At 63.1% G+C, this 56,830-nt stretch carries 54 protein-coding genes (1 of these 54 cut by a window edge); 21 read left to right on the forward strand and 33 right to left on the reverse strand.

Going from position 1 to position 56,830, the window contains the following annotated elements; all coding sequences use genetic code 11:
- From ispD to rlmD, 7 genes are all read right to left on the reverse strand, one after another.
- On the reverse strand, positions 1–704 hold a 704-nt coding region (gene ispD, locus AB5Y94_RS10700; protein ID WP_368205483.1), incomplete at its 3' end, for a 2-C-methyl-D-erythritol 4-phosphate cytidylyltransferase.
- Positions 697–1,014 carry a cell division protein FtsB gene (ftsB, locus tag AB5Y94_RS10705; protein ID WP_005309428.1) on the reverse strand — a complete coding sequence of 106 codons (318 nt, stop codon included), beginning with the start codon at positions 1,012–1,014 and terminating at the stop codon, positions 697–699. The genes ispD and ftsB, both read right to left, overlap by 8 nt.
- 178 nt (positions 1,015–1,192) lie before the next feature.
- Positions 1,193–2,494: a phosphopyruvate hydratase gene (gene eno / locus AB5Y94_RS10710; protein WP_005309426.1), complete on the reverse strand. Its 1,302-nt coding sequence runs from the start codon at positions 2,492–2,494 to the stop codon at positions 1,193–1,195.
- A gap of 89 nt (positions 2,495–2,583) precedes the next feature.
- Positions 2,584–4,221, reverse strand: a complete 1,638-nt coding sequence (pyrG, locus tag AB5Y94_RS10715; RefSeq protein WP_005309423.1) for a glutamine hydrolyzing CTP synthase — start codon at positions 4,219–4,221, stop codon at positions 2,584–2,586.
- 141 nt (positions 4,222–4,362) lie between these two features.
- Positions 4,363–5,160, reverse strand: coding sequence for a nucleoside triphosphate pyrophosphohydrolase (mazG, locus tag AB5Y94_RS10720; RefSeq protein WP_124250547.1), 798 nt, complete (start codon positions 5,158–5,160; stop codon positions 4,363–4,365).
- An 82-nt stretch (positions 5,161–5,242) separates the two neighbouring features.
- Complete coding sequence (relA, locus tag AB5Y94_RS10725; RefSeq protein WP_005309420.1) at positions 5,243–7,456, reverse strand: GTP diphosphokinase; 2,214 nt, start codon at positions 7,454–7,456, stop codon at positions 5,243–5,245.
- Between the two features lie 264 nt (positions 7,457–7,720).
- The gene (gene rlmD, locus AB5Y94_RS10730; protein ID WP_368205484.1) at positions 7,721–9,043 is read right to left on the reverse strand and encodes a 23S rRNA (uracil(1939)-C(5))-methyltransferase RlmD; all 1,323 of its coding nucleotides are present in this window, start codon (positions 9,041–9,043) and stop codon (positions 7,721–7,723) included.
- Between the two features lie 153 nt (positions 9,044–9,196).
- Here rlmD and barA point away from each other — a divergent pair, with 153 nt between their 5' ends.
- The 3 genes from barA (at position 9,197) to AB5Y94_RS10745 (ending at position 13,362) form a co-directional block, all read left to right on the forward strand.
- Entirely contained in the window at positions 9,197–11,908 is a 2,712-nt protein-coding gene (barA, locus tag AB5Y94_RS10735) for a two-component sensor histidine kinase BarA (protein WP_024941396.1), read from the forward strand.
- A gap of 71 nt (positions 11,909–11,979) precedes the next feature.
- Positions 11,980–12,459, forward strand: a complete 480-nt coding sequence (locus AB5Y94_RS10740; protein WP_005309414.1) for a DUF1456 family protein — start codon at positions 11,980–11,982, stop codon at positions 12,457–12,459.
- Positions 12,460–12,462: 3 nt separating this feature from the next.
- Complete coding sequence (locus tag AB5Y94_RS10745) at positions 12,463–13,362, forward strand: N-acetylmuramoyl-L-alanine amidase (protein WP_368205485.1); 900 nt, start codon at positions 12,463–12,465, stop codon at positions 13,360–13,362.
- A gap of 69 nt (positions 13,363–13,431) precedes the next feature.
- On the opposite strand, the gene AB5Y94_RS10750 is transcribed toward AB5Y94_RS10745, so the two are convergent.
- Positions 13,432–14,229: a DeoR family transcriptional regulator gene (locus tag AB5Y94_RS10750; RefSeq protein ID WP_368205486.1), complete on the reverse strand. Its 798-nt coding sequence runs from the start codon at positions 14,227–14,229 to the stop codon at positions 13,432–13,434.
- 271 nt (positions 14,230–14,500) lie between these two features.
- Between AB5Y94_RS10750 and kbaZ the strand changes: the two genes are divergently transcribed.
- The 8 genes from kbaZ to AB5Y94_RS10790 are packed head-to-tail and all read left to right on the forward strand — an operon-like array spanning position 14,501 to position 21,655.
- Positions 14,501–15,814: a tagatose-bisphosphate aldolase subunit KbaZ gene (gene kbaZ, locus AB5Y94_RS10755; RefSeq protein WP_368205487.1), complete on the forward strand. Its 1,314-nt coding sequence runs from the start codon at positions 14,501–14,503 to the stop codon at positions 15,812–15,814.
- 12 nt (positions 15,815–15,826) lie between these two features.
- Entirely contained in the window at positions 15,827–16,996 is a 1,170-nt protein-coding gene (locus AB5Y94_RS10760) for an SIS domain-containing protein (RefSeq protein WP_368205488.1), read from the forward strand.
- Complete coding sequence (gene agaV, locus AB5Y94_RS10765) at positions 16,996–17,469, forward strand: PTS N-acetylgalactosamine transporter subunit IIB (protein ID WP_005309404.1); 474 nt, start codon at positions 16,996–16,998, stop codon at positions 17,467–17,469. Before AB5Y94_RS10760 ends, agaV begins: the two co-directional genes overlap by 1 nt.
- Before the next feature lie 15 nt (positions 17,470–17,484).
- On the forward strand, positions 17,485–18,261 hold the full coding sequence (gene agaW, locus AB5Y94_RS10770; protein ID WP_011704758.1) for a PTS N-acetylgalactosamine transporter subunit IIC: 777 nt from the start codon (positions 17,485–17,487) through the stop codon (positions 18,259–18,261).
- On the forward strand, positions 18,251–19,129 hold the full coding sequence (gene agaE / locus AB5Y94_RS10775; protein WP_368205489.1) for a PTS N-acetylgalactosamine transporter subunit IID: 879 nt from the start codon (positions 18,251–18,253) through the stop codon (positions 19,127–19,129). Before agaW ends, agaE begins: the two co-directional genes overlap by 11 nt.
- Positions 19,130–19,175: 46 nt before the next feature.
- Positions 19,176–19,610, forward strand: a complete 435-nt coding sequence (agaF, locus tag AB5Y94_RS10780; protein ID WP_368205490.1) for a PTS galactosamine/N-acetylgalactosamine transporter subunit IIA — start codon at positions 19,176–19,178, stop codon at positions 19,608–19,610.
- Positions 19,611–20,810, forward strand: a complete 1,200-nt coding sequence (nagA, locus tag AB5Y94_RS10785; protein ID WP_368205491.1) for an N-acetylglucosamine-6-phosphate deacetylase — start codon at positions 19,611–19,613, stop codon at positions 20,808–20,810.
- The gene (locus AB5Y94_RS10790; RefSeq protein ID WP_368205492.1) at positions 20,801–21,655 is read left to right on the forward strand and encodes a tagatose bisphosphate family class II aldolase; all 855 of its coding nucleotides are present in this window, start codon (positions 20,801–20,803) and stop codon (positions 21,653–21,655) included. The genes nagA and AB5Y94_RS10790 overlap by 10 nt, the downstream gene beginning before the upstream one ends.
- A 125-nt stretch (positions 21,656–21,780) precedes the next feature.
- On the opposite strand, the gene pdxJ is transcribed toward AB5Y94_RS10790, so the two are convergent.
- The 10 genes from pdxJ to rpoE form a co-directional block, all read right to left on the reverse strand.
- On the reverse strand, positions 21,781–22,518 hold the full coding sequence (gene pdxJ, locus AB5Y94_RS10795) for a pyridoxine 5'-phosphate synthase (RefSeq protein ID WP_017779321.1): 738 nt from the start codon (positions 22,516–22,518) through the stop codon (positions 21,781–21,783).
- Positions 22,519–22,700: 182 nt separating this feature from the next.
- Positions 22,701–23,408: a DNA repair protein RecO gene (recO, locus tag AB5Y94_RS10800; protein WP_010635031.1), complete on the reverse strand. Its 708-nt coding sequence runs from the start codon at positions 23,406–23,408 to the stop codon at positions 22,701–22,703.
- Complete coding sequence (era, locus tag AB5Y94_RS10805; protein ID WP_005309385.1) at positions 23,409–24,308, reverse strand: GTPase Era; 900 nt, start codon at positions 24,306–24,308, stop codon at positions 23,409–23,411.
- Entirely contained in the window at positions 24,305–24,976 is a 672-nt protein-coding gene (rnc, locus tag AB5Y94_RS10810) for a ribonuclease III (RefSeq protein WP_005309383.1), read from the reverse strand. The genes era and rnc overlap by 4 nt, the downstream gene beginning before the upstream one ends.
- A complete protein-coding gene (gene lepB / locus AB5Y94_RS10815; protein ID WP_005309381.1) occupies positions 24,977–25,900 on the reverse strand; it encodes a signal peptidase I in 924 nt (307 codons plus the stop codon).
- A gap of 3 nt (positions 25,901–25,903) precedes the next feature.
- Complete coding sequence (gene lepA, locus AB5Y94_RS10820; protein ID WP_005309379.1) at positions 25,904–27,697, reverse strand: translation elongation factor 4; 1,794 nt, start codon at positions 27,695–27,697, stop codon at positions 25,904–25,906.
- A 118-nt stretch (positions 27,698–27,815) separates the two neighbouring features.
- Positions 27,816–28,277, reverse strand: coding sequence for a SoxR reducing system RseC family protein (locus tag AB5Y94_RS10825; protein WP_005309378.1), 462 nt, complete (start codon positions 28,275–28,277; stop codon positions 27,816–27,818).
- Between the two features lie 93 nt (positions 28,278–28,370).
- Entirely contained in the window at positions 28,371–29,351 is a 981-nt protein-coding gene (locus tag AB5Y94_RS10830; RefSeq protein WP_368205493.1) for a MucB/RseB C-terminal domain-containing protein, read from the reverse strand.
- Between the two features lie 18 nt (positions 29,352–29,369).
- A complete protein-coding gene (locus tag AB5Y94_RS10835) occupies positions 29,370–29,969 on the reverse strand; it encodes an RseA family anti-sigma factor (protein WP_043170433.1) in 600 nt (199 codons plus the stop codon).
- Positions 29,970–29,991: 22 nt separating this feature from the next.
- Positions 29,992–30,573, reverse strand: coding sequence for an RNA polymerase sigma factor RpoE (gene rpoE, locus AB5Y94_RS10840; protein ID WP_005309371.1), 582 nt, complete (start codon positions 30,571–30,573; stop codon positions 29,992–29,994).
- Between the two features lie 182 nt (positions 30,574–30,755).
- Between rpoE and nadB the strand changes: the two genes are divergently transcribed.
- Positions 30,756–32,363, forward strand: a complete 1,608-nt coding sequence (gene nadB / locus AB5Y94_RS10845) for an L-aspartate oxidase (RefSeq protein WP_017786464.1) — start codon at positions 30,756–30,758, stop codon at positions 32,361–32,363.
- Positions 32,364–32,668: 305 nt separating this feature from the next.
- Here nadB and AB5Y94_RS10850 read toward each other — a convergent pair whose 3' ends face one another.
- Together AB5Y94_RS10850 and AB5Y94_RS10855 are read right to left on the reverse strand one after the other, a co-directional pair.
- Positions 32,669–33,046, reverse strand: a complete 378-nt coding sequence (locus tag AB5Y94_RS10850; protein WP_368205494.1) for a protein YgfX — start codon at positions 33,044–33,046, stop codon at positions 32,669–32,671.
- A 19-nt stretch (positions 33,047–33,065) separates the two neighbouring features.
- On the reverse strand, positions 33,066–33,335 hold the full coding sequence (locus AB5Y94_RS10855) for a succinate dehydrogenase assembly factor 2 (RefSeq protein ID WP_005309363.1): 270 nt from the start codon (positions 33,333–33,335) through the stop codon (positions 33,066–33,068).
- Between the two features lie 113 nt (positions 33,336–33,448).
- Here AB5Y94_RS10855 and ygfZ point away from each other — a divergent pair, with 113 nt between their 5' ends.
- The gene (ygfZ, locus tag AB5Y94_RS10860) at positions 33,449–34,354 is read left to right on the forward strand and encodes a tRNA-modifying protein YgfZ (RefSeq protein ID WP_368205495.1); all 906 of its coding nucleotides are present in this window, start codon (positions 33,449–33,451) and stop codon (positions 34,352–34,354) included.
- An 18-nt stretch (positions 34,355–34,372) separates the two neighbouring features.
- Here the strand turns inward: ygfZ and AB5Y94_RS10865 are convergent, their stop codons facing one another.
- Positions 34,373–35,251, reverse strand: a complete 879-nt coding sequence (locus AB5Y94_RS10865) for a LysR family transcriptional regulator (RefSeq protein WP_368205496.1) — start codon at positions 35,249–35,251, stop codon at positions 34,373–34,375.
- 124 nt (positions 35,252–35,375) lie between these two features.
- Here AB5Y94_RS10865 and AB5Y94_RS10870 point away from each other — a divergent pair, with 124 nt between their 5' ends.
- Positions 35,376–35,813 (forward strand): PACE efflux transporter, encoded by a 438-nt coding sequence (locus tag AB5Y94_RS10870; RefSeq protein WP_005309357.1) that lies wholly within the window; start codon positions 35,376–35,378, stop codon positions 35,811–35,813.
- A gap of 95 nt (positions 35,814–35,908) precedes the next feature.
- Here the strand turns inward: AB5Y94_RS10870 and AB5Y94_RS10875 are convergent, their stop codons facing one another.
- Positions 35,909–36,247 (reverse strand): hypothetical protein, encoded by a 339-nt coding sequence (locus tag AB5Y94_RS10875; protein ID WP_019839856.1) that lies wholly within the window; start codon positions 36,245–36,247, stop codon positions 35,909–35,911.
- Positions 36,248–36,440: 193 nt separating this feature from the next.
- On the opposite strand from AB5Y94_RS10875, the gene cutA reads away from it, so the two are divergent.
- The 4 genes from cutA to AB5Y94_RS10895 all read left to right on the forward strand — a co-directional run bounded on the left by cutA (position 36,441) and on the right by AB5Y94_RS10895 (position 39,560).
- Positions 36,441–36,758 carry a divalent-cation tolerance protein CutA gene (gene cutA, locus AB5Y94_RS10880; protein WP_019839857.1) on the forward strand — a complete coding sequence of 106 codons (318 nt, stop codon included), beginning with the start codon at positions 36,441–36,443 and terminating at the stop codon, positions 36,756–36,758.
- Positions 36,755–38,545 carry a protein-disulfide reductase DsbD gene (locus AB5Y94_RS10885; protein WP_019839858.1) on the forward strand — a complete coding sequence of 597 codons (1,791 nt, stop codon included), beginning with the start codon at positions 36,755–36,757 and terminating at the stop codon, positions 38,543–38,545. Before cutA ends, AB5Y94_RS10885 begins: the two co-directional genes overlap by 4 nt.
- Entirely contained in the window at positions 38,535–39,068 is a 534-nt protein-coding gene (locus tag AB5Y94_RS10890; RefSeq protein ID WP_368205497.1) for a GNAT family N-acetyltransferase, read from the forward strand. The genes AB5Y94_RS10885 and AB5Y94_RS10890 overlap by 11 nt, the downstream gene beginning before the upstream one ends.
- A 78-nt stretch (positions 39,069–39,146) precedes the next feature.
- Positions 39,147–39,560, forward strand: a complete 414-nt coding sequence (locus tag AB5Y94_RS10895) for a hypothetical protein (RefSeq protein WP_005309347.1) — start codon at positions 39,147–39,149, stop codon at positions 39,558–39,560.
- Positions 39,561–39,590: 30 nt separating this feature from the next.
- On the opposite strand, the gene AB5Y94_RS10900 is transcribed toward AB5Y94_RS10895, so the two are convergent.
- The 11 genes from AB5Y94_RS10900 to AB5Y94_RS10950 form a co-directional block, all read right to left on the reverse strand.
- Positions 39,591–40,130 (reverse strand): hypothetical protein, encoded by a 540-nt coding sequence (locus AB5Y94_RS10900; protein ID WP_233422795.1) that lies wholly within the window; start codon positions 40,128–40,130, stop codon positions 39,591–39,593.
- A 230-nt stretch (positions 40,131–40,360) separates the two neighbouring features.
- The gene (locus tag AB5Y94_RS10905) at positions 40,361–41,662 is read right to left on the reverse strand and encodes an FAD-binding oxidoreductase (protein WP_258120072.1); all 1,302 of its coding nucleotides are present in this window, start codon (positions 41,660–41,662) and stop codon (positions 40,361–40,363) included.
- Between the two features lie 221 nt (positions 41,663–41,883).
- Positions 41,884–42,963, reverse strand: a complete 1,080-nt coding sequence (fbaA, locus tag AB5Y94_RS10910) for a class II fructose-bisphosphate aldolase (RefSeq protein WP_005309342.1) — start codon at positions 42,961–42,963, stop codon at positions 41,884–41,886.
- Positions 42,964–43,078: 115 nt separating this feature from the next.
- Positions 43,079–44,242, reverse strand: a complete 1,164-nt coding sequence (locus tag AB5Y94_RS10915; RefSeq protein ID WP_005309339.1) for a phosphoglycerate kinase — start codon at positions 44,240–44,242, stop codon at positions 43,079–43,081.
- A gap of 62 nt (positions 44,243–44,304) precedes the next feature.
- Positions 44,305–45,315, reverse strand: a complete 1,011-nt coding sequence (gene epd / locus AB5Y94_RS10920) for an erythrose-4-phosphate dehydrogenase (RefSeq protein WP_010635047.1) — start codon at positions 45,313–45,315, stop codon at positions 44,305–44,307.
- Between the two features lie 49 nt (positions 45,316–45,364).
- Entirely contained in the window at positions 45,365–46,294 is a 930-nt protein-coding gene (locus tag AB5Y94_RS10925; protein WP_017764770.1) for an ROK family protein, read from the reverse strand.
- A 181-nt stretch (positions 46,295–46,475) separates the two neighbouring features.
- Positions 46,476–47,543 (reverse strand): uroporphyrinogen decarboxylase, encoded by a 1,068-nt coding sequence (gene hemE, locus AB5Y94_RS10930; RefSeq protein ID WP_010635049.1) that lies wholly within the window; start codon positions 47,541–47,543, stop codon positions 46,476–46,478.
- Positions 47,544–47,698: 155 nt separating this feature from the next.
- Positions 47,699–48,478: an NAD(+) diphosphatase gene (gene nudC, locus AB5Y94_RS10935; RefSeq protein ID WP_368205498.1), complete on the reverse strand. Its 780-nt coding sequence runs from the start codon at positions 48,476–48,478 to the stop codon at positions 47,699–47,701.
- A 200-nt stretch (positions 48,479–48,678) separates the two neighbouring features.
- Positions 48,679–51,843: a bifunctional proline dehydrogenase/L-glutamate gamma-semialdehyde dehydrogenase PutA gene (gene putA, locus AB5Y94_RS10940; protein ID WP_368205499.1), complete on the reverse strand. Its 3,165-nt coding sequence runs from the start codon at positions 51,841–51,843 to the stop codon at positions 48,679–48,681.
- Positions 51,844–52,112: 269 nt separating this feature from the next.
- A complete protein-coding gene (locus AB5Y94_RS10945; RefSeq protein WP_216973871.1) occupies positions 52,113–52,718 on the reverse strand; it encodes a TIGR04211 family SH3 domain-containing protein in 606 nt (201 codons plus the stop codon).
- 152 nt (positions 52,719–52,870) lie between these two features.
- A complete protein-coding gene (locus tag AB5Y94_RS10950) occupies positions 52,871–53,692 on the reverse strand; it encodes a potassium channel family protein (protein WP_017782385.1) in 822 nt (273 codons plus the stop codon).
- Positions 53,693–53,723: 31 nt separating this feature from the next.
- On the opposite strand from AB5Y94_RS10950, the gene AB5Y94_RS10955 reads away from it, so the two are divergent.
- The 3 genes from AB5Y94_RS10955 to glnE form a co-directional block, all read left to right on the forward strand.
- Positions 53,724–54,974 carry a methyl-accepting chemotaxis protein gene (locus AB5Y94_RS10955; RefSeq protein WP_368205500.1) on the forward strand — a complete coding sequence of 417 codons (1,251 nt, stop codon included), beginning with the start codon at positions 53,724–53,726 and terminating at the stop codon, positions 54,972–54,974.
- A 171-nt stretch (positions 54,975–55,145) separates the two neighbouring features.
- The gene (locus AB5Y94_RS10960; protein WP_368205501.1) at positions 55,146–55,586 is read left to right on the forward strand and encodes a GNAT family N-acetyltransferase; all 441 of its coding nucleotides are present in this window, start codon (positions 55,146–55,148) and stop codon (positions 55,584–55,586) included.
- Between the two features lie 130 nt (positions 55,587–55,716).
- A protein-coding gene (gene glnE / locus AB5Y94_RS10965; RefSeq protein WP_368205502.1) for a bifunctional [glutamate--ammonia ligase]-adenylyl-L-tyrosine phosphorylase/[glutamate--ammonia-ligase] adenylyltransferase crosses the window boundary here: on the forward strand, positions 55,717–56,830 show its start. The gene runs 1,760 nt beyond the window's last position; only the first 1,114 of its 2,874 coding nucleotides appear in the window; it begins with the start codon at positions 55,717–55,719; its stop codon lies beyond the right edge, outside the window.

The raw sequence follows: 56,830 nt of genomic DNA on the forward strand, positions 1-56,830 counted from the left end.
GTGGCTTCGTCCGCCTCGCGTTTCAGGATCTCGAGCGCCGCCACCGGCTGCTTGAGCATGGATTTCACATCCAGCCCGGCGCAAAAGGCCCGCCCTTCCACCATCCGCACCGGGAAGCCGGCCCGCTCCATGGCGGAGGCCTCATCCGTGATGGTGGCACCCAGTGCCAGCCCCTCCTCCAGCGCCCGCTTGAGGGGGCCGGTGGGGAACATCTGCGGGGTCAGGGCGTGCCAGAGCTCCTCGCGCTCGACGGTGGCGAGGATGTTGCCGGTGGCGTCGGAGCGCTTCATGGTGTCGCGCACCCGGCTGCCGAGGATGGCTCCGCCACAGGCCATGGCGGTGGCGATGAGGCGATCGAGATCGCCGTGGGTCAGGCAGGGGCGGGCGGCGTCATGCACCAGCACCCACTCCCCTTGCGCCACGTGCAGCGCATTGAGCACGGAGAAGGCGCGCTCGGCGCCCCCTTCCACTCGCAGGATCCTCGGATCGGCGGCCACGGCCAGGGTGTCGAACCAGCGGTCATGGGGAGCCAGCGCCACTATGACCTGAGCAATGGCCGGGTGAGAGAGCAGCCGGGTCAGGGTGTGCTCCAGAATGGCCATGCCCGCCAGCTGCAGATACTGTTTCGGGCACTCGGCCCCCATCCGGCTGCCGATGCCAGCGGCCGGCACGATGGCGGTCAGTCCGCTGTGATGATCAGTCATCGTAGGCTGCGTCTCCGGAACTGGAGCCCTTGTCTTTGTCCTTGGGAATGATACGGTAGAAGGTCTCGCCCTGCTTGATGTAGCCAAGATCGTTGCGCGACAGCTCCTCAATGGCCTCCAGGCCCGAGGTCAGGTCATCAATCTCGCGATAAATCAGGTTGTTGCGATCCTTGAGTACCAGATTGTCCTGCTGCTGCCGGGTGATGGCATCGGACAGCTCACGATAGTCAGACAGGCCATTCTTCCCCAGCCAGAGGTCGTATTGAAGCCCTCCCAACAGGAAGAGCAGGATAAGAGTGAGTAGCCGCATGCACTGAGTCTCCTTCAAGCGGCCTAGTTTCCCATATTCGCAGGCAAGACAAAAGAAAGCCTGTGTCCCGGATGGGTTCGGTCGGAACAAAAAATGCAGAATCCGGGGATGGGGGTGACACAGACGAAAAAGCCCCGCCGGATGGCGGGGCTTTGTGAAGCAGGAGAACAGGCGATGATTAAGCCTGGTTCTTCACTTCTTTCAGACCGCGGAACGGAGCCTTGGCACCCAGGGCTTCTTCGATACGGATCAGCTGGTTGTACTTGGCAACACGGTCAGAACGGCTCATGGAACCGGTCTTGATCTGGCCAGCAGCGGTACCAACGGCCAGGTCAGCGATGGTCGCGTCTTCGGTCTCACCGGAGCGGTGGGAGATGACGGCAGTGTAGCCAGCGTCTTTGGCCATCTTGATGGCAGCCAGAGTTTCGGTCAGGGAACCGATCTGGTTGAACTTGATCAGGATGGAGTTGGCGATGCCGTTGTCGATACCGCGCTTCAGGATCTTGGTGTTGGTTACGAACAGGTCGTCACCCACGATCTGGATTTTCTTGCCCAGTTTCTGGGTCTGGTAGGCGAAGCCTTCCCAGTCAGATTCGTCCAGGCCGTCTTCGATGGAGACGATCGGGAACTTGGCAGTCAGCTCTTCCAGGAAGTCGGAGAAACCGTTGGAGGTGAAGACACGACCTTCGCCTTTCAGGTTGTACTCTTTCTTCTCTGCGTCGTAGAACTCGGAAGCAGCACAGTCCATGGCCAGGGTCACGTCGGTGCCCAGCTTGTAACCGGCAGCAGCAACGGCTTCGGCGATCACTTCCAGCGCTTCGGCGTTGGATTTCAGGTTCGGAGCGAAACCACCTTCGTCACCAACTGCAGTGTTGTAGCCCTTGGACTTCAGCACTTTGGCCAGGTTGTGGAACACTTCGGCGCCCATGCGAACGGCTTCTTTCAGGGTCTTGGCGCCAACCGGCTGGATCATGAACTCCTGGATGTCGACGTTGTTGTCGGCGTGCTCACCACCGTTGATGATGTTCATCATGGGCAGCGGCATGGAGTAGACACCCGGGGTGCCGTTCAGCTCGGCGATGTGGGCGTACAGCGGCATGCCTTTGGCAGCAGCGGCAGCTTTGGCGTTGGCCAGGGAAACAGCCAGGATGGCGTTGGCGCCGAACTTGGATTTGTTCTCGGTACCGTCGAGGTCGATCATGATCTGGTCGACAGTGGCCTGGTCCTTGGCATCTTTACCCAGCAGCGCTTGAGCGATCGGGCCGTTGACGGCTTCGAGGGCTTTCAGCACGCCTTTACCCAGGAAACGGCTCTTGTCGCCGTCACGCAGTTCCAGCGCTTCGCGGGAACCGGTGGACGCGCCAGACGGAGCGGCTGCCATACCAACAAAACCACCTTCCAGGTGAACTTCGGCCTCAACGGTCGGGTTACCACGGGAGTCGATGATTTCACGACCGATCACTTTAACGATCTTGGACATGTGTATTTCCTCAGGTTTCGTAAAAAAACAACAAAAATATGCCAAAAAAAGCGGCTGTGGCACAGGGCCCCAACCGCATTTATTTTCAATTACTTCAGATTACGCTTCTGATACTCGCCCGCCGCCTTCACAAAACCGGCGAACAGGGCGTGGCCATCACGAGGAGTCGAGGTGAACTCCGGGTGGAACTGCGCGGCCACGAACCAGGGGTGATCCGGGATCTCGATGATTTCCACCAACTTCTTGTCGGCGGAGAGACCGGTCACTTTCAGGCCCGCTGCTTCGATCTGCGGCAGCAGCTTGTTGTTCACTTCATAACGGTGACGGTGGCGTTCGTAAATGGTCGGGCTGCCGTACATCTGACGCACCTTGGAATCTTCCACCAGGTGGCAGAGCTGGGAACCCAGACGCATGGTGCCGCCCAGATCGGACTTCTCGGTCCGGGTCTCGACGTTGCCTTCGTCATCCACCCACTCGGTGATGAGACCCACTACCGGGTAGGCGCAATCTTTCTTGAATTCGGAGGAGTGAGCCCCGGCCATGCCGGCCACGTTGCGGGCGAATTCGATCATGGCAACCTGCATGCCGAGACAGATGCCGAGATACGGGATCTTGTTCTCGCGGGCATACTGGGCCGCCAGGATCTTGCCTTCCACGCCGCGCTCACCGAAGCCACCCGGTACCAGGATCGCGTCCAGACCTTCTAGCAGCTCGGCGCCACGGGTCTCGATGTCCTGGGAATCGATGTACTTGATGTTGACGGAGAGACGGGTCTTCAGACCGCCGTGCTTGAGCGCCTCGTTGACCGACTTGTAGGCATCCGGCAGGGAGACGTACTTGCCGACCATGCCGATGGTCACTTCTGCAGTCGGGTTGGCCTCTTCATAGATGACCTGTTCCCACTCGGCCAGATCGGCCTCCTTGCACTCGATGCCGAAGCGCTCGGTGATGTAGGAGTCCAGGTTCTGGGATTTCAGCAGCGCCGGGATCTTGTAGATGGAGTCGACGTCCTTCATGGAGATGACGGCACGCTCCGGCACGTTACAGAACAGGGCGATCTTGGCACGTTCGTTGGCCGGAATGGCGCGGTCGGAACGGCAGATCAGCACATCCGGCTGGATACCAATGGAGAGCAGCTCCTTCACGGAGTGCTGGGTCGGCTTGGTCTTCACTTCGCCGGCAGCGGCCAGATAAGGCACCAGGGTCAAGTGCATGAACATGGCGTTGTTGCGACCCACTTCGGCAGCCAGCTGACGAATGGCTTCGAGGAACGGCAGGGACTCGATATCGCCCACGGTACCGCCCACCTCGACGATGGCAACCTGATGGCCTTCGGCACCGGCAATCACCCGCTCTTTAATGGCGTTGGTGATGTGCGGGATCACCTGAATGGTGGCGCCCAGATAGTCGCCGCGGCGCTCTTTGCGCAGCACGTCGGCGTAGATGCGACCGGTGGTGAAGTTGTTGCGGCGGGTCATCTTGGTGCGGATGAAACGCTCGTAGTGGCCCAAGTCCAGATCGGTCTCGGCCCCGTCCTCGGTTACGAACACTTCACCGTGCTGGGTCGGGCTCATGGTGCCCGGATCCACGTTGATATAGGGGTCCAGTTTCATGATGGTCACATCCAGACCACGGGCTTCCAGAATGGCTGCCAGAGAAGCTGCGGCAATGCCTTTGCCGAGGGATGAAACAACGCCACCAGTTACAAAAATATATTTTGTCGTCATGCTGAACCTGAAAGAAGTTTAGGGAATTTTAAGGGGTGCTTCGGGGATGAAGCAGGACGGGGAAACAGTATACCAAAACCCCCTCTCCCAAACAATGAACAAAAATCTATCAGGCTCCCGGCGCCCCCATCTTGCGCCAAATCAACTTTGTTCGGTTTCCTTGGCCTTGACCCAGGCGGCATCCAGCTTCTCGAGGCTGCAGTCGGTCATTTTCAGCCCTTCCGCGGCGATAAACTGCTCAACCTGACGAAAGCGGCGTTCGAACTTGGCGTTGGCGCCCCGCAGCACCTGCTCCGGATCCTTGCCCAGATGACGCACCAGGTTGACGGTGGCAAACAGCAGATCGCCGAGCTCGTCGCTCACCCGCGCTTCATCCACGTCGGCCATCAGCGCCTCTTCCATCACCTCGTCGATCTCCTCGTGGATCTTGTCCACCACCGGGCCCAGGGTCTTCCAGTCAAAACCGACGGTGGCGCAGCGCTTCTGGATCTTGGCGGCGCGGGTCAGGGCCGGCAGCGAGAGGGGGATGTCGTCAAGCACGCTCTCTTTGTCGAGCGCCGCCCGCTCCTTGGCCTTTTCCGCCTCCCAGTTCACCTTCACCGCCTGCTCGTCGCCAAGGTCGGCATCGGAGAAGACATGAGGGTGGCGACGAATGAGCTTCTCGCTCACCGTGTCGACGATGTCGGCAAAGTCGAACAGCCCCTGCTCCTTGCCAAGCTGGGCATAGAACACCACCTGGAACAGCAGATCCCCCAGCTCCCCTTTCAGCCCCTGCCAATCTTCGGTCTCGATGGCGTCGGCCACCTCGTAGGCCTCCTCCAGGGTGTGCGGCACTATGGTCTGGAAGCTCTGCTTGAGATCCCAGGGGCAGCCCCCGTTCGGGTCGCGCAGTTTGGCCATGATGGCGAGCAGTTGGGGCAGGTCGTAACGTTGGGACATGGGATATTCGCTTTTCTTGATGCTACCGGGAGAAAACAGTGACCGACCTGGCGGTCGGTCACGAGTGCTGTGTTGCGCACGATCAGAGGCGCTTGGCGCTGATCACGTCGTTGAGCTGGCTGAGCTTGGCCAACGCCCGGTTGAAGGCGTTGATGTTGTAAATCTCCAGCTCCATGTCGATCTCGGCGGTCTGCTCGCGCACGTTGGATCGTGAGCGCACCCCCATCACGTTGATCTTCTCGTTAGCGAGCACGGTGGTGATGTCACGCAGCAGGCCGGATCTGTCGTTGGAGAGGATGCGGATGGTGAGACCGTAACCGCCGGAGTAGTTCTCTCCCCATACCGCGTCGATCAACCGCTCCGGGTTGCGGCGCGACAGCTCTTTGAGTTGCTCGCAATCCTCCCGGTGGATGGAGACGCCGCGGCCCATGGTGATGAAGCCCTGGATGGCATCCCCGGGGATCGGCTGGCAGCAGCGGGCGATGTGGGTCATCAGGTTGCCCACCCCTTCCACTACGATGTGATCCTTGGGCTTGTGGCGGAACGGTGCATTGGCCTTCTGCTCCAGCTTCTCCAGCAGGCGGCGATCTTCCTCCTCCGCCGTAGGCTTGTTGTAACAGGTGTCCAGGTAGTTGATCACCTGGTTGATGCGGATGTCGCCGCTGCCGATGCCGGCCAGCAGATCGTCGGTACTCTCCAGATTGAAGCGGCGCAGCATGTTGCCCTTGTCGATCTTGGCCATGCTGAGGTTGTGGCGATCCAGCTCCTTGTCGAACAGCTCGCGCCCGGCGACGATGTTCTTGTCCCGATCCAGCTTTCTGAACCAGGTGGCCACCTTGGCCCGCGCCCGGCTGGAGCGCAGGAAACCGGAGTTGGGGTTCATCCAGTCGCGGCTCGGGTTCGGCTCTTTCTGGGTGATCACCTCCACCTGATCGCCGGTCTGCAGCGCATAGGTGAACGGCACGATGCGGCCGTCGATCTTGGCGCCGATGCAGCGGTGGCCGATCATGCTGTGGACGTGATAGGCAAAGTCGAGGGGCGTGGCCCCCGCCGGCAGGTCGATGACATCCCCTTTCGGAGTGAACACATAGACCCTGTCCTCGAACACCTGACTGCGCAGATCCTCGAGCAGGGAACCGCTCTCGGAGAGATCCTCCTGCCAGGCGAGCAGCTTGCGCAGCCACTCGATCTTGTCTTCGAAGTTGTTGGCCTTGCCGCCGGCCTGAGCCCCTTCCTTGTAGCGCCAGTGGGCCGCCACACCGAGCTCGGCATCCTGGTGCATCTGATCGGTACGGATCTGGATCTCCACCGTCTTGCCCTCGGGCCCCACCACCACGGTATGGATGGACTGGTAGCCGTTGGGTTTGGGGTTGGCGACATAGTCGTCAAACTCGCGGGGAATGTGGTGGAAGTGGGTGTGAACGATGCCGAGCGCCGCATAGCAATCCTGCAGCCGCTTGGTCACCACTCGCACCGCACGCACGTCGAACAGCTCGTTGAACTCGAGGTGCTTCTTCTGCATCTTGCGCCAGATGCTGTAGATGTGTTTCGGCCGGCCGTAGACCTCGGCCTCGACCCCCGCCTCTTTCAGGGCATCGCGCAGGGACTGCACGAACTCGCGGATGTAGCGCTCCCGATCGAGGCGCTTCTCGTCGAGCTGTTTGGCGATCTGCTTGTAGGTATCCGGGTGCAGGTAGCGGAAGGCGAGATCCTCAAGCTCCCACTTGAGCTGACCGATGCCGAGCCGGTTGGCCAGCGGGGCGTAGATGTTGGTGATCTCCTGGGCCATCAGCACCCGGGTCTCTTCATCGGCCTTCTTCGCCTCCCGCAGGCAGGCGATCCGCTCCGCCAGCTTGATCACCACGGCGCGCACATCCTCGACCATGGCGAGCAGCATGCGCCGCACGTTGTCGACCTGCTCCGGCGAGGTTTCGCTGCGGTGGAGGGTCTGCAGGGAGCGGATAGCCTCCATCTCCAGCACCCCTTCCACCAGCTTGGCGATCTTGGGACCGAAGTCCTCGTCCATCCGCTCCTGGCTGATGAGACCGGCTTCGACGAAGGGGTAGATGATGGCGGCCTTGAGGGTGCCGAGATCCATGCTGAGCATCAGCAGGATGCCTACCATCTCGACCCCGCGCACCAGCAGCCGGTTGGTGAGCGCTTCGTCACCGAGCGTCAGACAGTACTGGTAGACGGTTCGCAGTTGATCCTTGTCACTGTCACTCAGGGTGAGCGAGCTGACCCACTCCTCCAGGGTGAAGTTGTCTTTCAAATGAATATCGCGAACCGCAACCATGGTATCAATCCTTTAAATTATTGGGCCGAAGGCTGTCGCCCCCTCCCCTCATGAGATTGCCTCAAATGGGGATCTACGGAGAATTTTTCAAGGCATATTGTCAAGAAAAACAATAGAGTTCTCCGCCAGGCCCTGCCGATTTACAAGGGTCTAGATTACCCCAATCATGCCTGCCCAGACAGCGTTATGGACGCCACCATCGTCAGCTGACGGCTGCCCTTTCATGGCACCGCCACCACGCCCGTTTTGCCCATTACCGCCCGTCTATTTGCGCTCGAACAGCGCCATGGACTCCAGGTGGCCGGTGTGCGGGAACATGTCGAGCATGCCGAGGCGCACCAGCCGATAGCCCCCTTTCACCAGCACCTGGCTGTCGCGCGCCAGGGTGACCGGATTACAGGAAACGTAGACCACCCGTCTGGGTGAAAGTTTCACGACGTGCTCCATCACCTCGAACGCACCGGGACGGGCCGGATCCAGCAGCACCAGATCGAACCCTTCCCGTGCCCAGGACATGCCGGCGATGTCACCGCTCAGGTCCGCCTTGTAGAAACGGGCGTTCTCGATGCCATTGCGACGGGCGTTCTCTTCGGCGCGCGCCACCATGGCCAGCTCCCCTTCCACCCCCACCACTTCGCGGGCCTGACGGGCCAGCGGCAGGGTGAAGTTGCCGATGCCGCAGAAGAGATCGAGCACCTTGTCATCCTTGCCCGCCTCGAGCCAGTTCAGTGCCTGCTCCACCATGCGCTGGTTGACCGGGCCGTTGACCTGAATGAAGTCACCGGGAGCGAATGCAAGAGACAGGCCATCAAGCGAGTAGGAGGGCGCAAATTGCTGGTGCAGCGGCTCAATCTGCTCGTCGGCCGCCTGTAGATAGAGGTCGATCCCCTGCGCCTTGGCGAACTCGATCAGCTGCGCCCGATCCGCCTCGGTCGGCCGGCCGGTATGGCGCAGCAGCATCAGGATCCCCTGCTCGGCCTGGATCAGCTCCGCATGGCCCAGCTCACGCTGGCTCTTGAGGCGGTTGAGGCATTCGCGCAGCGGGGCGATCAGTGCGGAGAGCGGTTCAGCCAGCACGGGGCAGCCACTGATCTCCACCAGATCGTTCGACTGGCGACGACGAAAGCCCACCCGGGTGCAGCGGCCGTTCTTGTCGAACTTGATGGCCAACCGGCAGACCCGGCGATAGGCGTGGGACTCCCCGCCCAGCACGGGCTCGAGCGCCGGGGGCTGGATGTTGCCGAGCCGCTCGAACAGGCTGACCAGGCCGGCCTCCTTGGCGGCGCGCTGATCCGCCTCAGCCAGGTGCTGGGCGCTGCAGCCGCCACACTCGCGGTAGTGGCTGCAGAAGGGGGCGATGCGATTGGCCGCCGGGGTCACCACCTGTTGCAGGGCGGCGTGGGCATACTGCTTCTTGTCTTCGAGGATGCGGGCCTTGACCTGCTCACCGGGCAGCGCCCCTTCGATGAAGATCGCCTTGCCCTGATGGCGGCCGATACCGACGCAGTGGTGATCCAGGCTGTCTACCGTAAATTCAATACGTTGGGGCTGGGTGGATTTCTTTTGGGGCTTGAAAAACTGGGCCATAAAACTTGGTGCCTATAGGTGGCTATGTCATGATTGTGGAATCTGCAGCAGGCTATTGTCCCACAAGAATAATAGTATGACCAAATACGGCCTGTGGGCCCGCACCCGCTCGTTTACGCCATTGCCAACCCTGCTCTTCGGGGGATCATCCGCATGACCAAATACGGCCTTCGGGCGCGTGTGCTGGCCTTTACCATCTTGCCGACCCTGATCATCGGCGGCCTGATGGCCGGCTATTTCACCTTCCACCGCTATCAGCAGCTGGAAAACAACCTGATCGATCAGGGCATCAACATCATAGAGCCGCTGGCCATCGCCAGTGAATACGGGATGACCCAGCACAGCCGCGAGTCGCTCAAGCGGCTGATCGGCCTCACCCACCGCAAGAACTCGCCGCTCATCAAGTCCATCGCCGTCTTCACCCAGGACAACCAGCTGTTCGTGACGTCCAACTACCACAGGGACTTCACCCGGCTGCGGCTGCCAGACGGCAGCCAGATCCCCGAGCTCACCAGCGTCACCCTCTATGGCGACGACATCATCTTGCGCACCCCGATCCAGGCCGAGACCAGCATGGACGGCTTCCCGCTGCCGAGCGACGTGGAGCCGCCGATGATCGGCTACATCTCCATGCAAATGACTACCGACCGGGCCATGATCCTGCAGTACCGCGACACCTTCTTCGCGGTGATCATGGTGCTTATCGGCATCGCCTTCAGCACCCTGTTCGGCTTTCGGCTGGTCAAGAGCGTGACCCAGCCCATCACCGACATGGTGCAGGCGGTGCACAAGATCAGGGAGGGGCGACTCGACACCCGGGTCAGTGGTCAGCTCACCGGCGAGCTGGACATGCTGAAAAACGGCATCAACGCCATGGCCAAGGCACTCTCGGAATACCACGAGGAGATGCAGCAGAACATCGATCAGGCCACCTCCGACTTGCGCGAGACGCTGGAGCAGATCGAGATCCAGAACGTCGAGCTCGACATGGCCAAGAAGCGGGCGCAGGAGGCGGCACGGGTCAAGTCGGAGTTCCTCGCCAACATGTCCCACGAGCTGCGCACCCCGCTCAACGGGGTCATCGGCTTTACCCGCCAGCTGCTCAAGACCAGCCTGACCCCGAGCCAGACCGACTACATGCAGACCATCGAGAAGTCGGCCCGCAACCTGCTCGGCATCATCAACGACATCCTCGACTTCTCCAAGCTGGAGGCGGGCAAGCTACAGCTGGAACACATCCCCTTCAGCCTGCGCGACACCCTCAACGAGACCATGCATCTGCTCGGCCCCAGCGCCCACGACAAGCAGCTGGAGCTCTCCCTGCAGGTGGATGCCGAGGTGCCGGACTACCTCACCGGCGACCCCATGCGCCTGCAGCAGGTGCTGACCAACCTCACCGGCAACGCCATCAAGTTTACCGAGCGCGGCAACGTGGACGTGCGCATCGAGCAGACCGGCAGCCTCAGCGGCAACAAGGTGCGGCTCAACGTGCTGATCCGCGACACCGGCATCGGCATCTCGGAAGAGCAGCAGCGCCAGCTGTTCCAGGCCTTCAACCAGGCCGACTCCTCCATCTCCCGCCGTTATGGCGGCACCGGCCTGGGCCTCGTCATCACCCAGAAGCTGGTGCAGCAGATGGGGGGGCAGATCCGATTCGAATCGGAACTCGGCAAGGGATCTGTCTTCTCCTTCAGCCTGGATCTGGAGGTCTCCCCCCTGCCCCAGACCGACCGGTTGCCGCTGGATCGCATCCAGGGCAAGCGGGTCTGGCTGCTGGAACCGGATCCCTTCAGCCACTCCGCCATCTGCGCCCTGCTGGCGGAGTGGCAGTTGCAGGTGCACTCCCTGACCGGCGACGACCCCTGGCCCGAGATGAGCAGCCAGGACATGGTTATCATCGGCAGCGGTACCCAGCACAGCCCACAGCAAGTGGTAGCGCGCCTCGACGGGCTGGATGGCCAGCAGAACACCATAGTGCTGCTCAGCAGCCACGAGCCTTCGCTCTACGAGGCCATGCTGGCCCACGGTGCCCAGCACTGCCTCTCCAAACCCATCAACCATCGCAAGCTGCTGCACGCCCTGCTCTCCCCCGAGGCGGCGCGCAGCGCCCCGCTGCCAGAGCCCTCCCCGCGCAGCGTGCAGGAGATCAAGGTGCTGGCGGTGGACGACAACGCCGCCAACCTCAAGCTGATCGCCGCCATGCTCAAGGAGATGGTGAGCCAGGTGGTGGTGTGCAAGAACGGCAAGGAGGCGGTCAGACTGGCCCAGAGCCAGCCGTTCGACATCATCTTCATGGATATCCAGATGCCGATCATGGACGGCATCAGCGCCACCCAAGCTATTCGCAGCCAGTCCCTCAACACCGAGACCCCCATCGTCGCGGTCACCGCCCACGCCATTCCCGGCGAGCGGGAGCGGCTGATCCGCCAGGGCATGGACGACTACCTGGCCAAGCCCATCGACGAGGCCATGCTGGCCAAGCTCATCACCGACTTCGCCCATCGTCGCCACCAGAATCACGCCAGCCAGCAGATCGACTGGTCGCTGGCGGTGCGCCAGGCGGCGGGCAAGCTGGATCTCGCCAAGGAGATGCTGACCATGCTGATGACCAGTTTCGACGAGGTGGATCCGGTGCTGGAGGCGGCGCTCGCCGGCCAGGTGGAGGACAGCGAGGTGCTGGCCCAGCTCCATCGCCTCAACGGCGGCTGCGCCTACTCGGGGGTGCCTCGCCTGCAGCGGCTGCTCTCCCAGCTGGAGCAGCAGCTGCGGGACGGGGTGGCGGTGGCCGAACTCGAGCCCGAGTTGCTGGAGCTGCAGGATGCGATGGAGCAGGTGCGCCAGGAGGCTCCCCGCTACCTCGCCTGACCCGGTGGCCCGCTTTTTCTGACGCGGGCCCCGCCAGATGGTAAAGTTGCGCCGTTTCCACAGGAGTCGACATGACCAACAACGATATTTTACGCCGCCTGCGCTACGCCCTCAGCATCAGCAACGACCAGATGGTCGACATGTTCGCCAAGGGCAACCTGACCGTCACCCACGCCCAGCTGCACGGCTGGCTGATGAAAGAGGCAGAAGAGGGTGAGGTGCAGGAGGCTGGCTTCGCCGCCTGCCCGGATTCGGCCCTGAGCCAGTTCCTCGACGGCCTGATCCTGGTTCGCCGCGGCGCGCGGGAAGATGCACCGCCCCAGGTGATCCCGAACCGGATCAACAACAACATGATCCTGCGCAAGCTGCGCATCGGCCTCAACTTCAAGGAAGAGGAGATGCTCGCCACCCTCAAGCTGGCGAACTTCAACCTCTCCAAGTCCGAGCTGAGCGCCCTGTTCCGCTCACGGGACCACAAGCACTATCAGGATTGCGGGGATCAGATCCTGCGCAACTTCCTCATCGGCCTCACCGCCAAGTATCGCGGCTGAACCATGGGCCGGCGTCTGCGCTCACCATCATCCCGCCTGCTGGCGGTGGGTGGGCGCCGTTGGCCATGGGGCACCTGCCGGCACTGGTATGCCCTCTGCCTCACCCTGCTGATGAGCGCCTGCCAGCCCGCCCCCTATCGGCTCAACAACGACCATCAGAGCGCCAACCAGAACGAGCGCATCGCCTTTCTGATCCTGCACTACACGGATGAAGACGATGAGCGTTCCCTGCGCCTGTTGACCGAGCCGGCCCATCAGGTGAGCGCCCACTACCTGATCCCGCGCGATACCCATGAGCGGCCACTGCCGGTCTACCAGCTGGTGCCCGACAACCGGCGCGCCTGGCATGCCGGCCGCAGCCGCTGGCACCAGTATACGGGGCTCAATGCCAGCTCCCTTGGCATCGAGATCGTCAACCTCGGCTACTCGCCACAGGATGAGCTGCTGCCCGCCCACCAGCGGCGCTGGCAACCCTACACCCGGGCACAGATAGCCGCCCTCGGCGCCCTCACCCGCGAGCTGGTCGAGCGCTACCAGATCCCCCCCACCCAGGTGCTGGCTCACAGCGATGTCGCCCCCGAGCGCAAGCAGGATCCCGGCCCCCACTTCCCCTGGCGCGAGCTGGCTCTGAACTACGGGGTGGGCGCCTGGCCCGACGAGACCCGGCTGGCCGAGCTGCGCCAGCAGCCGGCGCCGGCCTGGGATGCCCTCGGCTGGCAGCAACGGCTGGCCCGCTACGGCTATGGCGTAACCCCGAGCGGCCACTGGGACGAGCAGAGCCACGCCGCCCTGCGCGCCTTCCAGCTCCACTTTCGGCCCGCCCTGGTCAGCGGTGAAGCGGATGCCGAGAGCCAGGCCATCCTCACCGCCCTGCTCGAGCGCTATTTCCCCGAGCAACGCTGAGCTTCGCCCCCGACCACAAAAGAGGGACGCCATGGCGTCCCTCTTTTGCATTCTCCGTCGAGAGCCGGCTCAGGCCTCCACCAGCAGTACCTCTATCCCGGCCTGACGCAGACCGGCCAGGGTCTCGGCCGCAATGGCGTCGTCGGTGATCAGAGTGTGGATGCGCCGGGTATCGATGATCTTGTGCAGGCTCAGCCGGCCAAACTTGCTGGAGTCGGTCACGACGATGATCCGCTCGGCCACGTGGCACATGCAGCGGTTGAGCCTGGCCTCGTCTTCGTGATGGGTGCTGACGCCGCGCTCCAGATCGATGCCATCCACCCCGAGAAACAGCAGGTCGAAGTGATAGTTCTGCAAGGAGAGATCTGCCTGGGCGCCGTAGAAGGAGAGCGACTTGCGGCGCAGGTGGCCCCCCGTCATCAGCAGCTCCACCCCTTCCGCCTCCAACAGGGCATTCGCCACGTTCATGCCGTTGGTCATCACCACTATCTCCTGGTGATCGCGCAGGTGACGTGCCACCTCCAGAGTGGTGGTGCCCGAGTCGAGAATGAGGCGACAACCAGGCTGCACCAGGCTCGCCGCCATAGCGCCGATGCGCTGTTTGACCGGGGTGTTGAGCACGCTCTTGTCGGCGATGGTGCGCTCGGCCACCGGCTGGCCGGATTCACACAACAGGGCACCGCCGTAGGCGCGCACCGCCACCCCCTGTTTCTCCAGAAATGCCAGATCGTTGCGGATGGTGACGGTGGAGACCTTATAGTGGCCGGCCAGCTCGTTGACCTGAACGCTGCCATTGCTGCGCAGCTGTTGAATGATGCGCTCCCGTCGCTCGCTGGTGCCGAGCACGCTCTTTTCGGTGGTTTGCATAGTCTCTCTGCCGGAGTCCTGTGGTGAAAGTAGATCTTTCACTTCGTTACGTTTCCCTATTAACACTCAGCCTCGATGGCAAATCAAGCTTTCATTGGATTGAGAAGTGCCGTCAGGCTCCCTAAAACAGCACAAACCTTTCGATTCATTTCTTTTTGTGATCTTGCTCAAGATGTGAACACGCTTTTATTTCGTTTCGAACGCCGTGCGCCTAGGGTAAAGAAAGAAATCGAAAGCAATGCATCTTGTTCAGGCCAAGAGGAAGAGGGAAATGAAATCAATGCTGGATCTGGTCGCACAACACAAGCAGGGGGAACAGGTCGGGATCTACGCCGTCTGCTCCGCCCATCCGCTGGTGCTGGAGGCGGCCCTGCGACTGGCGGCGCAAGGGGACCAGCTGCTGCTGGTCGAGGCCACCTCCAATCAGGTGGATCAATTTGGCGGCTACACCGGCATGACACCGGCCGATTTTCGCGACCTGCTGCACCGGCTCGCCGCCGAGTGCCGCTTTCCCGTGCAGCGGCTGGTACTGGGTGGGGATCACCTCGGCCCCAACCGCTGGCAGAGCGAGCCCGCCGAGCAGGCCATGGCCCACGCCGAGGATCTCATCGCCAGCTATGTTGCGGCCGGCTTCAAGAAGATCCACCTCGACTGCAGCATGCCCTGCCAGGGGGATCCGGTGCCGCTGACCGACGAGTTGGCGGCGGCGCGCGCAGCCCGGCTGGCAAACGTGGCCGAGCAGACCGCCACCCGGCAGTTTGGCCACAGCGACCTGGTCTATGTGATTGGCACCGAAGTGCCGGTGCCGGGTGGCGCCCACGAAGAGCTGGCCGAACTGGCAGTCACCACGCCGGAGGCGGCGCGCCACACTCTGGTCGCCCACCAGCAGGCCTTCGAGCAGGCCGGACTGGCCCAGCTCTGGCCGCGGGTGATCGGTCTGGTGGTGCAGCCCGGCGTGGAGTTCGACCACACCCACGTCATCGACTACCGCCCCGAGCGGGCCGCCCCCTTGAGCCGGATGATCGAGGCCTATCCCCATCTGGTGTTCGAGGCCCACTCCACCGATTACCAGACCCCGGACGCCTACCGCCAGCTGGTACGCGATCACTTCGCCATCCTCAAGGTCGGCCCCGCCCTCACCTTTGCCCTGCGCGAGGCGCTGTTTGCCCTCGCCGCCATCGAGGAAGAACTGGTGGTGGCCAAGGCCTGCTCGGGTCTGCGCCAGGTGCTGGAAGAGACCATGCTGGATCGCCCCGACTTCTGGCGCAGCCACTATCAGGGCAGCCCCAACGAGTGCCGGCTGGCCCGTGGCTACAGCTACTCCGATCGCATTCGCTACTACTGGCCCGACAGCCGGGTCGACGACTGTTACGCCCGGCTGCTGGCCAACCTGGCCGCCGAACCCATTCCCCTGCCGCTGCTCAGCCAGCACCTGCCGCTGCAATACCGCAAGGTGCGCCAGGGCTCACTCTCGGCCAATCCCCATGACCTCATTCTCGATCAGGTGCAGGAGGTGCTGCGCCAATACGCGGCGGCCTGCAGCGACGCCCCCGCCAGCCACTCCCGGCTGACCCCGGTTGTATAAGGAGTTGTAGAGATGATCCTTGGTTATCCAGAAGAGACGCTGCGGTCGGCCAACGGCCTGGCCACCGCCCGTGAAATTCGCCAGCAACCCGCCACCTGGCGGGAGACCCTCACCATGGTGGAGGAGTGCCGCGCCACCATTGAACGCTTCCTGCTGCCCCTGCTGTCACGGGGCAACCTGCGGGTGATCCTGACCGGCGCTGGCACCTCCGCCTTTGCCGGCCGCGCCCTCGCCCCCTATCTCAGTGCCCGCCTCAACGGCCGCTTCGAGGCGATCGCCACCACCGACATCGTCACCGATCCGGGCGAATACCTGGCACAGGACTGCCCGACCCTGCTTATCTCCTTCGCCCGCTCCGGCAACAGCCCGGAGAGCGTGGCGGCGGTGGAGCTGGCCAGCCAGCTGCTGAGCGAGTGCCACCACCTGGTGCTGACCTGCAACGGCGAGGGGGAACTCTATCGCCGCTGTCAGAAGGATGCCCGCTCCCTGGCGCTGCTGATGCCGCCCCAGACCCACGACCGCAGCTTTGCCATGACCAGCAGCCTGACCAGCATGATGCTGAGTTGCCTGGCGGTATTCCTGCCGCGCCAGTTCAACCCGATCGCCAGCCAGCCGCTCATCGCGCTGGGGGATGCCATCCTGCCCCAGGCCGAACTGAAGGTGCCCGAGTGGGATCGACCGCTGCCGGAGCGGGTCATCTACCTTGGCAGTGGCAGCCTGCAGGGAGTGGCTCAGGAGGCGGCCCTCAAGCTGCTGGAGCTCACCGCCGGCCAGGTGATGGCCATGTACGACTCCCCCACCGGCTTTCGCCACGGGCCCAAGTCGGCCATCAATCGGCAGACCCTGATCGTGTTGATGATGTCCAACGATCCCTATACCCGCCAGTACGACCTGGACCTGCTCGGCGAGCTGCGCCAGGACGGCCATGCCGCCCGGGTGGTCGCCCTGGCCGATCGGCCGGATCCGCTCATCAGCGCTGGCGAACACATTTATCTGCCCACCCCCCTCAACGGTGACGACGCCGAGCTGGCGCTCTGCTACCTGCTCTATGCCCAGTACTACGCCTTCCACACCGCGCTGGTGCTGGGCATCACCCCGGACAATCCCTGCCCGAGCGGGCGGGTCAACCGGGTCGTGCAGGGGGTCAACATCTATCCGTTCAACCAGCAAGGAGGCGTCTGATGCCGAACATAGTGCTGAGCCGTATCGACGAGCGCCTGATCCACGGTCAGGTCGGCGTGCAATGGGTCGGCTTCGCCGGCGCCAATCTGGTGCTGGTAGCCAACGACGAAGTCGCAGAGGACCCCATCCAGCAGAACCTGATGGAGATGGTGCTGGCAGAAGGCATCGCAGTGCGCTTCTGGCCACTGCAGAAGGTGATCGACAACATCGGCAAGGCCGCCGATCGCCAGAAGATCCTGCTGGTGTGCAAGAGTCCGGCGGACTTTCGCACCCTGGTGGAGGGCGGGGTGCCCATCCCCCGCATCAACGTCGGCAACATGCACTACGCCGACGGCAAGCGTCAGATCCACAAGACGGTATCGGTGGACGAGTCGGACATAGCGGCGTTTCGCGCCCTGCAGGACGCCCACGTCGCCTGCTTTGTCCAGGGGGTGCCGACCGAACCGGCACAGGACATTTTCAACCTCATCTGATTAAGGACAATTGTGATGGAAATCAGTTTGTTGCAAGGGCTCTTGCTGGGCATGCTGGCGTTCTTCGCCGGGCTTGACCTGTTCAACGGCCTGACCCACTTCCACCGGCCCGTGGTACTGGGCCCGCTGGTGGGCCTGATCCTCGGCGACCTGCCCACCGGCATTCTGGTGGGCGGCACCCTGGAGCTGGTCTGGATGGGGCTGGCCCCGCTGGCGGGGGCGCAGCCGCCCAACGTCATCATCGGCACCATAGTCGGCGCCACCTTCGCCATCACCACCGGGGTCAAGCCGGATGTGGCGGTCGGGGTCGCGGTGCCGTTCGCGGTGGCGGTCCAGATGGGGATCACCTTCCTCTTCTCGGTGATGTCGGGGGTCATGTCCCGTTGTGACCGGATGGCGGAACAGGGGGATGTGCGCGGCATCGAGCGGGTCAACTACCTGGCGCTGCTGGCGCTCGGCTCCTTCTACTTCCTGTGCGCCTTCCTGCCCACCTACTTCGGGGCCGAACACGCCAAGACCGCCATCGACGTGCTGCCCGCCCGTCTCATCGACGGCCTCGGCGTCGCCGGCGGCATCATGCCCGCCATCGGCTTTGCCGTGCTGCTCAAGATCATGATGAAGAACGTCTACATCCCCTACTTCATCCTCGGTTTCGTCGCCGCCGCCTGGCTCAAGCTGCCGGTGCTGGCCATCGCCGCGGCCGCCCTGGCCATGGCCCTGATCGATTTCATGCGCAAGGACCCGGCGCCACAAGCCCGCCCCATCCAGGAGGAAACTGAAGATGGCATCTAACAACACCGCCACCCGGCTGGCCCAGGCGGCCGAGCCGCAACCGACCCGCGCCGTCTCCGACGACGTCTATGAAGATCAACAGCTGGGGGCCGAGCTGACCCGCCAGGACATCAACCGCTTCGCCTGGCGCTCTCTGCTGCTGCAGGCCTCCTTCAACTACGAGCGGATGCAGGCCTCCGGCTGGCTCTACGGCCTGCTGCCGGCGCTGCAGAAGATCCACACCAACCCCAAGGATCTCTCCCGGGCGATGAAGGGCCACATGGGTTTCTTCAATACCCACCCCTTCCTGGTCACCTTTGTGATGGGGATAGTGCTGGCGATGGAGCGCTCCAAGCAGAACGTCAACAGTATCCAGAGCACCAAGATCGCGGTCGGTGCCCCGCTCGGCGGGATCGGCGATGCCATGTTCTGGCTCACCCTGCTGCCCATCTGTGGCGGCATCGGCGCCGACCTGGCCCTGCAGGGTTCCATCATGGGGGCTGTGGTCTTCTTCCTGCTGTTCAATCTGGTGCACTTCGGCCTGCGCTTCGGGCTGGCGCACTACGCCTATCGCATGGGGGTGGCCGCCATTCCGCTCATCAAGGCCAACACCCGCAAGGTGGGCCATGCCGCCACCATCGTCGGCATGACGGTGATCGGCGCCCTGGTCGCCACCTATGTGCGGCTCGGCACCACCCTGGAGATCACCGCCGGCGATGCGGTGGTGAAGCTGCAGGCGGACGTGCTCGACAAGCTGATGCCCGCCTTCCTGCCGCTGCTCTACACCCTGGCCATGTATGGGCTGATCCGCCGCGGCTGGAGCCCGCTGCGCCTCATCGTCATCACGGTCGTACTCGGCATCGTCGGCAAGTTTGCAGGCTTCCTCTAATCCGGTGCCGGCACCAGGCCGGCCTTTTGCTGTAAAGGAACAGATTATGTTGGGTATCATCATTTGCGGACACGGCGGCTTCGCCAGCGGCATGGAACAGGCCATGCTGCAGATCCTCGGCGAGCAGGAGGCGGTGGTCGCCATCGACTTCCCCGAGTCCTCCACCACGGCCCTGCTGCAGGATCAGTGCGAAAGCGCCCTGACCCAGGTTGAGCGAGGGGATGGCGTGGTCTTTCTGACCGATCTGCTGGGGGGAACCCCGTTTCGGGTCGCCTCCACCCTGGCGCTGCGCCAGCCCGAGCGGGAGGTGGTCACCGGCACCAATCTGCAGCTGCTGCTGGAGATGGTGATGGAGCGCGGCGAGCTGACCCCGTCCCAGTTTCGTGAACAGGCGCTGTGCTGTGGTCATCGCGGCCTCACCAGCCTGGTGGACGAGCTGGCGCGCGAGCGGGCCGAGACGCTGGCCGAGGAGGGGATCTAGATGGCAGAGCGGATCCGCGCCCGCCGCCTGCTGACCGAGCAGGGCTGGCTGACACACCAGGTACTGACCCATGAAGGGGGCGTCATCACCGCCATCGACCCCATCCCGGCCGACGACCCGGAGCGGGAGGTCGAACTGCTGGTACCCGCCCTTATCGATGGCCACGTTCACGGCGGAGCCGGCGTCGACGTGATGGACGAGGCGGTCGACGCCCTGGCCCGCCTCTCCCTTGCCAAGGCGGCAGAGGGGGTCGGCGCCTTCCTCGCCACCACGGTCACCGCCCCGCTGCCCGCCATCCTCAATACCCTCGGTCGCATCGCCGATGCCATGGCTAGCCCCCTGCCGGGCGCACAGCTGCTCGGCAGCTATCTGGAGGGGCCCTACTTCACCCCGGACAACAAGGGCGCCCATGACCCGGCCCTGTTCCGGGAGCTGGATCTGGCGGAGCTCGACCGGCTGCAACAGGTGGCGCGAGGCACCCTGAAAGTGGTCGCCCTCGCCCCCGAGAAAACCGGGGCGCTGGCCGCCATCCGTCATCTCAAGCAGGCCGGCATCCGGGTGATGCTGGGTCACTCCGCCGCCGACCACGACACCACCATGGCGGCGCTGGCGGCGGGGGCCTCCGGGCTGGTGCACTGCTTCAACGGCATGCGCGGCCTGCACCACAGAGAACCCGGCATGGTCGGCGCAGGCCTGGTGCATCCCGATGCCTGGCTGGAACTCATCGCCGACGGCCACCACGTCCATCCGAGCGTGCTCAGACTCTGTCACTGCTGCGCCAGGGATCGCCTGCTGCTCATCACGGATGCCATGCGCGCCGCCGGCATGCCGGACGGTCACTACCTGCTCGGCGACTACCGGGTGGAGATGAAGGACGGGGTGGTGCGCACCGACACCGGCGGCCTGGCTGGCAGCACCCTCACCCTGCTCGGCGCCGTGCGCAACATGGTGCAGCTGGCCGGCGTGCCGCTGGAGGAGGCCATCCGTATGGCTTCGCTGGCACCGGCCCGGATGCTGGGGATGGAACATCGCCTCGGCTCGCTGGCCGTCGGCAAGCAGGCCAACCTGCTCGCCCTGACCGCGGAGCTCAATCAACAACATATCTGGGTGGCCGGCCGGGAGATCCTCCCCGCCCCTGCCCCGCTCTCTTTCCCTGAAGCTGGTGCCCGCCAGGGTGCCAAGGAGTCCTCATGTATCTGATCTCGTCCCACGAAATGCTTAAAGATGCCCAGCGCCGCGGCTATGCGGTGCCCGCCTTCAACATCCACAATCTGGAGACCGTCGAGGTGGTGGCCCGCACTGCCGCCAAGATGAACTCCCCGGTGATCCTGGCCGCCACGCCGGGTACCTACCGCCACGCCGGGGTCGAGTACCTGGTCTCCATCTGCGCTTCGGCCGCCCATCAGTACCGCATCCCGCTGGTACTGCATCTGGACCACCACGAGGATGAGCAGGATATCCACTACAAGGTCGAGGCCGGCATCCACTCCGCCATGATCGACGCCTCCCATCTGCCGTTCGAGGAGAACGTCGCCAAGGTGCAGCGGGTCGTCACCTTCTGCCACCGCATGGGGGCGAGCGTGGAGGCCGAACTGGGCCAGCTCGGTGGCCAGGAGGATGACCTCATAGTAGACGCCGCCAACGCCCATCTGACCGACCCGGACAAGGCGGCCGAGTTCGTGGCGCGCACCGGCATCGACTCCCTGGCCGTCGCCATCGGCACGGCCCACGGCCTTTACAAGGAGGAGCCGCGCCTCGACTTCGAGCGCCTCGCCGCCATCCGGGCCAGGGTAGCTGTGCCGCTGGTGCTGCACGGCGCCTCCGGCATTCCCGACCGGGACGTGCGCCGCTGCATCGAGCTCGGGGTGTGCAAGGTCAACGTGGCCACCGAACTCAAGATCGCCTTCTCCGACGCCATGAAGGCGTTCCTGGCCTCCCACCCCGACGCCAGCGACCCGCGCCAGTATCTGGTGCCCGCCATGGCCGCCATGGAGGAGGTGGTCGCCGCCAAGATCCGCATGTGCATGAGCGACGGCAAACTCTGAACATCGCAGAAGGCAGTGCAAGTCTGACCGCCACCGACCTTTCCATCATGCTTGGTCACAACAAAAAGGGACGCCGTGGCGTCCCTTTTCTCTTCGTGCCGCGGGGCCCAGCCCCTGCCGACAGATCAGATCCCCTGACGGGCTTCCTGCATCAGCAAGCGCATGTCGCTGACCGCCTTGGCCAGGCCGTCGAAGGCGGCGCGGCCGATGATGGCGTGGCCGATGTTGAGCTCATAGAGCTCGGGGATGGCGGCGATGGCCTTGACGTTGTGGTAGTGCAGGCCGTGGCCGGCATTGACCTTCAAGCCCTTGCCGGCGGCATAGGAGGCACCGGCGGCGATGCGCTTGAACTCGGCGTTACGTTCAGCATCCGTGGTGGCATCGGCGTAGCGACCGGTGTGGATCTCGATGAAGGGAGCACCGCTCGCGGCGGCCGCATCGATCTGGATGGGGTCGGCATCGATGAAGAGCGACACCTGGGCGCCGACGGCGGCCAGACGGGTCACCGCATCGGTTACCTTGTCCAGCTGGCCGGCTACGTCCAAGCCCCCCTCGGTAGTCACCTCGGTGCGCTTCTCCGGCACCAAGCAGACGAAGTGAGGCTTGATACGGCAGGCGATGCCGACCATCTCCTCGGTCACCGCCATCTCCAGGTTCATTCTGGTCTGGATGGTCTGGCGCAGGATCTCCACGTCACGGTCGGTGATGTGGCGGCGATCTTCCCGCAGGTGCACCGTGATGCCATCCGCACCGGCCTGCTCGGCCACGAAGGCGGCCTGTACCGGATCCGGATACTGGGTGCCCCGGGCATTGCGCAGGGTGGCGATATGATCGATGTTCACACCCAGATAGATTTCGCTCATTGACGACTCCTTGAAGCTCTTCACTGTTAACTGTGCAGCTGGCGCCTAGGCGCCAGCGCCGATATCCGTATGTCACGTGGGGGGTTGCAGGTTGCAACCCGCGGCAGCTCGTAGGTTCGATTAGCGCAGCGTAATCGGACCTAGGTAACATTCTTGCCGTGTTGGGTAACGCCGCAGGGCGGTTAACCCAAGCTATTACGGCGTTTTAAAAACAGCTCCCGGCTCTTCAACTGACGCCGTCCCAGATAGGGTTGCAGCGCCAGCCGGCTGAAACGCTTGGCCGCCTGCAACAGGGGGGGAGTATCGAAGCGCCCCTCGGCAAAGGCCAGCAGGTGCGCGCCGAGAAACAGGGTACGGGGATCCGGCGCCCGCTCGCAAGCGACAAAGCCCAACTCCCGCTCGAAGCCGTAGAGCAGGGTTGGCTCAATTGGCGACTCGTCATCCGCCGTGTACTCGAAGTCCACCGCATAACCCAGCGCCTGCAGCAGCAGGAACTCGAAGCGGCGCAGCGGCAGCTCCGGCGTCTCGCCGTCGGCCAGCGCCATGATGGCGCGGGCATAGGCATCGAACACCTCGGGGAAGGGGGTGTGCGCCTCCAGCAGGTAGTAGACCAGCTCGTTGAGATAGAGGCCGTAGAAGAGGCGATCGCCACCGAGGCGCAGGGAGTGATCCGGGCACTCGACCTGGGTGAGATTCTTGAGATCCCCCTTGCCACGCCAGGCGATGGTGAGCAGGGTAAAGGGTTGCAACAGCCCCTTCAGAGGCGAGCGTGGCCCGCGAGAACCGCGAGCCACCAGAGTAAAACGGCCACTATCCTGGGTGAAAACCTCGACCAGCTGGCTGGTCTCCCGATAGGGCCGACTGTGGATGACGAAAGCCGGGGTCAGCAATCAGTCGTCGCCATAGCCGAGACTGCGCAGGGCGCGCTCGTCGTCGGCCCAGCCGGACTTGACCTTGACCCACAGCTCGAGGTGCACCTTGTTCTGGAACAGCCGTTCCATGTCGATGCGGGCCTCGGTGCCGATGGTCTTGATCTTCTCGCCCTTGTTGCCGATGACCATCTTCTTCTGGCCTTCGCGCTCCACCAGGATCAGGCCGTGGATGTGGTAGAGACCGTTCTCTTCCACCTTGAAGCGCTCGATCTCCACCGTCACCGAGTAGGGCAGCTCCTCACCGGTGAAGCGCATCAGCTTCTCGCGGATGATTTCGGAGGCCATGAAGCGGGAGGAGCGGTCGGTCACGTAATCTTCCGGGAAGAAGTGGACGTTTTCCGGCAGCAGATCCTTGGCCCACTCGCGGATCTTCTCCACGTTGGTGCCCTTCTCGGCACTGATGGGCAGGATATGGGAAAAGTTCATCTGCTGGCCCAGCCACTCCAGGTGGGGCAGCAGATCCTCTTTCTCTTTGACGTTGTCGATCTTGTTGACCGCCAGCACCACTGGACACTTGAGATTGCGCAGTTTGCCCAGCACCATCTCGTCGTCCTTGGTCCAGTGGGTGCCGTCGACCACGAACACCACCATGGCCACGTCCCCCAGCGAACTGGTGGCGGCGCGGTTCATCAGGCGGTTGATGGCCCGTTTCTCTTCAATGTGCAGACCCGGGGTATCCACGTAGATGGTCTGATAGTTCTCCTCGGTGTCGATCCCCAGGATCCGGTGACGGGTGGTCTGGGGCTTCTTCGAGGTGATGCTGACCTTCTGGCCAAGCAGCTTGTTGAGCAGGGTGGACTTGCCCACGTTGGGGCGGCCCACGATGGCGACAAAGCCGCAATAAGTGCTATCTGTCATGACAGTTTTTCCAATGCTTGCTGTGCGGCGGCCTGTTCGGCCTTGCGACGGCTGGTGCCGACCCCGACCAGCGGACCATCCAGACCTTCCACCTCACACTGGACGGTGAACTCCTGGTTGTGGGCTTCGCCCTTGACGTTGGTCACTGTGTAGGTCGGCAGGGATTTGCGGCTTCCCTGCAGAATTTCTTGCAGACGGGTCTTGGGATCCTTCTGCTCTATGCCCGGCTTGATCTCGTCCAGGCGACTGGCGTACCAGCCCAGCAGCAGCGTCCGTACAGTCTCAAGATTGGTATCCAGGTAGACGGCACCGATCACCGCCTCGACCGTGTCGGCCAGAATGGATTCACGGCGAAAACCGCCACTCTTCAGCTCGCCCGGCCCCAGGATCAGGTGATCCCCGAGGTCGAACTCCCGGCCCAGTTCGGCCAGGGTCTTCTCGCGTACCAGGGTGGCGCGCATCCGGCTGAGATCCCCTTCCGCCGCCTGCGGGAAGCGGTGGAACAGATCGTCGGCAATCACCAGACTCAAAATGGAGTCACCCAGAAATTCCAGTCGCTCGTTGTGACGGGAGCCGGCGCTGCGGTGAGTCAGCGCCCGGGTCAGCAGTTCTTGATCCTGAAAGACATGCCCGAGACGGGACTGCAGTCTGTTCATCTTGATATTCATTTACTTGATTCCGCCAATGCGGTTGAAGCGCACCCCTGTCGGTACCCAGCTCGGTAGCAGGGAGCCTTCTTCGCGCTCGAATTCAAAACTTATCCAGATAGCGACCGCCTTGCCCACCAGGTTCTGCTCGGGCACAAAGCCCCAGAAGCGGCTGTCGGTACTGTTGTCACGGTTGTCGCCCATGACGAAGTACTGACCTTCCGGTACGACCCACTCATCGGGGTAGGTGCCGGGCTGGCGGTAGTAACGGCCGACCATATCGGGCATCAGCGGGTTGCGCAGGGTCTCGTGAGACACCTCGCCCAGCTGCTCGGTATAGCGGTCAAGCGGGATCCCCATCTGGGTAAATTCACCCCTTTGTTCAAACTTGACGTCGAGCTTCTGGAAGCCCGGGCACGTTTTCCCTTCCTGCTCCTCGCACTTGGGCCGGATCATCAGCTCCTTGTTGCGATAGATGACCCGGTCCCCCGGCATGCCGACTACGCGCTTGATGTAGTCCACCCGGGTATCCAGCGGATACTTGAACACCACCACGTCGCCGCGCTTGGGTTCACCGGTCTCGAGGAACTTGGTGTTGGTCACCGGATCCTTGAGGCCGTAGGCAAACTTCTCCACCAGGATGAAATCGCCCACCAGCAGGGTGGGCATCATGGAACCAGACGGGATCTGGAACGGTTCGAAGATGAAGGAGCGCAGGATCAGTACGAGGGTGATGACCGGGAAGACCCCGGCGGTCTGTTCGATCCAGACCGGCACGGGGGCCACCTTGGCCAGGGTTTTCTCGTCCAGATGGGCGCCGCCGTGGGCACGGGCCACGGCAATCTTGGCGGCTCGCTGCTTGGACCAGATCATCTTGTCCAGACACCAGATAACACCGGTGATCGCGCAGACCACCACCAGGATCAGGGAAAACGTGCTTGCCATCTATTAATCCTTTCCGACGTGGAGAATTGCGAGGAAGGCTTCCTGCGGCACGTCGACACGGCCCAGAGACTTCATCCGTTTCTTGCCTTCTTTCTGCTTGTTCAGCAGCTTCTTCTTACGACTCACGTCACCACCGTAACATTTGGCGGTCACGTCCTTGCGCAGGGCCTTGACGGTGCTGCGAGCGATGATCTGGTTGCCGATGGCAGCCTGGATGGCGATATCGAACATCTGGCGCGGGATCAGCTCGCGCATCTTCTCCACCACCTGGCGACCGCGATACTGGGCGTTCTCCTTGTGGGTGATGATGGCCAGGGCGTCGACCCGCTCGCCGTTGATCATGATGTCCAGACGGACCATGTCGGAGGTTTCGAAACGCTTGAAGCCGTAATCCAGCGAGGCGTAACCGCGGCTGGTGGATTTGAGGCGGTCGAAGAAATCGAGCACCACTTCCGCCATCGGGATCTCGTAGGTCAGTGCCACCTGCTTGCCGTGGTAGACCATGTTGGTCTGCACGCCACGCTTCTCGATACAGAGGGTGATCACGTTGCCCATGTACTCCTGCGGCAGCAGAATGTGACACTCGGCGATGGGCTCACGCATCTCCTTGATGCTGGTGATGGCGGGCATCTGGGCCGGGCTGTCGATGTGGATGGTGGTACCGTCGGTCTGCTCGATCTGGTAGACCACGGTCGGCGCCGTGGTGATCAGATCCAGATCGTACTCACGCTCCAGCCGCTCCTGGATGATCTCCATGTGCAGCATGCCGAGGAAGCCACAACGGAAGCCGAAGCCCAGTGCGGTGGAACTCTCCGGCTCGTAGAACAGGGAGGCGTCGTTGAGCGACAGCTTCTCCAGTGCATCGCGGAAGGACTCGTAGTCATCGCTGGAGATGGGGAACAGACCGGCATAGACCTGCGGCTTCACCTTCTTGAAGCCGGCCAGCGCCTTCTCGGCACCGTGTTTGGCCAGGGTCAGGGTATCGCCCACCGGTGCGCCGTGGATATCCTTGATGCCGCAGACGACCCAACCTACCTCGCCGCAGCCCAGACCGTCGGTGTCCACCTGCTTGGGCGTGAAGATCCCGATGCGATCGACGCCCCAGGTCTGGCCGGTGCTCATCACCTTGATCTTGTCGTTCTTCTTGAGCGAACCGTTCTTGATCCGCACCAGAGAGACGACGCCCAGATAGGAGTCGAACCAGGAGTCGATGATCAGCGCCTGCAGCGGGGCATCCGGATCCCCTTCCGGAGACGGGATCTTGGCCACGATCTCTTCCAGCACCAGATCGACGCCGAGGCCGGTCTTGGCGGAGCAGCGCACCGCGTCGACCGCGTCGATGCCGACGATGTCCTCGATCTCTTCGGCAACCCGCTCTGGCTCGGCGGCCGGCAGGTCGATCTTGTTCAGCACCGGCACCACTTCCAGGTCCATTTCCATGGCGGTATAGCAGTTGGCCAGAGTCTGTGCCTCAACCCCCTGGCCGGCATCCACCACCAGCAGAGCCCCTTCACAGGCCGCCAACGAGCGGGAGACCTCGTAGGAGAAGTCCACGTGGCCCGGGGTGTCGATAAAGTTCAGCTGGTAGGTGTTACCGTCTTGTGCCTGGTAGTTCAGGGTCACACTCTGTGCTTTGATGGTAATGCCGCGCTCGCGCTCCAGTTCCATGGAGTCAAGCACCTGAGCCTGCATCTCGCGGTCGGACAGGCCGCCACAAGTCTGGATCAGACGGTCCGACAGGGTCGATTTACCGTGGTCGATGTGCGCAATAATCGAAAAGTTACGAATGTGTTTCATCGAGCAAGAATCACTCAAAATTAGGTTAGGGCCGGATATGGAGGCAGGATTTTACTGGATAACCCGGTCGACGGCCAATCTTTAGTCGACGAAGCACCAGAAATAGCGGCCTGCACGGTCAGGAGAGGTGGCGGGTGGGCAGGACCACACCCAGCATGCGGGGACCATAGGCCCCCTGATCGAGCCGGTTGGAAAAGTAACGAACCAGTGAAAAACCGACGAGGCCCCCCAGCAGGCAGCAGAGGATGGTGACCCCCTCCCCCGCAGAGAGCAGGGGTGCCAGCCAGAGTTGCCCCAGCAGGGCCCCCGCCAGCAGACAGAACAGCGGCAGCACATAGACCAGCGCGGCCCCCTGCAGGATGCTCGCCTGGGGAATGCCGAGCCTCACCTGCTGGCCGACGCTCACCTCGGCGGTGAGCGCCACCCGCAGTCGCTGCGCTTTCAATGGAAACGCCTTGGCCACCGTGCCGGTGCCACAGTTGGACTGTTGATGACAACCGCTGCAGGCGGAGCGTCGTTCGCACTCCACCCAGGCATGTTCTCCATCAATGGCCACCACGGTCGCCAGCTCTTCGCTCATTCCACTCACAAGACGGTTCCACAATAACGAAAGATAGATTGACCCAATCTGAACACGACTGCCGGCCTTGGGCAAGCAGCCGCGTCTGACGGTTTACTGTACGGCCTCGTTGCGGGCCAGCGGTTGCACCGACTCGGCGATGCGTTTCGCGGTGTCGGCCGGCACTTCACCCACCACTGTGATCTCGACCCCAACGTCATTGACATAGCTCACCAGCGAGGTGGCGCCCTGGCGGATCAGCTGCTGGCGCACCGCCTGCTTGGGATCGACCCGGGCCACGTAGACCGAGAGATCCACCAGCCCGTCGGAGAGCATCATGTAATCCACCGGCAGACTGGTAGTCACCAGCTGGTGACGATCCCGGGAGAGCACCTTGAAGCCTTCAGGCAGCCAGGTGAGGTGCCAGTTCAGCTGCTGCTGCGGCGCCGGATAGGCATCTTCCAGCGCCAGCGCCTGGGGCAACTTGCTGCTGGCCAGCTTCACCAGCCAGGGAGCCGGCGCAGGGAGCCGGTCCAGATCCACCCCCAGCACCTGCTCGACCAGGTTGCCTTCCCGATCCACCATGTCCACCCGCAGCAACAGGCTGCTCTGCTCGTCAATCCAGAGTACGAAGCCGTACTTGTCGGCCTCCTTGGGCACCAGCCGCACCACCTGTGCCACCAGCCCGGCAGCCCGGCTGCGGCCGGCCAGCACAGGATCATAGCTCTCCAGCACCCGCGGCAACGGCATTCTCACCAGGGTGGCCCATACCCCGGGGAAACGCGCCCCCTTGAGGGTGTAGGGTTCATGGGTATTTTCAAAAAAGGTGTACTCGTCTTGGCGCTGCAGGTACTCGATGGTCTTGCCATCGAGGTAGCTGAGGTGAGCCACCTCCTTGCCATCGATCACGCCGTGGCTGAAGCGGATAGGCTCGAGTCGCCCCTGCCGGGCCTTGACCATGGACAATTCGAAATTCTGTTGCGAGACGGCACTCTGCATCTGCTGCAACAAGGCCTCGGCCGACTTGTCGTCGGCCGAGGCCTTGGCGCTGATCAACAGGAGAGAGGCCAGCAAAATACGGCTGGACTGGCGCACGTTCTGATCCCTAATCCGTTATTCCTGAATCTGCTTGTCTTGCAGCAGACGCTGTTGCAACTGGTGGTCGCGCAGGAAAGCGTTGATGCGCTCGCGCTGCTCCTGCATCTGCTGTTCGCTCAACCCCTGCTGACGCTGGGTCGCACGATTGCCGTCCTGCGGATAGTGCACGCTTACCGGCGAGGCACTGCCACCAACGGGGATAGTGTTGAGTACCGGGTTGGTCGGCACACCGTCCTGCCCCTGATACTGCTGCACCCCGAAGATGACGGCGGCAGCGACCGAGGCGGCGATGGCGTATTGCCCCACCTGCTGGCCGGCGCGGCGCAGGAACGGCACTATCGTGGCGGTCTTGGCGCTACCCGGCTGCGGTACGGCAGGTTTGCTCTCCACCGGCTTTGGCGCCAGTATGGTAGGTTCATCTTCCAGCGCAGCCATGATGCTGTCGCTCAGATCCAGTTGCAGATTGACCGGCAGGTCCCCCCGCATGGCATCACCAATCAGGTGGTAACGAGACCAGGTCTCTTGCAGAGCCGGATCCGTTCCCAGCTCGTTCAGAACCTCAACATCGCTCAAGTCACCGTCCATCAGGGCCGAGAGTTGCTCTTTATTTGCCATAAGTTAACCTGTCTTTCCCCAGTTAATTCTCGATCAGAGGTTGCAGCTTTTTATCGATTGCTTCCCTCGCCCGGAAGATGCGGGATCTCACCGTACCCACCGGACAATCCATGATTTCGGCAATCTCTTCGTAGCTCAGCCCTTCCAGTTCGCGAAGGGTGATAGCTGTCCTCAAGTCTTCCGGCAAAGCTTCTATGGCAGAAAACACGGTGCGCTTGATCTCGTCGGTCAGCGTCAGGTTTTCCGGGGTAGCCACCTCTTGCAAGGCTTCGCCACCGCCATAGTATTCTGCCTCTTCCGCCTCTACGTCACTGCTGGGCGGCCTGCGCCCCTGAGAGGTCAGATAATTCTTGGCCGTGTTCACGGCAATCCGGTACAACCAGGTGTAAAAGGCGCTCTCGCCACGGAATGTCGGCAGCGCGCGATAAGCCTTGATGAAAGCCTCCTGCGCCACATCCGGTACATCGCCCGGATTGTTGACATACCTGGCCACCAGGTTGACCACCTTGTGCTGGTATTTTTTTACCAACAGGTTGAATGCATTTTTATCGCCACGCTGGACCCGTTCAACCAGCTGTTCGTCCAGTAGATTCTGGTCGCTCATCAGAGCCGTAAAACCCCCATCAGGTTATCGTTTTTCTTTTCCGGCCCTTCCTAAGCGCACAAGTTCAGACAGGAGGAATCAGGGAAAGTTCGCTTGCATTGAAAAAAATGTGACGCAGGCTGCATCACCACCCTCGCTTGGGCTACCATGGTGCCAGTTCTTAATCCAGGCCAATGATACTTATGAAAGCAAGTGTTGAATACCTTTGCGACGTACTGATCATTGGCAGCGGTGCAGCCGGTTTGTCTCTCGCATTGCGATTGGCAGACCAGGCCAAAGTCCTGGTTCTGAGCAAGGGGCCCATCAGTGAAGGGGCCACTTTCTATGCGCAAGGAGGCATCGCTGCCGTGTTCGACGAGACCGACAGCATCGAATCCCACGTGAGCGACACGCTCAACGCCGGGGCCGGGTTGTGTGACCCGGCCGTGGTGGAGTTCACCGCCCGCAACGCCCGCGACTCCATCCAGTGGCTGATCCAGCAGGGTGTCCCCTTCGATCAGGAAGAGGACGCAGAGGGCGAATCCCACTATCACCTGACCCGCGAAGGGGGCCACAGCCATCGCCGCATCTTCCACGCGGCGGATGCCACCGGCAAGGCGGTGCAGCTCACCCTGATCGATCAGGTGCGGGCTCACCCCAACATCCAGCTGATGGAGCGCTTCAACGCGGTCGATCTCATCACCACCCGCAAGCTGGGGCTGCCGGGCAACCGGGTACTGGGCGCCTATGTCTGGAACCGCAACGCCGAGCAGGTCGAGGTGATCCGCGCCCGTTTCGTGGCACTGGCCACCGGTGGCGCCTCCAAGGTGTACCAGTACACCTCCAACCCGGACGTCAGCTCCGGTGACGGCATCGCCATGGCGTGGCGCGCCGGCTGCCGGGTGGCAAACCTGGAGTTCAACCAGTTCCACCCCACCAGCCTGTTCCACCCCGATGACCCCAACTTCCTGCTGACCGAAGCCCTACGCGGCGAGGGGGCCTATCTGCGCCGCCCCGACGGCAGTCGCTTCATGCCCGACTTCGACGAGCGGGCCGAGCTCGCACCGCGGGACATAGTCGCCCGTGCTATCGACCACGAGATGAAGCGGCTCGGCGCCGACTGCATGTATCTGGACATCAGTCACAAGCCGGCCGATTTCATCATCAAGCACTTTCCCACCATCCATGAGCGCTGCCTCGCGGTCGGCATCGACATCACCAAGGAGGCGATGCCCATCGTCCCTGCCGCCCACTACACCTGCGGCGGCGTGATGATCGACAACAACGGCCAGACCGACATCCCCGGCCTCTACGCCATCGGCGAGGTGACCTACACCGGGCTGCACGGCGCCAACCGGATGGCCTCCAACTCCCTGCTCGAATGCGTGGTCTATGCCCATCAGGCGGGGGCCGACATTCTGGCCAAGCTGCCGATGAGCGTGGAGCCGCCCCGTCTGCCGGTGTGGGACGAGAGCAAGGTGGAAGATTCGGATGAGCTGGTGGTGATCCAGCACAACTGGCACGAGCTGCGGCTAATGATGTGGGACTACGTGGGGATAGTGCGTACCAACAAACGTCTGGCCCGCGCCAAGCGCCGCATCGACCTGCTCAAGCAGGAGGTGCAGGAGTACTACGCCAACTTCCGGGTCTCCAACAACCTGCTGGAGCTGCGCAACCTGCTGCAGGTGGCCGAGCTCATCGTCAACTGCGCCCTGCAGCGCAAGGAGTCGCGCGGCCTGCACTACAACCTGGACTACCCGGACATGCAGCCGGACTCCAAGCCGACCGTGCTGACGCCGGAACGGGACTAACCCTTTCGTTCAGTAATGAGCCAGAGGGTCGCGCGGCCTGCACTACAACCTGGACTACCCGGACATGCAACCGGACTCCAAGCCGACCGTGCTGACGCCGGAACGAGACTAACCCTTTCGCTTCGCAATGAGCCTGAGAGTCACACGGCCTGCACTGCTGCAACCCGGACTACCCGGACATGCAGCCGGACTCCAGGCCGACCGTGCTGACGCCGGAGCGGGACTAGCCTCTGCTACAAGCAACAAGCAGCAATATCCAGATGACCTCGCTCCGGCGGGGTCATCTGTTTTATGGGGAAGATAGGCTAGCGGGTCTGCTGGGAGAAGTGGATGGCGCGAGCCAGCGTGCGGTAGTGGGCCGGTGCCAACGCATCGCTGAACAGCCAGAGCCGGCTGGCGGGACGCTCCACCGCTACCAGCTGCAACCAGAGCACGCCGGGCCAGATGCGGCTGCCCGCCCCCAGCTGATAACGGTTGCCCTGCCAGCTGAGCCACTGACCGTCCCACTCCAGCACGCCGGTCATCCGGCTCGTGTCGAGCCAGGCGCGCCACAACCCCAGCGCCCAGCAGGGCAGCAACAATGCACACTGCCAGCCGTGGATCAGGGCGGCCAGCGGCCACAGGATCAGCAGAAACAGCGACAACAGCAGCAGACGCTGCTGTCTGGAGACGGTGACGGGCATCGACACCCGTACGGATGGATCAACGCTGGCGATCGTGACGGGCCTGATTGCGTTCCAGGATCAGCGGGATCATGGCAGCGAAGGCGGGGTCTTCCGGCACGCCGTGGCCCATGCTCCAGCGGAACAGCTCCGGATCCTCGCACTCCAGCAGGCGGATAAAGGTCTGCTGATCGGCCTCGCTCAAACCGTCGAACTCGTGCTCGAAGAAGGGCATAAAGATCACATCCAGCTCGAGCATGCCACGGCGGCAGGCCCACTTCAGGCGGGATTTTTCAATTGGGCTCAACATGGAACTCTCCTTACAAAGACCCGGCGATGGTACCAGCTGGATTTTCCGGCTGACAAACATTCCTTACGTCTTTACCATGCAGGTCACATACTTTCTGTCTCTGGAATGCCATCGTGAGCCTGCCAACCCTTCCCGCCGAGCCAACCCTGTTCCCTCTGACCGATCTGGCCATCACCAGCCTGAGCGGCCCGGATCGCGCCAAATACCTGCAGGGTCAGGTCACCTGTGACGTCAACGCCCTGCAGCCGGGCCAGCACACCCTGGGCGGCCACTGCGATCCCAAGGGCAAGCTGTGGAGCGATTTTCGCCTGCTCTGCCTGAGCGATCGCCTGCTGATGCTGACCAAGCCGTCGGTGCTGGCCCGCCAGCTGCCCGAGCTCAAGAAGTTCGCGATCTTTGCCAAGGTCGAGATCAGCGAAAATCACGGCCAGGCGGTCGGCGTGGCCGGTCAGGGGACCGATGGCTGGATCGCGGGGCAATACGACCTGCAGGAGAGCGGCCTCATTGAGGGTGGCATGGCGGTGCGGATCGAAGCCGATCGCTGGCTGCTGGTCAGCGAACAGCCGCTGGCGCTGGCCCTGCCCAGCGGCCCCGAGTCGCTCTGGTGGGGACTGGAGATCAAGGCCGGCATCCCCCATCTGGAGGCGGTTCATCAGGGTGAGTACATTCCCCAGATGCTCAACCTGCAGGCGCTCGATGGCATCAGTTTCACCAAGGGCTGCTACATGGGGCAGGAGACGGTGGCCCGCGCCAAGTATCGCGGCGCCAACAACCGCGCTCTGTTCGTGCTGAGCGGCACCGCCACTACCCCGGTTACCAGCGGCGACACCCTGGAGATCCAGCTCGGTGACAACTGGCGCCGCAGCGGCATGGTGCTCAACGCCTGGCAACAGGATGGCGAGCTGTGGCTCACCGCCGTGCTACCCAAGGACACCGAGGCCGACGCCCGCTTCCGGCTCAAGCAGGAAGAAGGCTCAAGCCTGACCCTGCAGCCCCTCCCCTATCAGCTGACCGAGTAAGCGAAGCCAAGCGCCCTGCTAGCGCACCCGCGCCAGCAGAGCCTCCTTCAGCCAGCGCCCCGCCTGCCCGAGCGGGCGGGCGCGATGCCACTGCAGCTCCAGCGCCAGCTCGGGCTGGGTGATGAAGTCCGGCTTGAGCACCACCACCTCGCCCCGAGCCAGCGGCCGGTGCAGCAGAAAATCGGGCACTGCCGCCCACCCTAGCCCCAGTTTCACCAGCTCCAGGATCCCAAGATCCCCCTCCACCCACCACACCTGCGCCGACAGGCGAAAGCGATGACGCTCCGTCCCCTCCCGCCGCCCTGTCACCAGCAGCTGGCGAGCCCCCTGCAGATCGCTCTCCCGCAGCGGCGCTTTGTGGGCCAGCGGATGTTCGGGGGCGACCACCAGCGGCATGGCGACGCCTCCCAGCGAGCGGGCCACGATCTCCTGCTGCGGGTGCTCCTTCTGATAGCTGATGCCGAGCTGGGCGCGGCCGCTGATCAGCATCTCGGTGAGATCCTCCATCAGCGGAAACAGCAGCTCCAGCTCCACCGTCGGGTAGTGGGTAGCGAACTCCTCCAGCACGGCGCCGAGCCAGGGCAGGTGGGAGTCATCATCGATGGCCAGAGTCAGGCGCGACTCGACGCCGCTGGCCAGCTCGCCGGCGATGGCCTGCAAGCGCGCGCTCTGGGCCAGCAAGATACCGGCCTCCTGGCTGATGCGCACGCCCGCCTCGGTCAGCACAGGATAGCGCCCGCTGCGATCGAACAGCTCCAGCCCCAGATCTATCTCCAGATTGGCGATGGCGGTACTGACTACCGACTGCGCCTTGCCCAGCTGGCGCGCGGCCGCCGAGAAGGAGCCTGCCTGCGCGGCGGCCAGCAATACCCTGAGTTGTTCCAGCGATGGGTTCATCGTCCTGCTCCTGCAAATGCGGTCATCCATCTATTTTAACGATGGATACCAACGTGAAACTATCAACAAATAGGGATAGATTGCCAACCAGTCAGTCAACATAGCTGTTTAAAGAGAGGAATTTATGCGTACCCGCAATGACCGTATCCGCCACGCCATCGGCTTTGAAGTGATAGGTCTGCTCATCGCAGCCCCCCTGGCCAGCTGGATCACAGGCATCGAGCTCAGCCACATGGGGCCGCTGGCCGTCCTGTTCTCGGTACTGGCCACCGTCTGGAACTATGTCTACAACATCGGCTTCGACAAGCTGCTGCTCAAGTACCAGGGTCACCCGCACAAGACCTTGTGGCAGCGCGTGGTCCATGCGTTCGGCTTTGAAGGGGGCTTCATGGCGCTCACCCTGCCGGTCATCGCCTGGTGGCTGGATCTCGCCCTGCTGGCGGCGCTGGCGCTCAACATCGGCTTCGTGACCTTCTATCTGGTCTACGCCTTCGTCTACAACTGGAGTTACGACAAGGTGTACCCGATCCCGGGTCAGTGGCAGCAGAACGCACTGGGTTGAACGACGGCAAAAAACGGTGGGAAAAACGAGGCACCATCATGCAAGAGGCATGATGGTGCTGGGGGAGGACAAGCCCGGCGGGCCTGCCGCGGCCTTCAGGCTTGTGCCTTCAGCTCTTCGGTCTGGGCCTCTGCCTCGGCCTCCTGGGTCAGCATGGCCTCAAGGTCGCTCTGGTACTGGGTCAGCAGACGCTGGGCCGCCACCATGTCACCCTTGTGCAGGCGCTCGAACAGATGGTGTTGCACCACGCCGTTGAGATACTCCACCGTGACCGGTTGCTCCAGGGTCTCCAGCAACTCCTCTTTTTCCAGCTCGGCATTGATTTCATCGGCACTGGTACGCAGCAGACCGGCCAGTTGCACCAACATACGGCGCTCACCTTCGCGCAACAGGCTCAACATGCGGTTTCTCTGCTGCTCATTCTGTTGGGTCATACATTTCCTTACGTCGAATGGGAACAAGCCCGCTCATTCTGCCTTGTCGCTCTGACAGCGTCTATCTCATGCCCCCCACTTATTTTCATGTCGCAGCCGCAAAGCGCGCCAGATGCTATTTGACCCGTCGCTAGGTATAGTAGCCACTGGTTTGCGGGCGCCTTGCCGCCCGGTACGGACGAGAAATTTCACCATGACTGACGCCATTCTGGTGCTTTGCACCTGCCCGGATGAGGCCAGTGCCGACCTCATCTGCGAACAACTGCTCGACCGGCGGCTGGCAGCCTGCATCAACCAGCTGCCCGGCCTCACCTCCGTCTATCGCTGGCAGGGCCGGATCGAGCGGGCCACGGAGATCCAGCTCATCATCAAGTCGCAAGCGGCCCTGTTCGAGCCGCTGCGTCAGTGCATTCTTGCTCATCACCCCTATGAGGTGCCGGAGATCCTGGCGCTGCCCACAAGCCAGGGCCACCAGCCCTATCTCGACTGGATAAAACAGGAAACCTCATGACGCCGTTTCGTCTGCTCTCTTCCCTGCTGTTACTCTGCGCCCTGCTGGCCGGACTGGGCTCACTGCCGGCCCGGGCCAGCAGCACGGATCTGCTGAGTGCCCTCGGCATCGAGGCCCGTGCCCAGCCCAAATTCCTGAAGGTGGACGAGGCGTTCGTCCTCGAGAGCGAACAGCAGGGCAACCAGCTGCTGCTGCGCCTGCGCATCGCCGACGACTACTACCTCTACCGCCACCGCTTCAGCTTCCAGGGCGAGAACCTCACCTTCGAGGAGCCGGTGCTGCCCGCCGGCACCGATCATGAAGACGACTTCTTCGGCAAGACCCAGGTCTATTACCGGGAGGTGCAGATCCCCGTCACCCTGACCAAGGCGGGCCAGCAGGCTAGCCTCAAGATCAGCTATCAGGGCTGTACCGATGGCCTCTGCTATCCCCCGACCGACAAGCGGATCGCCGTCGAGCCCCTCGTCGCCGAGCCGCCACATGACCAGGTCGATGCACCCACGCCGGCCCCGGCCAGCAGTCAGCAGGATCAGCTGGCGGCCGCCCTCGGCAGCCAGGGTTTCTGGCTCAGCGTCGCCGCCTTCTTCGCACTGGGGCTCGGCCTCGCCTTCACCCCCTGCGTCTTCCCCATGTATCCCATCCTGACCGGGATCATCGCCGGGGCCGGCCATCGCCTCTCCACCCGCCGCGCCTTCCTGCTCTCCTTCGTCTACGTGCAGGGGATGGCGGTCACCTACACCCTGCTCGGGCTGGTGGTGGCGTCGGCAGGCTTGAAATTCCAGGCCGCGCTGCAGCACCCCTATGTGCTGATCGGGCTCTCGGTGATGTTCGTGCTGCTGGCCCTCTCCATGTTCGGGCTCTACACCCTGCAGCTGCCGAGCAGCCTGCAGACCCGCCTCTCCGGTCTCTCCAACCGCCAGCAGGGCGGCTCCGTGCTCGGGGTCGGCATCATGGGGATGATCTCCGGCCTGGTCTGCTCCCCCTGCACCACGGCCCCCCTCTCCGGCGCCCTCATCTACGTGGCCCAGAGCGGCGATCTCTGGCTCGGCGGCGCGGCCCTCTACGCCCTGTCGCTCGGCATGGGGCTGCCGCTGCTGCTGCTCGGCACCTCGGGCGGCAAGCTGCTGCCCAAGGCGGGCGCCTGGATGGACGTGATCAAGCAGCTGTTCGGGTTTGCGCTGCTGGCGGTGCCCATCCTGCTGCTCTCCAGGCTGTGGAGCGATCAGGTCGCCACCCTGGCCTGGCTCGGCTGGGGGTTGCTGCTGTGCGGCTACCTCTACCATCACAACCAGCACCAGCAACATTCGGTGGGGCGCAGCCTGCGCGGTTTCGTGCTGCTGCTAGCGATGATCAGTGCCGTGGTGGTGGGCAAGGATCTGCTGCTGCCCTCCCAGGGCGCCAGCGTCGCCGCCCAGGCCGAGACGCCGGCCTTCATCCGCATCAAGACCCTGGACGATCTCAAGACCCAGCTGGCCGCCGCCCGCGGCAAGCCGGTGCTGCTCGATCTCTATGCCGACTGGTGCGTGGCCTGCAAGGAGTTCGAACACAAGACCTTCAGCGACCCCGCCGTGCGCGAGCGCTTCGGCCAGATGGTACTGCTGCAGGCGGACGTCACCGCCAACGACGATGCCGATGTAGAACTGCTCAACGGCCTCAACGTGCTGGGCCTGCCGACCCTTATCTTCTTCGACCGCGCCGGCAATGAAGTGAGCGGCCAGCGGGTGACCGGCTTTATGGGGCCCGCCGAGTTCCTCGGTCAGCTGGACAGGATTGGCGATGCCAACTGAGCTGCGTCAGCTGCAGGCAAGCGATGCGCCCGCCCTGCAGCGGCTGTTCGAACTGGCTCCAGCCTATCAGGCAGCGATAAGTCACGCGCCGCTCTGCGCCCAGGCAGCAGAGGAGGCGCTCACGGCCTGTCCGCCGACGCTGCCCTTCTCTGCCAAACAGGTGATCGGGTGCTGGGAGGCGGGGGAGCTTACCGCCGTGCTCGATCTGCTGCGCGGCTATCCCGAACCCACCACCGCCTATCTGGGGCTGCTGCTGGTGGGTGAGCCCTGGCAGGGGGCCGGCCGCGGTCAGGCGCTCTATCTGCACGCCTGTACGCTGGCTCGCGCCTGGGGCGCAACCCGGCTGCGCCTGTCGGTCATTGCCAGCAATGAGGTCGCCTTGTCCTTCTGGCAGCGCCGAGGGTTCACCGAGTGCTATCGCCGCGAGCTGGCCGGCTACCGGGCCGAGGCGATCGTGCTGGAGCGCGCAATCGACCCCGCCCCTTCCGGGCACGCCCCCTCCCTCTCGCCCCTTACTGACTGATTTTTCTGGCAATCCCTTGTATATGGTCGGCAGCATGGCAAAATTTGCCCTTTCCCGTCTCGTTCGTCCGGAGTTTTGATGAAAAAGTGGTTCATCCCCCTGCTGGCCCTCTGGCTCTATGGCTGTTACGCAGGTCCAGGTGAAGAGGCAATCCGGACCCAGGTCACCGCCAAACTGCAGGCAGACACCGACGCCAATCTGTTCGAGATCAGCGACTTCGCCATCCTCGATAAAGAAGAGCGCATGGAGGGGGTCTATCTGGTCAAGGTGAGCTACCAGCTCCACTTCAAGCGGGGACTGGAGCAGTTGCAGGTACTGCAGGACGAGGATCTGGTCTATGACAGGGTCGGCCCCTTCCAGCAGGAGATGGGGCTGATGGAGCTGGAGCGCAAATACGGCGAGTTCGAGGCGGGCCAGGTGCTGCCCCAGCAAGCCGAGGTGTGGATGATGAAGACCGAGCAGGGCTGGCGTCTGGCCGAGCCCGCTCACTGACGCGGCCCCGGCCAGGCAACCCGGGCCGACTCAGGCCTGGGTATCCACCATATAACCCTTCCGGTCGGGCGCGTCACTCGGGATCTTGCTGGCAAAGGCCGACAACAGATCTTTCAGAGTCACCCCGCTCCCGCTGTTGCCGCTGCTCTCCAGCAGGCTGGAGAATTGACTCTGCAGGGCGCTCACCTCGCTGCCAGGCTCCCCTTCACCATCCAGCTGACCCAGCAGGCTCTGCAGATCCAGCTTCATGGGATTGTCACTGCTGCCAGTGGCGATGGCCTTGCTCCCCTCCTGCTGAGCGTGCAGGGCATCCATCAGGCTCGCCATGAAGGAATCGAGTGAACCACCGCTGGCGGCGGTACTCTCGGTACTCTCACCGCTCTCTTCCTCGCTCTTGCCCGACAGGCCCAGCTCGGCCAGCACCGACTTGAGATCCTGCTCCATCTTGTTGCTCGCACCGGGGGGCGGCGGGGGCGGCATCTCTGGTCTCTCCTGCCGTTCGCCGCTGCGCGTTGCCAGCAGTTGCGCCAGCGAGCCGACGCTTCCCGCGGCTGTTACGTTTGTTGTCATTGTCCTGATCTCCTGAGCGGGGCCGCCGCTGATCCTCAGCGGCTCGAACCCCGTTCACAGATGGCAAACCCCGCGCCAATCCGGTGTGTTCCTCTGATCAGCACAAGAAATTGGCGCACGATGGATTTTTGACAACTCCGACTATAAAGCGAGGCAACAGCAGGATAAATCCGGCTGGCCGGCAAACGGGGCGGCAACCGCTTGCCGAGCCGTGGCAAGCCCTGACTCGCTTAGAACAGATCCTTGAAGCGGTACCAGAGCATGCCGAGCGCCAGCAAGGGCGAACGCAGCGCCGGGCCGCCGGGGAAGGTCATGTGCGGCACGCGGCCAAACAGATCCAGCCCCCGGCTCTCCCCCCTGATCGCCTCTGCCACCAGCTTGCCCGCCATATGGGTAGCGTTGAGGCCGTGGCCGGAATAGGCCTGGGCATAGAAGACGTTGGGATGATCCGCCAGGCGGCCGATCTGGGGCAGCCGGTTGGCCCCTATGCCTATCATGCCGCCCCACTGGAACTCGATGGCGGTCTCCGCCAGCTCGGGAAACACCCGCAGCAGCTTGGGCAGCATGAAGGCCTTGATGTCGCGAGGATCCCGTCCCGAGTAGTTGCAGGCCCCGCCAAACAGCAGGCGGCCGTCGGCGGAGAGGCGGTAGTAGTCGAGCGCCACGTTCTGATCGCACACCGCCATGTTTTGCGGCAGCAACCGCTGGCGCAGCCGTTTCTCCAGCACCTCGGTGGCGAGGATGTAGGAGCCCGCCGGCAGCACCTTGCCCCCCAGCTCGGGGTTGAGGTCGTTAAGATAAGCGTTGCAGCCGATCACCAGGTAGTCGGCGCTGACCCGGCCGTGGGCCGTGGTGACCTGCAGCCGATCGCCATAGTCGATGTGCACCACCCGGGAATGCTCAAACAGCGCCACCCCCAGGCTGGCCGCCGCGCGCGCCTCACCCAGCGCCAGATTGAGAGGGTGCAGGTGGCCGGAGCCCATGTCGATCATGCCGCCGATGTAGCGATCCGATCCCACCACGCTATGCATATCTTCGCGCGCCACCAGTTTCAGCTCGTGCCGGTAGCCGAGGCTCGCCAGGTGTGCCGCCTCCTCTGCAAACCCGGCCAGATGGCGCTGGCGGGTGGCCAGATCGCAGTAACCCCAGCGCAGGTCGCAGTCGATGTTGAAGCGCTCGACTCGCTCGCGCACCAGCTCGACCGCCGCCAGCCCCATCAGATCCAGCTCGCGCACGCCCTCTTCACCAATCCAGCGGGCGAACTGACTGGTGTCGTGGCCGATGCCACGGATGAGCTGACCGCCGTTGCGCCCGGAGGCGCCCCAGCCGATACGGTTGGCTTCCAGCAGCACCACCTTGTAGCCCGCCTCGGCCAGATTGATGGCGGTATTGAGACCGGTGAAGCCGCCGCCTATGATGCAGACCTCGGCATTGCACTCCCCGCTGAGCTCGGGCCACTGCTGATTGTCATTGCGGGTGGCCGCGTAATAGGAGGCCACGTGTTCCTGATGTGTGTTGTGCTTTCCCTGCATGTTCAGCATCCTGCCCTGGTCCCGTTGCGTTTACTAAAATAAACGGCCTGTCATCGATAATACGCAGGCCCCCGTCGCCAATCCAGCCCGCCGGGATCACAGAAATGCAAAAGGCGTCCCAAAGGACGCCTTGTCACGAGTCGACCGCCCATCGCGATCCGCACTCATGCAAAAGGCGCCCCGCAGGGCGCCTTTTCATGCAATCAAGGTGCTGTAACGAATTACAGTACGTTGATGGCGTTCAGGTCGGAGAAAGCCTGTTCCAGACGCTTGATCATGGAAGTCTGACCGGCACGCAGCCATACGCGCGGATCGTAGAACTTCTTGTTCGGCTTGTCGGCACCTTCCGGGTTGCCCAGCTGACCTTGCAGGTAGGCTTCGTTGGTCTTGTAGAAGTCCAGGATGCCTTCCCAGGTCGCCCACTGGGTGTCGGTGTCGATGTTCATCTTCACTACGCCGTAGGAGATGGACTCGCGGATCTCTTCCAGAGTGGAGCCTGAGCCACCGTGGAATACGAAGTCCAGAGACTTGGCCGGGATGCCGAACTTCTCGGACACGTACTTCTGGGAAGCGTCCAGGATGGACGGGGTCAGCTTGACGTTACCCGGCTTGTAGACACCGTGCACGTTGCCGAAGGAGGCAGCGATGGTGAAGCGCGGGCTGATCTTGGACAGACGCTCGTAGGCGTAGGCCACGTCTTCCGGCTGGGTGTACAGAGCGGACTGATCCATGTGGCTGTTGTCGACGCCGTCTTCTTCGCCGCCGGTGCAACCCAGTTCCAGTTCCAGAGTCATGTTCATCTTGGCCATGCGGGTCAGGTACTCGCAGCAGATGTCGATGTTCTCTTCCAGAGACTCTTCGGACAGATCCAGCATGTGGGAGGAGAACAGCGGCTTGCCGGTTTCAGCGAAGTGCTTCTCGCCCGCTTCCAGCAGACCGTCGATCCACGGCAGCAGCTTTTTGGCAGCGTGGTCGGTGTGCAGGATGACCGGTACACCGTAAGCTTCGGCAACGGCGTGCACGTGCTTGGCACCGGAGATGGCACCGATGATGGCAGCCTGCTGACCTTCCAGCTTCAGACCCTTACCAGCGGTGAATGCAGCACCACCGTTGGAGAACTGAACGATAACCGGCGCTTTCACCTTGGCGGCAGCTTCCAGCACGGCGTTCACGGAGTCGGTACCGACGCAGTTGACTGCCGGCAGAGCGAAGCCGTTCTCTTTCGCGATGGCGAACACTTTCTGAACGTCATCACCAGTGATCACGCCCGGTTTTACGAAGTCGAAAATTTTCTTAGACATGTTTAATCGTCCTGTCTCGTATGCCGTTAATAAAAAATGGGGGGTTCATCATGAACCGGCACAGCGGCCACATGATAAACGAAACGGGAGGCTTTTGCCCCCCGTCTCGGGTCAATTAGGCTTTGGCGCGCTGTTCCAGAATCGCAACAGCCGGCAGTACCTTGCCTTCTACGAACTCCAGGAAGGCGCCGCCACCGGTGGAGATGTAGGAGACCTTGTCGGCGATGCCGAACTTGTCGATGGCGGCCAGGGTGTCACCACCGCCAGCGATGGAGAAGGCCGGGGATTCAGCGATGGCACGAGCGATCACTTCGGTACCCTTGGCGAACTGGTCGAACTCGAACACGCCGACCGGGCCGTTCCACAGGATGGTCTTGGCATTCATGATGATGTCGGCCAGGGCCTTGGCAGAGTCAGGGCCGATGTCGAAGATCATGTCGCCGTCGGTCACGTCAGCAACGGACTTGATGGTGGCCGGGGTGGACTCGGAGAACTCGGCACCCACAACCACGTCGGTGGTCACCGGGATATTGGTTTCGGCAGCCAGTTTCTTGGCGGTGTCGATCAGGTCGTGCTCGCACAGGGACTTGCCGACGTTGTGACCGGCAGCAGCGATGAAGGTGTTGGCGATGCCACCACCAACCACCAGCTGGTCAGCGATCTTGGAGAGGGATTCCAGTACGGTCAGCTTGGTGGAGACCTTGGAGCCGCCAACGATGGCAACCATCGGGCGCTCGGGCTTCAGCATGGCTTTGCCCAGGGCTTCCAGTTCACCAGCCAGCAGCGGGCCGGCACAGGCAACCGGTGCGAACTGTGCCACACCGTAGGTGGAACCTTCGGCACGGTGAGCAGTACCGAACGCATCCATTACAAAGACGTCACACAGGGCGGCGTATTTTTTGGCCAGCTCTTCGGTGTTCTTCTTCTCGCCTTTGTTGAAGCGGCAGTTTTCCAGCACAACCAGCTCACCGGCGGCGACTTCTACGCCATCCAGGTAGTCTTTGGCCAGACGAACCGGGCAGGACAGTGCGTCTTTCAGATAGTTGACAACCGGAGCCAGGGAGAATTCTTCGTTGTATTCACCCTCGGTCGGACGACCCAGGTGGGAGGTGATCATCAGCTTGGCGCCCTTTTCCAGAGCCAGCTTGATGGTCGGCAGAGTCGCCACGATACGTGCATCGGAGGTGACCTTGCCGTCTTTTACCGGCACGTTCAGGTCAGCACGGATCAGAACGCGTTTGCCCGCCAGATCCAGGTCAGTCATCTTGATAACAGACATATTCAGTCCTCTATATTTTCAGGTAATGTTAAAAACAGTAACCTTGCGCCCGGTGCAGGCTCTCAGCCTGCGGCCATCATGGCCCGGGTGGTATCCAGCATGCGGTTGGCGAAGCCCCATTCGTTATCACACCACATCAACATCTTGACGAGGTTGGCATCGCTGACCCGGGTCTGGGTACCATCAATGATGCAGGAGTGAGCATCATGATTAAAGTCTACGGAGACCAGTGGCTCTTCCGTGTAATCCAGAATACCGCTTAATGTACCTCTGGATGCCCGTTGCAGGGCTTGATTTACGTCAGTAACCGTCACTTTTTTACGAACAGTAATACTGAGATCCATTGCCGTTACATTGATGGTCGGTACCCGTACCGCGATCGCCTCGAATTTGCCGGCGAAGTGGGGGAGGATCCGCTCCAACCCCTTGGCCAGCTTGGTATCCACCGGGATGATGGACTGGCTGGCGGCGCGGGTTCGGCGCAAGTCGCTGTGGTAGGCATCGATGACTTGCTGATCATGCATGGCCGAATGAATTGTCGTAATAGTACCACAATTTATCTCGAATTCTCGATGCAATGTTTCGATGACGGGGACCACGCAGTTGGTGGTGCAGGAGGCGTTCGAGACGATCCGCTCGCGCCCGGTCAACACCTGATGGTTGACTCCGTAGACGATGGTGGCGTCCACATCCGCCTCGGCCGGATGGGAGAACAACACCTTGCCCGCCCCCGCCGCCAGATGCAGCTCGGCATCGGCTCGCGAGCCGAACACCCCGGTGCAGTCCAGCACCACGTCCACCCCCAGCGCCCGCCACGGCAAGCGCGACGGATCCCGCTCGGCGAACAGGGAGATGAGATCCTCCCCCACCAGCATGCTGTTGCCGGCCAGCTGCACCGGATGGTGGAACCGACCGTGACTGGTGTCGAAGCGGGTCAGGTGCACCATGGCCTCGGGGGCAGCCAGCTCGTTGATGGCCACTATCTTGATGTTCTTGTCGCGGCCGCTCTCGTAGAGGGCCCGCAGCACGTTGCGGCCGATCCGCCCGTACCCGTTGATGGCAATCTTGATCATGAAAACTCTGGGTCCTTAGCTGGGACAAAGGGACAAGCGGATGGCTGACTCACGACAGCAGGGCATCCTGAAATTCACCGCGGGCCAGCAGTGCCGCCCCGAATACCCCGGCGCTGTCCCCCAGGGCTGGAGCAATAATGGGGGTGGCGAAGCGGGGATTAAAGAGGAAGGGCAAAATAGTCTCCCGTCCCACACTGTACAGGCTCTGCACGTTGCCCACCCCGCCGCCGATGACGATCACGTCCGGATCCAGGATGTTGACCACGTTGGCCAGCGCCTGGCCAAACAGCAGATGCAGCCGGTCGATGGTGAGCTTGGCCACGTGGTCGTGAGCCGTCGCCGCCGCTATCTTGGCCAGCGGCAGGTGACGCTTGGCCTTGGCTTCGTACCAGGCCTCCAGCGCCGGGCCGCTGATGAAGGTCTCGACGCAGCCCCGCTTGCCGCAGTAGCACTCGGGGCCGTCGGGTGAAAGCACGTTGTGGCCCCACTCGCCGGCGATGCCGTGGTGGCCGTTGAGGATGCGGCCGTTGATGACGATGCCGGAGCCCACTCCGGTGCCCATGATGATGCCGAACACTACCTTGGCATCAGGGTGGTGCTGGCGCACGGCTCCCAGATGGGTTTCCGCCAGCGCGAAGCAGTTGGCGTCGTTGGCGATCAGCACGGGCACGCCGAGCCGGCGCTCCAGATCTTCCTTGAACGGCTTGCCGTTGAGCTCGGTGGTGTTGCAGTTCTTCATCAGGCCGGTTTGCGGATCCCGCGCCCCCGGCGTCCCCATGCCGATGAGGGTCGGCCGCTGGCCGAGCTTGTCGGCGCACTCTGCCACCAGCTTGGCGATCTGGCCGATCATGTGGTCATAACCGCCGGCACGCTCGGTGGGAATGCGATGGCGCAGCAGCACCTCGTCCCCGTCCAGTACCACGCACTCGCACTTGGTACCGCCAAGGTCGATACCCCAATCCAACAACCTGTTGCTCATCCTGCCTCCAGCCATGACCGCAGGGCGCCAGCTCCGGGGTGCACGCTGCCGTGCCCGCCTGAAGTCGACCGCCCTCTACCGGGTTGCAGTGTAACCCGAGCGGCGGTCAGGATGCAGCCCCCGCCGCAGGCAGCAAAACGGGGCCCGCAGGCCCCGTTGTTCATTGTGTTGTCGGCGGCGCTCAGCGGCCGTGGTACTGTGCTGACAGCTCATGTACCGCGTTGACGAACACGCCGGCATGCTCCGGGTTCACATCCTGATGGATGCCGTGACCCAGGTTGAAAACGTGGCCGTTGCCGTGACCGAAACCGGCCAGGATGGAGGCGACCTCTTCACGGATGCGGGCCGGGCTGGCGTAGAGCATGGAGGGGTCCATGTTGCCCTGCAGCGCCACCTTGTCGCCAACCCGGCGCTTGGCGTCCGCGATGTCGGTAGTCCAGTCCAGACCCAGCGCATCGCAACCGGTGGCGGCGATCTGCTCCAGCCACTGACCACCGTTCTTGGTAAACAGGGTGACCGGCACGCGGCGACCGTCATGCTCGCGGATCAGGCCGTCGACGATCTTGTGCATGTACTGCAGGGAGAAGTCGCGGTAATCGCGTGGGGTGAGCACGCCGCCCCAGGTATCGAACACCATGACTGCCTGGGCACCCGCCTTGATCTGGGCGTTGAGATAGGCAATCACGCTGTCGGCCAGCTTGTCGAGCAGCAGGTGCAGAGTCTGCGGCTCTGCGTACATCATCTGCTTGATCTTGGTGAACGCCTTGGAGCTGCCCCCCTCCACCATGTAGGTGGCCAGGGTCCAGGGGCTGCCGGAGAAGCCGATGAGCGGCACTTCGCCCTTGAGCTCACGGCGGATGGTACGCACCGCGTTCATCACGTAGCCCAGCTCGTCTTCCGGATCCGGCACCGGCAGCGCCTGCACGTCGGCCATGGAGGTGATCGGACGCTCGAAGCGCGGGCCTTCGCCCTGTTCGAAGTAGAGACCCAGCCCCATGGCATCGGGCACGGTGAGGATGTCGGAGAAGAGGATGGCGGCATCGAGCGGATAGCGGCGCAGCGGCTGCAGGGTGACTTCACAAGCCAGCTCGGCGTTGCGGCACAGGGACATGAAATCCCCCGCCTGGGCGCGGGTGGCCTTGTATTCCGGCAGATAGCGGCCAGCCTGGCGCATCATCCATACCGGGGTCATGTCCACTTCCTGGCGCAGCAGGGCACGCAGGTAACGATCGTTCTTCAGCTCTTTCATCCCAGTTCCTGAGTTCATATCCAGCATAAAATGGCGGATATGATACCACTTTGTGCGCGGCGGGGGGCGGCTCAAACGCCAGCCACTGCCGTTGGAGTGCAAAGATGTGAAGGGGCGCAAACAAGCGCTCCTCTTTGCATCCCTCGTGGCATCCCTCAGGCCTGGTCGTCGAGGCAAAGCGTGATGAGCCGCCGGGCTATGGTGCCGTGAGGCGGCAGCCGTGGCAGTTCACCTGCCTCGAAGAAATCGGCGGCCACCAGCTCCTCGTCCTGCACCCGGATCTCGCCGCTCTCATAATCGGCGGTGAAGCCCATCATCAGGCTGTGGGGAAACGGCCAGGGCTGGCTCGCCACGTAACGCACGTTGGTCACCCGGATGCCGCTCTCCTCGAACACCTCCCGCGCCACGCACTGCTCGAGGTTCTCCCCCGCCTCCACAAAACCCGCCAGCACGGTATACATGGGATCGTCGGCCTGATAGTGACGGCGGTGGGCCGCCAGCAAGATGGCGGGTCCCTTGCGCACCGCCACGATGATGCAGGGGGAGATGCGCGGATAGACGACGTGGCCATGGCGACACCCTTGCGCCCACTCTCCCACCTTCGGGCTCATGGGGGCGCCGCACTCGCCGCAGAAACGGTGGGTGCGGCGAAAGGTGGCGAGCTGCCAGGCGCGGCCGGCCAGGCGAAATCCCTCTTCATCCCCGGCCACCATCAGCTGGCGCAGCGGGGTCAGGGGTGCGAGGTCCGCCTCTTCCCCCAGATCCAGCAGCAGGCAGGGCAGCCCGTCCCACTCGTCAAAGCGCTCAAAGGCGGCATGCTGCAGGTGGCTGGGCAGACAGGCGCGGGGGCCTTGTGGAATGCGCCCCTGGTCATCCAGCAGGACGAGGTGATCGCCCCCCAGCACGAACCAGCGGGCCTGTTCGGTTAATGGCATAGATGCAGCACTCTTTGTTGTGACGTCGGTCGGGATGCGCGCCCGGGGCTGGGCGGCGGTGACGGATGAAAGCGACAACCGGCCACCATATTAAGGCGCGGCAAGCCGGGTGGCGACCCCAAGATGGCGGCTTTTCAATACCCATGAGAATGCCCATGAAAAACGCCGCCCGCAGGCGGCCTGATGTCGGTCTCGGTCGATCAGGCATCGCCCATCGCCAGCAGGGAGGCGTTGCCGCCCACCGCCGTGGTGTTGATGGTGCGAGTCTTCTCGGTAATGAAACGGCTCAGGTAATGAGGGCCGCCCGCCTTGGGACCGGTGCCGGAGAGGCCCTGCCCGCCGAACGGCTGCACCCCGACCATGGCGCCGATCTGGTTGCGGTTGATGTAGACGTTGCCCACATTGATGCGGCTCGCCAGCTCCTCGGCATGGGATTCGTTGCGGCTGTGGATCCCCAGCGTCAGGCCGTAACCGGTGCCGTTGATATCCGCGATCACCTTGTCCAGATCCCGGGCGGCGTAGCGCACCACGTGCAGGATGGGGCCGAACTGCTCGCGGGTCAGCTCGCGGATGGAGCCGATCTCCAGCGCGGTCGGCTGGACGAAGTGGCCCCCCAGGGTCACCGCCGGCATCGGCGCCTGCGCGATCAGGCGGGCACGCGGGATCATGTGCACCAGGTGTGCATCCAGCCCGGCCTTGGCCTCGGCGTCGATGACCGGGCCGACGTCGGTGTTGTGCTCGGCCGGGTTGCCCACTTTGAGCTCCTGCAGGGCACCGGTGAGGATCTCCAGCACCCGCGGCGCGATCTCTTCTTGCAGGTAGAGCACCCGCAGGGCGGAGCAGCGCTGGCCGGCGCTCTGGAAGGCGGCGCTCACCACGTCGCGCACCACCTGCTCCGGCAGGGCGGTGGAGTCGACGATCATAGCGTTCTGGCCACCGGTCTCGGCGATAAGCGGCAGGATGGCGCCATCGCGCTGGGCCAGGGTCATGTTGATGAGCTTGGCGGTCTCGGTGGAGCCGGTGAAGCAGACGCCGCCGATGCGGGCATCCGCCGTCAGCTTGGCACCCACGGTGGCGCCGTCACCCGGCAGCAGTTGCAGCACGTCACCGGGAATGCCGGCCTGATGAGCCAGGGTCACCGCCAGGTGGGCGATGAGGCCGGTCTGCTCGGCCGGCTTGGCGATGACTGTGTTGCCGGTGGCCAGTGCCGCGGCGACCTGGCCCAGGAAAATCGCCAGCGGGAAGTTCCACGGGCTGATGCAGACAAACACGCCGCGGCCCTGCAGGAACAGCTCGTTCATCTCGCCGGTGTAGCCGGGCAGCAGGGTAGCCTGCCCCATCAGGCCACGGGCCTGCACCGCGTAGTAGCGGCAGAAGTCCACCGCCTCGCGCACCTCGTCGATGCCGTCCTGCAGCAACTTGCCCGCCTCGCGGGTACACAAGGAGATGAACTGCTCGCGGTTCGCTTCCAGCAGATCCGCCAGCTTCTCAAGGGCGGCTGCACGCTCGCTCACCGGGGTCTCGCGCCAGCGCGGGAAGGCGGCATGGGCCGAGGCCAGCGCCTGCTCCACCGCCTGCTCGTCGGCCCAGTGGATCTTGCCCACTAGCTGGCTCACATCCTGCGGGCTCAGCACCACGCGGGCCTCGTTGCGCTTGAGGGTCTCGCCATCGACGATGGGGCCCGCCAGCCACTGCTTGCTCTCCAGCTCCTTCAACTTGGCGAAGAAGGGGCGCTGGATGGAGACGATGTTCATGTTGACGCCGCTGGAGTTCTTGCGGTCGCTGAACAGGTTCACCGGCTGTGGAATGCGGTCGTTGGCCAGACTGGAGTAGCGCTTGAGGGTGCGCAGCGGGTGCTCGGCCAAAGAGTCGACCGGGGTGTTGGGGTCCACCAGCTTGTGGACAAAGGAGGTGTTGGCCCCGTTCTCCAGCAGGCGGCGCACCAGATAGGGCAGCAGATCCTTGTGGGCACCCACAGGCGCATAGATGCGGCAGTGCAGACCTGGCTGCTCGTTCAGTACCGCGTTGTGCAGCTCCTCTCCCATGCCGTGCAGGCGCTGGAATTCGAACTGGCGATCGCCGGCCATCTCCAGAATGCTGACCACGGTATTGGCGTTGTGGGTGGCGAACTGGGGCGAGATGAAGCCGCGGGTCGGCTCGCTCAGCAGATAGCGGGCGCAGGCGAGGTAGGAGATGTCGGTACCCGCCTTGCGGGTAAACAGCGGGTAGCCGGGCAGGCCGGCCTGCTGGGCATATTTCAGCTCGCTGTCCCAGTAGGCGCCCTTCACCAGACGTACCGGAATGATATCTCCCAGCTCGCGGGCCAGCGCGGTGAGCCAGCAGAGTACCGGCAGGGCGCGCTTGGAGTAGGCCTGCACCACCATGCCGAGCTTGCCCCAGCCACGGTTGGCGTCGGAGCGGTAGAGCTGCTCGAACAAGTCCAGGGAGAGCTCGAGGCGGTCCATCTCTTCGGCATCGATGCTGATGGCCACGTCCTTGTCGCGGGCCAGACGCACCAGTCCCACCAGCCGCTCGCACATCTCGCCGAGCACCCGCTCGCGGTTGGCCACGTCATAACGCGGATGCAGCGCCGACAGCTTGATGGAGATGGAGGGGGCCGGGCCGCCGTCGCTGATGCGCTCGCCGCCCACCGCCTCGATAGCGCGCTGGTAGTCACCGAAATACTTGTCGGCATCGGCCAGGGTCAGGGCGGACTCCCCCAGCATGTCATAGGTGTGGGTGTAACCCTTCTCGCGGGACTTGCGGCTCGCCTTGAGGGCTTCCTTCATGTCGCGCCCCAGCACGAACTGCTTGCCCATGATCTTCATGGCGGCGTACATGGCGGAGCGCACCACCGGCTCCCCCAGCTTGTTGACCATGCGGCCCAGCAGGTTCGCCGGGTTGCCGTCCAGCTTCTTGTCCAGCTTGATGATCTTGCCGGTCAGCATCAGCCCCCAGGTGGAGGCGTTCACCAGGGTGGAGTCGCTCTTGCGAAAATGGGACGACCAGTTGGCGCCGGAGAGCTTGTCCTTGATCAGGGCATCGGCGGTCTCGGCATCGGGAATGCGCAGCAGCGCCTCCGCCAGGCACATCAGGATGATCCCCTCCTGAGTATCCAGGCTGTACTCCTGCAGGAAGGCGTCGATGCCGTCGCCGGAGCCGCTCTCCTTGCGCACCTTGGTCACCAGGGTGCGGGCACGCTGGGTCACCCGTTCCAGCGAGGCGCCATCCCCCGGCAGCATGGCCGACAGTTCGGCCAGATAGGCATTTTCATCCACCACGTAGTTCTGGGTGATGGCTTCGCGCAGGGCGGCCAGATCGGAGGGAATGTAGTCAGCGGCAAGCACTTGGGTAGCTTTGAACATATGGGGTCTTCCTGTACGCCCTAGGGCTGATATCGACGAAGGCGGTCGTGCCGCCGAAACGCCGATAATGTATACAATATCAACCCATAGATGAAATGAAATTGTTGCCTGTTATTAACAAAGATCGCTGATTGGCTCATATGGCGCACTATATCGGCGCCATATGCCTACCAGGCAAAATTCATCGCCTTATTTTGTATACAATTTTTCGCAAGGCAAAAAAGAAGGGTCGCCATGGCGACCCTTCACTCTGCTGCCGACAGCGGTTGTCAGTTCATCCAGCGATCACCGCGACTGCGACGACGGGGCAGCATGGGCAGCAGGATGCCAAGCAGGATGCCGCCACCCACCATGGCACCACCGCGGATGAACCAGTCCATCTGCATATCGTGCTCCTGGTTGTCGTAGCTCTGGGTCAGGGCATCGTTCTGTTCCTTGAGGTTGCCCATCTCCTCGCCCTGGCTGGCCAACTGGGCCTTGAGGGTGGCGATCTCCTTGCTCTGCTCGGCGATCTTGCCATCCTTCTCGGCGAAGCGTTTCTCGTTGTCACCGTTGAGGTTCAGCAGGCGGGCCTTGGCCTCCTCCAGCTCTTTCTGTACCTGGGGCAGCCGCTCGCGCAGGCTGATCTCGCCCTGCAACTCGCTGCTCTTGATCCAGCCCTCACGGCCGCGACCGTCCACCACCTGGGTAAAACCGGCCTCGTTGTTCACTGTCTTGACGTCCAGCGGCTCACCCGCCTTGACGCTGCCAAGGATCCGGTACTGGGTGCCCGGACCATTGTGAATAAAGGTAAAGATGTTGTCTGAAACATAGCGGGTATCGGCCAGTGCCTGTTGGGCACACAAGCAGATCAGGATCCCGAGAAGGGCGCGCATGGTCGATCGGTTCTCTTCGTTTGGTTAGGTGACTGGCGAATGTTAAGCCGCCGGCGGGTCAAAGGACAAGCAAAGAAAAGGGCTCCCCCCCGAGCTGAGAGGTGGCTCGCAACTTGTCTCTATCGCGACGCGACCATTCCGGACGCCGCTGCCTATTTCTGTTTCAGTGCCTTCACTTCGGCCCGCAGGGCTCGCAGCTCCTGCAGCAGCAGATCCTGCTGTGCGCTCTGGTGATGGCGCCACTTCTCCAGCTCCGCATCCCCCCGTCCCGGCTGCAGGAACAGGCTGGCCATGAAACCGCTGATGGCACCGAACAGACCGACCCCGAACAGGATCAGCAGGCTGGCGACGAAGCGCCCCTCCTCCGTCTTGGGCACCAGATCGCCATACCCCACGGTGGAGAGGGTCACCAGCGTCCACCAGAAGGCATCGTAGGGAGTCTGGATCTGGCTGCCGGGCTGGCCCGACTCGACCCAGTACATCACCCCTGACCCCACCCCCAGCAGCAGGAAGAACAGAAACAGGATGCCGGAGAGGGTGGTCTCGTTGCGCTCGCGGCGAAACATGGCCAGCAGATCCGGCTGATCCCGCAGCAGCTGGTAGATCCGCCACAACTGGATGAGTCGGGCCCAGCGCAGCTGCTCCACCATGGGCAGACTGCCCGGCAGATAGAACCAGTTGGCCTTGAAGAAGGCCATCCGGTCGGGGGCCCGGATCCAGCCATAGGCGAAGTGACCGAGGAAGAAGTAGCAGATCAGGCTGTCGACGTCATAGAAGAGCTGCAGGGTCTGGGGGGCCAGGGTTTGATGACCCCACCAGCGGGCCGTGACCAGCACAACCGAGATCACCGACAGAAACGCCATCAACAGATCCATGGCGCGTAGATGAGTTAAGTGATGGCGCATACATTTTCCCACTTTAGGCACGGTGCGAATTAATAAAAAGGAAGATAATGCCGATAGCCCTGAGGACAAAGGAAAACCGGTCATTAAAAGGAGAAATATTATGCAGTTAAACCCGCTGGAGAAGCGAATGAGCAATATCCGGCTGGTACCCAAAGTGGTACTGCTCATGGTGTTCAGTACTGTGCTGCTGCTGATCAAGCTCTGGTTCGACGCCAGCAATCTGGAAACCACCCTGCTCAGCGAAGGGATCGCCCCCGACAAGGCAGACACCATCGCCAACAGCCTGCTCTGGACCGGGCTGATGGAGACCGCCATCATGGGGCTGGTCTTCGTGGTACTGCTGCTGACCGGCTCGCGCCTGATGGTCAAGCAGGTGCACTATCTGGTGGGCCTGCTGGAACGCTTTGCCCGCAAGGATCTGAGCCACCGGGTGCTGCTCAAGTCCCGTGACGAATTCGGCGACATCGCCAAGGCGGTGGCCCACTCCCAAGAGAACCTCAAGGAGGTATTCGGCACCCAGCGCGTCGCCTGCAAGGAGCTCAACGACATCGCCTCCCAGGTGACCCTTTGCATGGAGGAGGCCAACGAGGCCATCAGCGAGGAGTTCACCCAGATTGAGCAGCTGGCCAGCGCCATGAGCCAGATGGTGGGCGCCATCCGCGAGGTGGCCGCCCATGCGGAGCAGGCCTCCCACGCCACTGCCGAAACCAGCCAGCTGGCGGAAGAGGGGAGCCGCTGCGTGGCTGCCACCGTCAACACCATCGACACCCTCTCCGGCAACATTCAACGCTCCTCCACCGTGGTCAACCAGGTGGAACAGGGGGTCGATCAGATAGGCTCAGTGGTCGACACCATTCGCGGCATCTCGGAGCAGACCAACCTGCTGGCGCTCAACGCCGCCATCGAAGCCGCCCGCGCCGGTGAGGCGGGCCGTGGCTTCGCGGTGGTCGCCTCCGAGGTACGGGAGCTGGCCAACCGGGCCCAGGCCGCCACCGTCGAGATCCAGAAGATGATCGAGCAGCTGCAGGGCAACGCCCGCCAGGCGGCCGAGCTGATGGCCCAGAGCGTGCTGCAGGCCGACAAGGGAGTGGAGCAGGTGACCCAGGCCGGCGACCAGCTCGCCACCATAGTGCAACGGGTACAGGGGGTGGCCGACATGAACCGCCAGATCGCCGCCGCCTCCGAGCAGCAGAGCTCGGTGGCCGAGGAGATGAGCGGCAACCTGGAGCAGGTCAAGCAGGTGGTGGAGGGTTCCGTCGTGGTGCTGCGCGAGCTGCAGGAGGCTTCCGAACTGGTGGAGCGCCACAGCCAGACCCTGGATACCCATATTCAGGCCTTCAAGCTGGCCTGACGGGCGTCATCTCACAGACAGGAAGAGATGGGCCAGCCCCTGGACAGCACTCATTATCCAGCCCCTCAAACTGGCCTGACATAGGGCCGCTGTTGTTGAACGCCGCAATCCGGTTAGACTGGAAGGCCCCCACGAGGGGCCTTTCTTTTTTCATCGCGGCAAGGAGCCAGGATGCAGACCACAGTACTTGCGCTTGAAATCAGCGCCGACCAGGGGCGGCTCGACGTGCCGCTGATCCACCGTTTCCTGTCTGAACAGGCCTACTGGTGTCGCGGCATTCCCCTTGCCACCCTGCAGCGGGCCATCAACCATTCGCTCTGCTTTGGCGGCTACCTCGGCGCTCAGCAGGTCGCCTTCGCCCGGGTCATCACAGACCGGGCCACCTTCGGCTATCTGGCCGACGTGTTCGTGCTGCCAGAGTATCGCGGCCGCGGCTACAGCAAGGCACTGGTGGCAGCCATACTCGACCATCCCGAGCTGCAGGGATTGCGTCGCCTCTCCCTCGCCACCTCCGATGCCCACGGCCTCTACGCCGGTTTCGGCTTCGTGCCGCCAGCAAGCCCCGGCAGCCTGATGGAGATCTACCACCCCGATATCTACCAGCGCACCTGAATGGTCGGCTGCCGATAATTCCCGCCGGATCATGCTTCTCGCCCCTGCGCTGTGACGCGGGGGCCCGACAGTGCTAGATTGGCAGCCAGCTTTTTATCCGGCAGTTTCGTTAATCACAAGGACGGCAACCGTGGCCCAGCACTCTCCCTCTTTCTCCGCCTTCTCCCCCCTGCTGCAGGAGCTGGCCCAGCGCCACTGGCAACGGCTGACTGAACTGGCCCCCGACTACGGCACGCTGCCCGAGCCGGTGCGCCAGACCCTGCTGACCCTGCTCGGCCTCTCCGATTTTGTCGCCGACTCTCTCTGCAAACAGCCGGAATTGCTGACCGAGCTGCTCGCCTCCGGAGATCTGGATCAGGCCGAGCGCTGGCCCGCCTACCAGCACGATCTGACCGCCCTGCTGGCCGAGGTGGACGACGAGGAGGCGCTCAAGCGCATCCTGCGCCAGTTCCGCCGCAGCCGCATGCTGGTGATCGCCTGGCGCGAGCTGCTGGGCCACGCCGAAGTGGAAGAGAGCTTTATCCACCTCACCAAACTGGCGGATACGCTCATCTGCTCTGCCCGCGACTGGCTCTACGCCAAGCAGTGTGGCGAGCTGGGCACCCCGATGGATGGCAACGGCAACCCGCAGCCGCTGCTGATCCTCGGCATGGGCAAGCTGGGGGGCGGCGAGCTCAACTTCTCCTCCGACATCGACCTTATCTTCACCTTCCCCGAGAACGGCTACACGGTGGGCGGACGGCGCGAGCTCGCCAACCAGCAATTCTTCATCAAGCTGGGCCAGCGCATCATCAACGCCCTGCACCAGAGCACGGTCGACGGCCAGGTGTTTCGGGTCGACATGCGGCTGCGCCCCTTTGGCGACGCGGGGCCGCTCGCCATCTCGTTTGCCGCCATGGAGGATTACTACCAGCACCACGGCCGCAACTGGGAGCGTTACGCCATGGTCAAGGCGCGGGTACTGGGGCCCCAGTGCGAACACGCGGTGGAGCTGGCCGAGATGCTGCGCCCCTTCGTGTTTCGCCGCTATATCGACTTCGGCGTCATCGACGGCCTGCGTCAGATGAAGGCGATGATCGCCGCCGAGGTGCGCCGCAAGGGGCTGGAGGGCAACATCAAGCTGGGGGCTGGCGGCATTCGCGAGGTGGAGTTCATCGCCCAGGCGCTGCAGCTTATTCGTGGCGGGCGTGAGCCGGCACTGCGGGTGCGCCATCTGCCGGAGGCACTGGCCGCCATCGCCCGGT

Origin of the sequence: Aeromonas sp. s5, from assembly GCF_040907865.1 — a bacterium.
GTDB classification, from domain to species: domain Bacteria; phylum Pseudomonadota; class Gammaproteobacteria; order Enterobacterales; family Aeromonadaceae; genus Aeromonas; species Aeromonas dhakensis.

Coding starts and splice junctions, on each gene's coding strand:
- AB5Y94_RS10900 (WP_233422795.1), bottom strand. CDS start 40,130: ATGACAACAAACGTAACAGCCGCGGGAAGCGTCGGCTCGCTGGCGCAA.
- AB5Y94_RS10890 (WP_368205497.1), top strand. CDS start 38,535: ATGCCAACTGAGCTGCGTCAGCTGCAGGCAAGCGATGCGCCCGCCCTG.
- putA (WP_368205499.1), bottom strand. CDS start 51,843: ATGTTCAAAGCTACCCAAGTGCTTGCCGCTGACTACATTCCCTCCGAT.
- lepA (WP_005309379.1), bottom strand. CDS start 27,697: ATGAAACACATTCGTAACTTTTCGATTATTGCGCACATCGACCACGGT.
- AB5Y94_RS10895 (WP_005309347.1), top strand. CDS start 39,147: ATGAAAAAGTGGTTCATCCCCCTGCTGGCCCTCTGGCTCTATGGCTGT.
- AB5Y94_RS10870 (WP_005309357.1), top strand. CDS start 35,376: ATGCGTACCCGCAATGACCGTATCCGCCACGCCATCGGCTTTGAAGTG.
- AB5Y94_RS10835 (WP_043170433.1), bottom strand. CDS start 29,969: ATGGCAAATAAAGAGCAACTCTCGGCCCTGATGGACGGTGACTTGAGC.
- agaV (WP_005309404.1), top strand. CDS start 16,996: ATGCCGAACATAGTGCTGAGCCGTATCGACGAGCGCCTGATCCACGGT.
- AB5Y94_RS10850 (WP_368205494.1), bottom strand. CDS start 33,046: ATGCCCGTCACCGTCTCCAGACAGCAGCGTCTGCTGCTGTTGTCGCTG.
- pyrG (WP_005309423.1), bottom strand. CDS start 4,221: ATGACGACAAAATATATTTTTGTAACTGGTGGCGTTGTTTCATCCCTC.
- agaF (WP_368205490.1), top strand. CDS start 19,176: ATGTTGGGTATCATCATTTGCGGACACGGCGGCTTCGCCAGCGGCATG.
- AB5Y94_RS10945 (WP_216973871.1), bottom strand. CDS start 52,718: ATGCGCGCCCTTCTCGGGATCCTGATCTGCTTGTGTGCCCAACAGGCA.
- AB5Y94_RS10750 (WP_368205486.1), bottom strand. CDS start 14,229: ATGCAAACCACCGAAAAGAGCGTGCTCGGCACCAGCGAGCGACGGGAG.
- AB5Y94_RS10925 (WP_017764770.1), bottom strand. CDS start 46,294: ATGAGCAACAGGTTGTTGGATTGGGGTATCGACCTTGGCGGTACCAAG.
- AB5Y94_RS10790 (WP_368205492.1), top strand. CDS start 20,801: ATGTATCTGATCTCGTCCCACGAAATGCTTAAAGATGCCCAGCGCCGC.
- rpoE (WP_005309371.1), bottom strand. CDS start 30,573: ATGAGCGACCAGAATCTACTGGACGAACAGCTGGTTGAACGGGTCCAG.
- epd (WP_010635047.1), bottom strand. CDS start 45,315: ATGATCAAGATTGCCATCAACGGGTACGGGCGGATCGGCCGCAACGTG.
- agaE (WP_368205489.1), top strand. CDS start 18,251: ATGGCATCTAACAACACCGCCACCCGGCTGGCCCAGGCGGCCGAGCCG.
- ftsB (WP_005309428.1), bottom strand. CDS start 1,014: ATGCGGCTACTCACTCTTATCCTGCTCTTCCTGTTGGGAGGGCTTCAA.
- nagA (WP_368205491.1), top strand. CDS start 19,611: ATGGCAGAGCGGATCCGCGCCCGCCGCCTGCTGACCGAGCAGGGCTGG.
- relA (WP_005309420.1), bottom strand. CDS start 7,456: ATGGTTGCGGTTCGCGATATTCATTTGAAAGACAACTTCACCCTGGAG.
- AB5Y94_RS10825 (WP_005309378.1), bottom strand. CDS start 28,277: ATGAGCGAAGAGCTGGCGACCGTGGTGGCCATTGATGGAGAACATGCC.
- fbaA (WP_005309342.1), bottom strand. CDS start 42,963: ATGTCTAAGAAAATTTTCGACTTCGTAAAACCGGGCGTGATCACTGGT.
- AB5Y94_RS10915 (WP_005309339.1), bottom strand. CDS start 44,242: ATGTCTGTTATCAAGATGACTGACCTGGATCTGGCGGGCAAACGCGTT.
- AB5Y94_RS10865 (WP_368205496.1), bottom strand. CDS start 35,251: ATGAACCCATCGCTGGAACAACTCAGGGTATTGCTGGCCGCCGCGCAG.
- AB5Y94_RS10960 (WP_368205501.1), top strand. CDS start 55,146: ATGCAGACCACAGTACTTGCGCTTGAAATCAGCGCCGACCAGGGGCGG.
- AB5Y94_RS10955 (WP_368205500.1), top strand. CDS start 53,724: ATGCAGTTAAACCCGCTGGAGAAGCGAATGAGCAATATCCGGCTGGTA.
- hemE (WP_010635049.1), bottom strand. CDS start 47,543: ATGAAAGAGCTGAAGAACGATCGTTACCTGCGTGCCCTGCTGCGCCAG.
- pdxJ (WP_017779321.1), bottom strand. CDS start 22,518: ATGAGCGAAATCTATCTGGGTGTGAACATCGATCATATCGCCACCCTG.
- AB5Y94_RS10745 (WP_368205485.1), top strand. CDS start 12,463: ATGGGCCGGCGTCTGCGCTCACCATCATCCCGCCTGCTGGCGGTGGGT.
- agaW (WP_011704758.1), top strand. CDS start 17,485: ATGGAAATCAGTTTGTTGCAAGGGCTCTTGCTGGGCATGCTGGCGTTC.
- cutA (WP_019839857.1), top strand. CDS start 36,441: ATGACTGACGCCATTCTGGTGCTTTGCACCTGCCCGGATGAGGCCAGT.
- rnc (WP_005309383.1), bottom strand. CDS start 24,976: ATGAATATCAAGATGAACAGACTGCAGTCCCGTCTCGGGCATGTCTTT.
- lepB (WP_005309381.1), bottom strand. CDS start 25,900: ATGGCAAGCACGTTTTCCCTGATCCTGGTGGTGGTCTGCGCGATCACC.
- kbaZ (WP_368205487.1), top strand. CDS start 14,501: ATGAAATCAATGCTGGATCTGGTCGCACAACACAAGCAGGGGGAACAG.
- AB5Y94_RS10905 (WP_258120072.1), bottom strand. CDS start 41,662: ATGCAGGGAAAGCACAACACACATCAGGAACACGTGGCCTCCTATTAC.
- eno (WP_005309426.1), bottom strand. CDS start 2,494: ATGTCCAAGATCGTTAAAGTGATCGGTCGTGAAATCATCGACTCCCGT.
- AB5Y94_RS10760 (WP_368205488.1), top strand. CDS start 15,827: ATGATCCTTGGTTATCCAGAAGAGACGCTGCGGTCGGCCAACGGCCTG.
- rlmD (WP_368205484.1), bottom strand. CDS start 9,043: ATGGCCCAGTTTTTCAAGCCCCAAAAGAAATCCACCCAGCCCCAACGT.
- nudC (WP_368205498.1), bottom strand. CDS start 48,478: ATGCCATTAACCGAACAGGCCCGCTGGTTCGTGCTGGGGGGCGATCAC.
- AB5Y94_RS10875 (WP_019839856.1), bottom strand. CDS start 36,247: ATGACCCAACAGAATGAGCAGCAGAGAAACCGCATGTTGAGCCTGTTG.
- AB5Y94_RS10885 (WP_019839858.1), top strand. CDS start 36,755: ATGACGCCGTTTCGTCTGCTCTCTTCCCTGCTGTTACTCTGCGCCCTG.
- AB5Y94_RS10855 (WP_005309363.1), bottom strand. CDS start 33,335: ATGTTGAGCCCAATTGAAAAATCCCGCCTGAAGTGGGCCTGCCGCCGT.
- barA (WP_024941396.1), top strand. CDS start 9,197: ATGACCAAATACGGCCTTCGGGCGCGTGTGCTGGCCTTTACCATCTTG.
- nadB (WP_017786464.1), top strand. CDS start 30,756: ATGAAAGCAAGTGTTGAATACCTTTGCGACGTACTGATCATTGGCAGC.
- AB5Y94_RS10740 (WP_005309414.1), top strand. CDS start 11,980: ATGACCAACAACGATATTTTACGCCGCCTGCGCTACGCCCTCAGCATC.
- mazG (WP_124250547.1), bottom strand. CDS start 5,160: ATGTCCCAACGTTACGACCTGCCCCAACTGCTCGCCATCATGGCCAAA.
- era (WP_005309385.1), bottom strand. CDS start 24,308: ATGACAGATAGCACTTATTGCGGCTTTGTCGCCATCGTGGGCCGCCCC.